The organism is Nitrospirillum bahiense (assembly GCF_007828025.1).
Taxonomy (GTDB): domain Bacteria; phylum Pseudomonadota; class Alphaproteobacteria; order Azospirillales; family Azospirillaceae; genus Nitrospirillum; species Nitrospirillum amazonense.
Genome location: NZ_VITO01000028.1, coordinates 1 through 56413, shown reverse-complemented (window position 1 = coordinate 56413; position 56413 = coordinate 1). Strand labels below are relative to the sequence as shown.

General features: G+C 67.9%; 51 protein-coding genes and 1 tRNA gene (1 of these 52 cut by a window edge). 26 read left to right on the top strand and 26 right to left on the bottom strand.

The features are described from left to right. The 8 genes from FBZ88_RS27185 to FBZ88_RS27150 all read right to left on the bottom strand — a co-directional run. A protein-coding gene (locus tag FBZ88_RS27185) for a HigA family addiction module antitoxin (RefSeq protein ID WP_246138888.1) crosses the window boundary here: on the bottom strand, positions 1–152 show its 5' portion. The gene continues 157 nt to the left of window position 1, outside the view; only the first 152 of its 309 coding nucleotides appear in the window; it begins with the start codon at positions 150–152; its stop codon lies off the left edge, out of view. Between the two features lie 12 nt (positions 153–164). Next, positions 165–446, bottom strand: coding sequence for a type II toxin-antitoxin system RelE/ParE family toxin (locus FBZ88_RS27180; protein WP_088873506.1), 282 nt, complete (start codon positions 444–446; stop codon positions 165–167). Between the two features lie 72 nt (positions 447–518). Beyond that, the gene (locus FBZ88_RS27175) at positions 519–896 is read right to left on the bottom strand and encodes an ACT domain-containing protein (RefSeq protein WP_145620132.1); all 378 of its coding nucleotides are present in this window, start codon (positions 894–896) and stop codon (positions 519–521) included. A gap of 124 nt (positions 897–1020) precedes the next feature. Next, positions 1021–1320, bottom strand: a complete 300-nt coding sequence (locus tag FBZ88_RS27170; RefSeq protein WP_145620131.1) for a putative quinol monooxygenase — start codon at positions 1318–1320, stop codon at positions 1021–1023. A gap of 12 nt (positions 1321–1332) precedes the next feature. Then, positions 1333–2433 (bottom strand): NADH:flavin oxidoreductase/NADH oxidase, encoded by a 1101-nt coding sequence (locus FBZ88_RS27165; protein WP_145620130.1) that lies wholly within the window; start codon positions 2431–2433, stop codon positions 1333–1335. Positions 2434–2480: 47 nt separating this feature from the next. Beyond that, positions 2481–3161, bottom strand: a complete 681-nt coding sequence (locus FBZ88_RS27160) for a type 1 glutamine amidotransferase domain-containing protein (protein WP_145620129.1) — start codon at positions 3159–3161, stop codon at positions 2481–2483. A 111-nt stretch (positions 3162–3272) separates the two neighbouring features. Beyond that, positions 3273–3890: a TetR/AcrR family transcriptional regulator gene (locus FBZ88_RS27155; RefSeq protein WP_145620128.1), complete on the bottom strand. Its 618-nt coding sequence runs from the start codon at positions 3888–3890 to the stop codon at positions 3273–3275. Between the two features lie 65 nt (positions 3891–3955). After that, complete coding sequence (locus FBZ88_RS27150) at positions 3956–4969, bottom strand: NADPH:quinone oxidoreductase family protein (protein WP_145620127.1); 1014 nt, start codon at positions 4967–4969, stop codon at positions 3956–3958. Between the two features lie 170 nt (positions 4970–5139). Here FBZ88_RS27150 and mce point away from each other — a divergent pair, with 170 nt between their 5' ends. Next, a complete protein-coding gene (gene mce / locus FBZ88_RS27145) occupies positions 5140–5559 on the top strand; it encodes a methylmalonyl-CoA epimerase (protein WP_088873499.1) in 420 nt (139 codons plus the stop codon). 21 nt (positions 5560–5580) lie between these two features. Here the strand turns inward: mce and FBZ88_RS27140 are convergent, their stop codons facing one another. From FBZ88_RS27140 to cyoA, 5 genes are all read right to left on the bottom strand, one after another. Beyond that, positions 5581–7653 carry a hybrid sensor histidine kinase/response regulator gene (locus tag FBZ88_RS27140; RefSeq protein ID WP_145620126.1) on the bottom strand — a complete coding sequence of 691 codons (2073 nt, stop codon included), beginning with the start codon at positions 7651–7653 and terminating at the stop codon, positions 5581–5583. A 157-nt stretch (positions 7654–7810) separates the two neighbouring features. Next, positions 7811–8203, bottom strand: coding sequence for a cytochrome o ubiquinol oxidase subunit IV (cyoD, locus tag FBZ88_RS27135; RefSeq protein WP_145620125.1), 393 nt, complete (start codon positions 8201–8203; stop codon positions 7811–7813). Position 8204: 1 nt separating this feature from the next. Beyond that, the gene (locus FBZ88_RS27130; protein WP_246138887.1) at positions 8205–8861 is read right to left on the bottom strand and encodes a cytochrome (ubi)quinol oxidase subunit III; all 657 of its coding nucleotides are present in this window, start codon (positions 8859–8861) and stop codon (positions 8205–8207) included. Beyond that, positions 8858–10852, bottom strand: a complete 1995-nt coding sequence (gene cyoB / locus FBZ88_RS27125; RefSeq protein ID WP_145620124.1) for a cytochrome o ubiquinol oxidase subunit I — start codon at positions 10850–10852, stop codon at positions 8858–8860. The genes FBZ88_RS27130 and cyoB overlap by 4 nt, the downstream gene beginning before the upstream one ends. 24 nt (positions 10853–10876) lie before the next feature. Beyond that, complete coding sequence (gene cyoA / locus FBZ88_RS27120) at positions 10877–11785, bottom strand: ubiquinol oxidase subunit II (protein ID WP_145620123.1); 909 nt, start codon at positions 11783–11785, stop codon at positions 10877–10879. Positions 11786–11960: 175 nt separating this feature from the next. On the opposite strand from cyoA, the gene FBZ88_RS27115 reads away from it, so the two are divergent. The 4 genes from FBZ88_RS27115 (at position 11961) to FBZ88_RS27100 (ending at position 18652) form a co-directional block, all read left to right on the top strand. Then, positions 11961–12536, top strand: coding sequence for an alpha-ketoglutarate-dependent dioxygenase AlkB (locus FBZ88_RS27115; protein WP_211102816.1), 576 nt, complete (start codon positions 11961–11963; stop codon positions 12534–12536). A 256-nt stretch (positions 12537–12792) separates the two neighbouring features. Beyond that, complete coding sequence (locus FBZ88_RS27110; RefSeq protein ID WP_246138886.1) at positions 12793–13944, top strand: efflux RND transporter periplasmic adaptor subunit; 1152 nt, start codon at positions 12793–12795, stop codon at positions 13942–13944. Positions 13945–13955: 11 nt separating this feature from the next. Then, a complete protein-coding gene (locus tag FBZ88_RS27105; protein WP_145620121.1) occupies positions 13956–17147 on the top strand; it encodes an efflux RND transporter permease subunit in 3192 nt (1063 codons plus the stop codon). Between the two features lie 20 nt (positions 17148–17167). Next, complete coding sequence (locus FBZ88_RS27100; protein WP_186464617.1) at positions 17168–18652, top strand: efflux transporter outer membrane subunit; 1485 nt, start codon at positions 17168–17170, stop codon at positions 18650–18652. 6 nt (positions 18653–18658) lie between these two features. On the opposite strand, the gene FBZ88_RS27095 is transcribed toward FBZ88_RS27100, so the two are convergent. Then, complete coding sequence (locus FBZ88_RS27095; protein WP_145620119.1) at positions 18659–19201, bottom strand: methylated-DNA--[protein]-cysteine S-methyltransferase; 543 nt, start codon at positions 19199–19201, stop codon at positions 18659–18661. A gap of 413 nt (positions 19202–19614) precedes the next feature. On the opposite strand from FBZ88_RS27095, the gene FBZ88_RS31620 reads away from it, so the two are divergent. The 5 genes from FBZ88_RS31620 to fdhE all read left to right on the top strand — a co-directional run bounded on the left by FBZ88_RS31620 (position 19615) and on the right by fdhE (position 25525). Next, a complete protein-coding gene (locus FBZ88_RS31620; protein ID WP_484213847.1) occupies positions 19615–20208 on the top strand; it encodes a hypothetical protein in 594 nt (197 codons plus the stop codon). Positions 20209–20220: 12 nt separating this feature from the next. After that, the gene (gene fdnG / locus FBZ88_RS27090) at positions 20221–22755 is read left to right on the top strand and encodes a formate dehydrogenase-N subunit alpha (RefSeq protein ID WP_484213846.1); all 2535 of its coding nucleotides are present in this window, start codon (positions 20221–20223) and stop codon (positions 22753–22755) included. After that, positions 22755–23702: a formate dehydrogenase subunit beta gene (fdxH, locus tag FBZ88_RS27085; protein WP_145620117.1), complete on the top strand. Its 948-nt coding sequence runs from the start codon at positions 22755–22757 to the stop codon at positions 23700–23702. The genes fdnG and fdxH overlap by 1 nt, the downstream gene beginning before the upstream one ends. Next, entirely contained in the window at positions 23699–24370 is a 672-nt protein-coding gene (locus FBZ88_RS27080) for a formate dehydrogenase subunit gamma (RefSeq protein ID WP_145620116.1), read from the top strand. Before fdxH ends, FBZ88_RS27080 begins: the two co-directional genes overlap by 4 nt. Positions 24371–24598: 228 nt before the next feature. Further along, positions 24599–25525 (top strand): formate dehydrogenase accessory protein FdhE, encoded by a 927-nt coding sequence (gene fdhE / locus FBZ88_RS27075; protein WP_145620115.1) that lies wholly within the window; start codon positions 24599–24601, stop codon positions 25523–25525. Between the two features lie 40 nt (positions 25526–25565). Here the strand turns inward: fdhE and FBZ88_RS27070 are convergent, their stop codons facing one another. Next, positions 25566–26558 (bottom strand): zinc-dependent alcohol dehydrogenase family protein, encoded by a 993-nt coding sequence (locus FBZ88_RS27070; RefSeq protein ID WP_145620114.1) that lies wholly within the window; start codon positions 26556–26558, stop codon positions 25566–25568. Between the two features lie 121 nt (positions 26559–26679). Here FBZ88_RS27070 and FBZ88_RS27065 point away from each other — a divergent pair, with 121 nt between their 5' ends. After that, entirely contained in the window at positions 26680–27600 is a 921-nt protein-coding gene (locus tag FBZ88_RS27065) for a LysR family transcriptional regulator (RefSeq protein WP_246138885.1), read from the top strand. On the opposite strand, the gene FBZ88_RS27060 is transcribed toward FBZ88_RS27065, so the two are convergent. Then, positions 27597–28661 carry a permease gene (locus FBZ88_RS27060; protein ID WP_211102814.1) on the bottom strand — a complete coding sequence of 355 codons (1065 nt, stop codon included), beginning with the start codon at positions 28659–28661 and terminating at the stop codon, positions 27597–27599. The two genes, FBZ88_RS27065 and FBZ88_RS27060, sit on opposite strands and share 4 nt — an antisense overlap. Before the next feature lie 263 nt (positions 28662–28924). On the opposite strand from FBZ88_RS27060, the gene selD reads away from it, so the two are divergent. After that, on the top strand, positions 28925–29971 hold the full coding sequence (gene selD / locus FBZ88_RS27055) for a selenide, water dikinase SelD (protein WP_145620112.1): 1047 nt from the start codon (positions 28925–28927) through the stop codon (positions 29969–29971). Positions 29972–29982: 11 nt separating this feature from the next. Here selD and FBZ88_RS27050 read toward each other — a convergent pair whose 3' ends face one another. From FBZ88_RS27050 to FBZ88_RS27020, 7 genes are all read right to left on the bottom strand, one after another. Beyond that, entirely contained in the window at positions 29983–30537 is a 555-nt protein-coding gene (locus FBZ88_RS27050) for a hypothetical protein (protein ID WP_145620111.1), read from the bottom strand. A 96-nt stretch (positions 30538–30633) separates the two neighbouring features. After that, positions 30634–30729 (bottom strand) — tRNA-Sec (locus FBZ88_RS27045). 16 nt (positions 30730–30745) lie between these two features. After that, positions 30746–32713 carry a selenocysteine-specific translation elongation factor gene (selB, locus tag FBZ88_RS27040; RefSeq protein ID WP_145620110.1) on the bottom strand — a complete coding sequence of 656 codons (1968 nt, stop codon included), beginning with the start codon at positions 32711–32713 and terminating at the stop codon, positions 30746–30748. Next, positions 32710–34086 carry an L-seryl-tRNA(Sec) selenium transferase gene (gene selA, locus FBZ88_RS27035; protein ID WP_145620109.1) on the bottom strand — a complete coding sequence of 459 codons (1377 nt, stop codon included), beginning with the start codon at positions 34084–34086 and terminating at the stop codon, positions 32710–32712. Before selA ends, selB begins: the two co-directional genes overlap by 4 nt. Before the next feature lie 116 nt (positions 34087–34202). After that, complete coding sequence (locus tag FBZ88_RS27030; RefSeq protein WP_145620108.1) at positions 34203–35222, bottom strand: hypothetical protein; 1020 nt, start codon at positions 35220–35222, stop codon at positions 34203–34205. Between the two features lie 407 nt (positions 35223–35629). Then, positions 35630–36364: a SapC family protein gene (locus tag FBZ88_RS27025; RefSeq protein ID WP_088873480.1), complete on the bottom strand. Its 735-nt coding sequence runs from the start codon at positions 36362–36364 to the stop codon at positions 35630–35632. Positions 36365–36606: 242 nt separating this feature from the next. Continuing rightward, complete coding sequence (locus tag FBZ88_RS27020) at positions 36607–39120, bottom strand: TonB-dependent receptor plug domain-containing protein (protein ID WP_246138883.1); 2514 nt, start codon at positions 39118–39120, stop codon at positions 36607–36609. A 344-nt stretch (positions 39121–39464) separates the two neighbouring features. Here FBZ88_RS27020 and FBZ88_RS27015 point away from each other — a divergent pair, with 344 nt between their 5' ends. Next, the gene (locus tag FBZ88_RS27015; RefSeq protein ID WP_088873479.1) at positions 39465–40349 is read left to right on the top strand and encodes a LysR substrate-binding domain-containing protein; all 885 of its coding nucleotides are present in this window, start codon (positions 39465–39467) and stop codon (positions 40347–40349) included. 28 nt (positions 40350–40377) lie between these two features. Here the strand turns inward: FBZ88_RS27015 and FBZ88_RS27010 are convergent, their stop codons facing one another. Next, on the bottom strand, positions 40378–40626 hold the full coding sequence (locus FBZ88_RS27010; RefSeq protein ID WP_145620107.1) for a hypothetical protein: 249 nt from the start codon (positions 40624–40626) through the stop codon (positions 40378–40380). Positions 40627–40659: 33 nt separating this feature from the next. Then, the gene (locus tag FBZ88_RS27005; RefSeq protein ID WP_145620106.1) at positions 40660–41466 is read right to left on the bottom strand and encodes a class II aldolase/adducin family protein; all 807 of its coding nucleotides are present in this window, start codon (positions 41464–41466) and stop codon (positions 40660–40662) included. Positions 41467–41663: 197 nt separating this feature from the next. Here FBZ88_RS27005 and FBZ88_RS27000 point away from each other — a divergent pair, with 197 nt between their 5' ends. Beyond that, positions 41664–42629 carry an ABC transporter substrate-binding protein gene (locus FBZ88_RS27000; protein ID WP_145620105.1) on the top strand — a complete coding sequence of 322 codons (966 nt, stop codon included), beginning with the start codon at positions 41664–41666 and terminating at the stop codon, positions 42627–42629. Between the two features lie 12 nt (positions 42630–42641). Here the strand turns inward: FBZ88_RS27000 and FBZ88_RS26995 are convergent, their stop codons facing one another. Then, positions 42642–43859 carry a bifunctional alpha/beta hydrolase/OsmC family protein gene (locus FBZ88_RS26995; RefSeq protein ID WP_145620104.1) on the bottom strand — a complete coding sequence of 406 codons (1218 nt, stop codon included), beginning with the start codon at positions 43857–43859 and terminating at the stop codon, positions 42642–42644. Between the two features lie 212 nt (positions 43860–44071). On the opposite strand from FBZ88_RS26995, the gene FBZ88_RS26990 reads away from it, so the two are divergent. The 12 genes from FBZ88_RS26990 to FBZ88_RS26935 all read left to right on the top strand — a co-directional run. Continuing rightward, the gene (locus tag FBZ88_RS26990; protein ID WP_246134652.1) at positions 44072–44929 is read left to right on the top strand and encodes an ABC transporter permease; all 858 of its coding nucleotides are present in this window, start codon (positions 44072–44074) and stop codon (positions 44927–44929) included. Between the two features lie 3 nt (positions 44930–44932). Beyond that, on the top strand, positions 44933–45877 hold the full coding sequence (locus FBZ88_RS26985) for an ABC transporter ATP-binding protein (RefSeq protein WP_145620103.1): 945 nt from the start codon (positions 44933–44935) through the stop codon (positions 45875–45877). Then, the gene (locus FBZ88_RS26980; RefSeq protein ID WP_145620102.1) at positions 45874–47052 is read left to right on the top strand and encodes an acyl-CoA dehydrogenase family protein; all 1179 of its coding nucleotides are present in this window, start codon (positions 45874–45876) and stop codon (positions 47050–47052) included. Before FBZ88_RS26985 ends, FBZ88_RS26980 begins: the two co-directional genes overlap by 4 nt. Positions 47053–47078: 26 nt before the next feature. After that, a complete protein-coding gene (locus FBZ88_RS26975; protein WP_145620101.1) occupies positions 47079–48200 on the top strand; it encodes an LLM class flavin-dependent oxidoreductase in 1122 nt (373 codons plus the stop codon). Continuing rightward, positions 48197–49162, top strand: coding sequence for a D-isomer specific 2-hydroxyacid dehydrogenase family protein (locus FBZ88_RS26970; protein WP_145620100.1), 966 nt, complete (start codon positions 48197–48199; stop codon positions 49160–49162). Before FBZ88_RS26975 ends, FBZ88_RS26970 begins: the two co-directional genes overlap by 4 nt. A gap of 26 nt (positions 49163–49188) precedes the next feature. After that, complete coding sequence (locus FBZ88_RS26965) at positions 49189–50178, top strand: ABC transporter substrate-binding protein (protein ID WP_145620099.1); 990 nt, start codon at positions 49189–49191, stop codon at positions 50176–50178. 373 nt (positions 50179–50551) lie between these two features. Beyond that, complete coding sequence (locus FBZ88_RS26960; RefSeq protein WP_145620098.1) at positions 50552–51031, top strand: carboxymuconolactone decarboxylase family protein; 480 nt, start codon at positions 50552–50554, stop codon at positions 51029–51031. After that, a complete protein-coding gene (locus FBZ88_RS26955) occupies positions 51031–51918 on the top strand; it encodes a sigma-70 family RNA polymerase sigma factor (RefSeq protein ID WP_145620097.1) in 888 nt (295 codons plus the stop codon). Before FBZ88_RS26960 ends, FBZ88_RS26955 begins: the two co-directional genes overlap by 1 nt. Positions 51919–52036: 118 nt before the next feature. Beyond that, positions 52037–52423 (top strand): hypothetical protein, encoded by a 387-nt coding sequence (locus FBZ88_RS26950; RefSeq protein ID WP_145620096.1) that lies wholly within the window; start codon positions 52037–52039, stop codon positions 52421–52423. 191 nt (positions 52424–52614) lie between these two features. After that, positions 52615–54846: a TonB-dependent receptor gene (locus FBZ88_RS26945; protein WP_145620095.1), complete on the top strand. Its 2232-nt coding sequence runs from the start codon at positions 52615–52617 to the stop codon at positions 54844–54846. Positions 54847–54924: 78 nt separating this feature from the next. Continuing rightward, complete coding sequence (locus FBZ88_RS26940) at positions 54925–55359, top strand: hypothetical protein (RefSeq protein WP_145620094.1); 435 nt, start codon at positions 54925–54927, stop codon at positions 55357–55359. Positions 55360–55437: 78 nt separating this feature from the next. After that, a partial coding sequence (locus FBZ88_RS26935) for an IS5 family transposase (RefSeq protein ID WP_145620093.1) occupies positions 55438–56413 on the top strand: 976 nt, incomplete at its 3' end.

Here is a 56413-nt window from a genome sequence, read left to right as displayed (position 1 = left end):
TGTTCGCTCGCCACCCGTTCGATCCGTGTGCGGGGCACGCCGCAGGCCTTGGCGATCTTGCCCGCTGTCAGGCCCAGGGGCTCCATGAACTCCTCCCGTAGGACTTCGCCGGGATGGACGGGGCGCATGGCGAGCAGGGCATCGATGGTCACAGGTGCCTCCGTTCAATGATAATCGACGATTTCAACATCATGGGCATCTTGGCCGTCCCAGCGGAAACACACGCGCCATTGATCGTTGATGCGGATGGAATGCTGGCCTTCACGGTCTCCCGACAGCTTTTCCAAGCGATTGCCGGGCGGAACGCGCAGATCGTCCACGGTGGTCGCCGCGTGAAGGATCGCCAATTTCCGCTGCGCCGCGCGCACCAAGTCCGCAGGAAAACCTTTCGTCAACGTGCCCGTGAGCACCGCCTCACTGATCTTGCCCTTGGTGCTTTTAATCATCGCAACCAGTCATTCATTGAGATTATTCACGTATCATGAAACGATACACATAACAAGTGGAACTGTGTCATGTTATGATACGCTATGCCCCGCCGCCCCCAGCAGGGACAGGGTGCGGTCCCGGTTCTCCGCCTTGATCATGAGATGGTCGGTGTTGAAGGTGGAGGTGACGAAAACGCCGATGCCATCCTCCGACAGTGGGCGGATGACGGACAGCAGGATGCCCGCCTGGTCGAAGGCGAAGGGGCCGATGAACTTCAGGCACACCCAGTCGCGGTCGGCCTTCACGTTCTGCGGCACCCGCTCCTCGCGGCAGATCAGCGTCAGTTCCTCGTCGTCCCGGGCCAGGGCGGTGAAGCCGTCGCCCCCCCACCAGCTGGGGACAGGGGTGTCGGGCGGGAACTGGACGATGGCATAGCGGCCGTCCAGGTGCCGCAGGGTGATGCCCATGGGGTGCTTTCCATAGAATGACGCCGTGGCGCCGACGACGGTGCCATCTTACCGGAAAGTCCCCCTATTGGCGCATGGTGGGGATCGCGACGGCCAAGATCCGGCCGCCGCGATCCCCTGGTGCTTATTCCGCCGTGTCAACCGGGGTGGCGGAGACCACCACCGGCGCCTCTGCCAGCAGGTCGCCCACGGCCGCGCGGAAGGCTGTGTAGTGCGGGCTGGTGCGGTGGGCCTCGACGGCCGCCTCGTCGGCATAGATCTCGAACACGTGGAAGCGGACCGTGGCGTCGGTGCCGCGGAACAGGTCGTAGCGGCGGGCGCCCGGCTCGGTCCGCGAATGGCCGGTCAGTTCGCGCATCAGCGCTTCGACCTTGTCCACGGCCTCGGGCTTAGGCGTGACGGTGGCGATCAATGCAATAGTCATTAAGAATTCTCCTTAAGCTTCGACGGCGTAGCGTTGCAGCCAGTGGGCGTAGGGGGCGGGCAGCACCCAGGCCGGGCGTTCCACGCCCAGCTTCAGGGCGGCGGCGTAGGGCCAATGCGGGTTGGCCAGGTGGTTGCGGCCGACCAGCACCTGGTCCAGCTGCTCCTCCCGCACCACGCGGTCGGCGACCTCGGGGTTGGCGAAGCCCCAGGCGGAGGAGACGGGGATGCCGGCCTCCTTGCGCACGCGGGCGGCGACCGGCGCCAGGAAGGCAGGGCCCCAGGGCACGTTGCCCTTGGGCGTGGAGAAGCCGACGCTGACGCTCAGCAGGTCCAGCCCTTCCTGGCGGAAGCGGCGGGTCAGGGCGATGGACTCGGCCAGCGTCTCCTCATCCCGGCCGTCATACTCGATGACGCCGAAGCGGGCGGTCAGGGGCAGGTGCTCCGGCCACACCTGGCGCACGGCGGCCAGCGTCTCCACCAGGAAACGGCCCCGGTTCTCCGCACTACCGCCATACTGGTCGGTGCGCTGGTTGGCGTCGCGGTTGAAGAAGCTCTGGGCCAGATAGCCGTGGGCGAAGTGCAGTTCCAGCCATTCGAAGCCGGCGTCGCGGGCACGCTTGGCGGCGGCCACGAAGTCTTCGCGCACCCGGGCGATGTCGTCCAGGGTTATGGCCTTCGGCACCTTGGGCAGGGTGCCGCCGAAGGCGACGGCCGACGGGGCGATGGTGTCCCAGCCGCGCGGATCGCCCTCGGCGATGTGGTCGTCGCCCTCCCACGGTCGGTTGGCGCTGGCCTTGCGCCCGGCATGGGCGATCTGGATGCCGGGCACGGACCCGGCCGCCTTGATGGCGCGGACGATGGGCACGAAGGCCTGGGCCTGGGCGTCGTTCCATAGGCCGGTGCAGGCGGGGGTGATGCGCCCCTCCGGCGCCACGGCGGTGGCCTCCACCACCACCAGCCCGGCGCCGCCCCGGGCCAAGCCGGCATAGTGGCTGAGGTGCCAGGCGTTGGGCAGGCCGTCGGTGGCGCTGTACTGGCACATCGGCGGCACGGCGATGCGGTTGCGCAACACGACGTCTTTGATCTTCAGCGGATCGAACAAGGTGGGCATACAAAACTCCAAATGAACGGGAAGGGTAGCGGATGGGATGAGGGCGATCAGCGGCGGAGCGCCGCCAGCAACAACTCCGCCGTCTTTTCGGACGAGGCCGGGTTCTGGCCGGTAATCAGCAGGCCGTCCTGGACGGCATGGGGCTGCCAGTCGCCGGCGCGGGAATAGAGGCCGCCGTTGGCCTTCAGCACGTCCTCGACCAGGAAGGGGACGACCTGGGTCAGGCCCACGGCCTCTTCCTCGCTGTTGGTGAAACCGGTGACCCGCCTGCCCTTCACCAGGGGCGTGCCGTCCGCGGCCTTCACGTCGCGCAGCACGCCAGGGGCGTGGCAGACCAGGGCGACCGGCTTGCCCGCCGCCAGGGTGCTTTCGATCAGGCGGATCGAGTTGGCGTCGTTGGCCAAATCCCACAGGGGGCCATGGCCGCCGGGATAGAACACGGCGTCGTAGCCCTCATGTCCGACCTCGGCCAGCACGCGGGTATGGGCAAGGGCCTGGCCGGCCTCGGCGTCCGCCTCGAACCGGCGGGTGGTGTCGGTCTGGAAGGCCGGGTCGTTGCTCTTGGGGTCCAGCGGCGGCTGGCCGCCCTGGGGCGAGGCCAGCGTGATCGTCACGCCAGCGTCCTTGAAGGCGTAGTAGGGCGCGGCGAATTCTTCCAGCCAGAAGCCGGTCTTGGCGCCGGTGTCGCCCAGCTGGTCGTGAGAGGTCAGCACCATCAGGATGTTCATGATCTGCGCTTCCTTGGATTTTGAAGGGTCGGAATAGACCAGTCGTCTAGTTGTTTGGTCACGAAAACGCCGTCCTGATCAGCGGCGAAAGGCGCGCCGTCAGGCCGGTGGTTACGGATGGGGGCTACAGGGAGTGTCCAGGTGCAGCATCATGCGGGTGGCGCGCATGGCGGCCTCCAGCGGGGCGGGGCTGCGGGAAATCTTGGCCATCAGGCTGGCGCCCAGCCAAGTCTGGTACAGGGTCTCCGCCGTGGGGCAGGCGGGGCCGGATACCTTCAGGGAACCGTCGGCGATGCCGTCCTCCAGCGCCTGGCCCAGGCGCTTGATGATGGCCTTGGTGCCGCGTTCCAGCACGGCGCGCATCGCCTCCGACAGGTCGGCGACCTCGGCCCCCAGCTTCACCGCCAGGCACTTGCCCTCTGGATCGCAGCCGCCCTGGGTGTCGATCCAGTTCTGCCAGTAGGCCAGCAAGCGATCGACCACCGGCCGGCCCGGGGCCGACAGCTGCCGGTTCAGGTCCGCCAGGTAGACCTCGAAATAGCTCTCCAGCAGGGCCGTGCCGAAGGCGTCCTTGGAGTCGAAGTAGTGGTAGAACGACCCCTTGGGCACATTGGCGGCCCCCAGGATCTCATTCAGCCCAACCGCAGCGAACCCCTTGCCGCCAATGATGCGCTGGGCGGTGTCGAGGATGTGCTGGCGCACGTCGATGCTGTGGGGCTTGGCGATCATGGCCGGGATATAAACACGATTAGACCGGTCGTCTAGTGATGCTGATCACGCCCTTGCGGTTTTCCTCACCCCACCTCCACCACGATCTTGCCCACGGCCTGGCGGGCGCCCAGGGCGGTCAGGCCTTCGGGGGCGCGGTTGAAGGGCAGGCGCAGGCCGATGTGGGGGCGGATGGTGCCGTTGGCCAGCCAGCCCATGATCTCCCGCAGGTAGGTCCGGTTCAGGGCGGGGTCGCGGCGGGTGAACTCGCCGTAGAACACGCCCAGCGCGGCGCCGTCCTTCAGCAGGGTCAGGTTCAGGGGCAGCTTGGGGATGCCGGCGGTGAAGCCCACCACCAGGTAGCGGCCGCGCCAGCCCAGGGCGCGGAAGGCGGGCTCGGCATAGGCGCCGCCCATGGGGTCGTAGATCACGTCGGCCTCGCCCTTTGAGGACACGGCCTGGCAGGCGGCGCGGATGTCGGCGGTCAGGGCCTTGGCGGCGGCCGGGTCGTCCAGGCGGGCGGGGTAGACCACCACGGCGTCGGCGCCGTTGTCCTTGGCGATGGCGGCCTTCTCCGGCGAGGATGCGGCCGCGATGACGGTGGCGCCCATGGCCTTGCCCAATTGCACCGCCGCCAGGCCCACGCCGCCGGCCGCCCCCAGCACCACCAGCGTCTCCCCCGCCGCTAGCCTGGCGCGGTCGCGCAGGGCGTAGTGGCTGGTGCCGTAGGTCAGGCGCAGGGCGGCGCCGGCGGCGTCGTCCACGCCGTCCGGCAGGGGCAGGCAGTCGGATGCCGGTATGGCCAGTTGTTCCGACAGGCCGCCATGCGGCACCACACCGATGACGCGGTCGCCGACCGCCAGGCCTTGGACGCCGTCGCCCACGGCCGTCACCCGGCCGGCCACCTCCAGCCCGGGGGCGAAAGGTCGGGGCGGGCGGGCCTGGTACAGGTCCTGGATCACCAGCAGGTCCGGGTAGTTCAGCGCCGTGGCACTGACGGCGACCACCACTTGGCCGGGGCCCGCCGCCGGCGGGGCCAGATCCGTATCCAGCACCAGGGTGTCCGGTCCACCCGTCTGATGGCTGCGCCAGGCCCGCATCGCTGTCCTCCCATGACCCTGTCGTTCATTGGGCACCAGAGTGGGGGAGGCGGCGGGGCCGGTCCATCATTCATATTGACCGGTCCCCGCACCCTTCCCAGGATCGCGGCCGTGCCGGGCGGCGCGCAGTGCGCTGGCGGGCCGGGTTTTCGAAAAGGGAGTGTCCACGCATGATCGGCCGCCTGAACCATGTCGGCATCGCCACACCGTCGATCGAGGGCGCCATCGCCGTCTATCGCGACCTTTTGGGCGCCACGGTGATTCGCGAGCCCTTCGATCTGCCGGCCCAGGGCGTGCGCGTCTGCTTCATCGACACGCCCAACAGCCAGATCGAACTGATCGAGCCCCTGGGTGAGGCCTCGCCCGTCCACGCCTTCCTGAAGAAGTTCCCCCAGGGCGGCCAGCACCATGTCTGCTTCGAGGTGCCGGACATCCACGCCGCCGCCGCCGACATGGCGGCCAAGGGCGCCACGGTGCTGGGCCAGCCCCGCATCGGCGCCCACGGCACGCCCGTCATCTTCGTACATCCCAAGAGCATGGGCGGCGTGCTGGTGGAACTCATGGAGACGCCGAAAGGCGATCACCACTGAAGAAACGTCGAGGCCAGTTCCTTATCCTCCGCTCAAAATCCCCTTGATGCGATTGGCCAGGGCCTCCATGGAAAAGGGCTTGGTCTGCACATGCAGGCCCGGTGGCAGGCGTTCATTGCCGATGACGGCATTCTCGGCATAGCCGGTGATGAACAGCACCTTCAGGCCCGGGCGTAGGGCGCGGGCGGCGTCGGCGAGCTCGCGCCCGTTCATGCCCTGGGGCAGGCCGATGTCGGTCACCAGCAGGTCGATGGCCGCGTCCGATTCCAGGATGCGCACGGCCTCGGGACCGTCCATCGCTTCCAGCGTGGTGTAGCCCAGCTCGTCCAGCACCTCCGTCACCAGCAGGCGCACGGTGGGCTCGTCATCCACCACCAGCACGGTCTCGCCCCGCTTCGCGCGGGGGGCGGCCGGGGCGATGGCCAGCATTTCGGCCGCCCGCTCCTCGCCATCGTGGCGGGGCAGGTAGAGCGACACCGTGGTGCCGTGCCCGACCTCCGACCGGATGCGGACCTGGCCGCCTGACTGGCGGACGAAGCCGTAGATCATGGACAGGCCCAGGCCCGTGCCCTGGCCGATGGGCTTGGTGGTGAAGAAGGGGTCGAAGGCGCGGGCGATGACGTCGGGCGGCATGCCCACGCCGGTGTCGCTGACGCTCAGCAGGACGAACTGGCCGGCGGGTATGTCCTGGACATGGGCTGTTTCCTCATCGATCTCGCGGTTGCTGGCCTCGATGGTGATGTGGCCGCCCTGGGGCATGGCGTCGCGCGCGTTGATGCACAGGTTCAGCAGGGCGCTTTCCAGCTGGTTGGGATCGATCAGGGTGGTCCACAGGTCGGGTGGTGTATCCACCACCAGGGCGACGGCCGGTCCCGCCGTGCGCCGCACCAGGTCCTCCATGTCGCGCACCAGGCGGCCGACGTCGGTGGGCCGGGGGTCCAGGGTCTGCTGGCGGGAGAAGGCCAGCAGCCGGTGGGTGAGGGAGGCCGCCCGGTCCACGGCGCCGCGCGCCGCGCTCATGTAGCGGTCCAGGGCGCCCAGCCGGCCCTGACGGACGCGCTGGTCCAGCAATTCCAGGCTGCCGCTGATGGCGGTCAGCAGGTTGTTGAAGTCATGGGCCAGGCCGCCGGTCAGCTGGCCGACGGCCTCCATCTTCTGGGCCTGGCGCAGCTGCGCCTCCGCCAGGCGCAGGGCGTCGGCCTGCCGCTTCTCCGCCGTGATGTCGCGGCCGTAGCCGTAGACTACGTCCCCCTCGGCGAAGGAGTTCCAGGAGATCCAGCGGAAGCCGCCGTCCTTGTGGCGCAGGCGGTTCTCGAAGCCCAGCAGCTGGCCTTCGAGCAGCAGGCTTTCATGGGCGGCGGCCGTGGCGCGGGCGTCGTCCGGCCAGATGACCTCCAGGAAGCCGTGGCCGATGATGTCGTCGGGGTCGTGGCCCAGGATGGGCTTCCAGGCGGGGTTGGCGTCGCGGAACACGCCGTCCCGCCCCACCACCAGCAGCAGGTCGCGGGAAAAGCGCCAGACGCGGTCGCGCTCCGCCGTGCGCTCCGCCACCCGCTCCTCCAGCTCGGCGTTCAGGCGGGCCAGCTTCTCGGCGGTGACGCGCAAGGTTCGCTCCGCCCGCACCTTGGCCGTCGTCTCCACCACGATGGCGATGACCCCGGCGGGCTTGCCCGCCTCATCCAGGATGGGGGAGTAGTCCAGGTTCATCCACACCTGTTCCGGCCGGCCGGACCGGTGCAGGGTCAGTTCCTGATCCTGATAGGCCAGCGTGCCGCCGGCCAAGCCAACCTTCATGACATGGTCGTTGAAGTCGGCGACCTCGTGCCAGCCTTCACGGACCTTGGAGCCCAACAGCATCGGGTGGCGCCCGCCGGCGAAGACGGAATAGGCATCGTTGTAGATCATGATGCCGTCCGGCCCCCACAGCGTGACGATGGGGACGGGGGACCGGAGGATGAGCGCCACGGTGGTCCGCAGGCTTTGCGGCCACCCGTCCAGTGGGCCCAGGGGCGTGGCGGCCCAGTCATAGGCGGCGATCAGGTCCGCCAGCTCGCCGCCGCCGTTCAGGAACACCGGTACCGCTTCCTGCGTCATTTGCCGCCGCGTCCCGTTCACCCGCATTCCCCGCCATCATGCCAATTTCCTGAGACTGTTGTTATGTCACGGCCACGTTGAGGCCACATCGCCAACCAAAGTCCATGTCGCGGTGCGATATGCCTGCCCAAAAGACAGAGACCCAGGGCGGCACGGGTCAGCGCTGGCGATGCAGGTCCATCATCTCCAGCGGCATCATGTTGGCGCTGAGGTTGGCCATGATCCACAGCGACCCCGCCACCACCAGGAAGACGATCAGCACGCCGAAGGCCAGCGCCAGCACGTTGTTGGTGTTGTCGGGGCCGGTGGTGATGTGCAGGAAGAACACCAGGTGCACGCCCATCTGCGCCACCGCCAGCACGGCCAGCCCGATGGGCACGCCCGGCTGCCACAGCACGTGCGTGCTGGCCGCCCAGAAGGAGGTGGCGGTCAGGATGATGGCCAGGGCCAGGCCGATGACATAGGCCTTGAGGCTGGACAGCAGCTCTTCCCGGCTGTCGCCCGGGGCCGTATCGCCGCCATGGGTGTGTTCTTGCGTGGTGTCCGCCATGTCAGCGCGCTCCCATCAGGTAGACGATCGTGAACAGGGCCACCCAGATGATGTCCAGGGCGTGCCAGAACAGGCTGAAGCACATCAGCCGGTGCAGGACGGTGGCGCGCCAGCCCTTGTCCGCCACCTGAGCCACCATGACCACCAGCCACAGCAGGCCCACCGCCACGTGCGCGCCGTGGCAGCCCACCAGGGTGAAAAAGCCGGAGAGGAAGGCGCTGCGGTCGGCGGTGGCGCCCTGGGCGACCATGTCGGCGAACTCGCGCATCTCCAGGACCAGGAAGCCCAGCCCCAGGATGAAGGTGATGGCGGCGCCCAGGTAGAAGGTGCCGCGATGCCGCGCGTCCATGGCCAGGGACATCATCCCGCAGCTGAAGCTGGAGAACAGCAGCAGCGCCGTCTCCACCGCCACGTTCCGGGCATCGAACAGCTCCGCCCCCGTCGGGCCGCCCGCCGTCGCCTTCCCCAGCACCGCGAAGGTCGCGAAGAAGGCGGAGAACATGACGATGTCGCTCAGCAGGAACAGCCAGAAGCCGTAGGCGATGATGATGCGCTTGGGCGCCGGGCCGGCGGCGCTGCTGCTGGCGGGCATGCCGTGGTGGGTGTGCGGGGGCTCATGCCCGCCGAGGGTGGTGGCGGCGGTGGTGGTGGCGGTCATGGCGTGCCCCCCGCCCAATAGGCCTGGTGGTGAGCCCGGTCGACTTGCGCCAGCTCATCCGCCGCAATCTCAAATTCGCTCTCGTCCCGCCAGGCGAAGACCAGGATGGTGATCAGCGCGCCCACCAGGCCCAGGATCACCAGCCACCAGATGTGCCAGATGAGGGCGAAGCCGGTGACGACGGCGAAGAAGGCGGTGACGAAGCCGGTGGGGCTGTTGAGCGGCATGTGGATGGGCTCATAGGCCAGGGCCTCGGCGGCGGCGACCCGTTCCTCGCGCGCCCGGCGTTTCATGTGCCAATAGGCGTCCTCCCGCTCCACCTGGGGCAGCACGGCGAAGTTCCAGGAGGGCGGGGGCGAGGGCGTGGACCATTCCAGGGTACGGCCGTGCCAGGGATCGCCCGTGCGGTCGCGCCGCCGTTCCCGCGTGCGGATGGACACCACCAGTTGGATGATCAGGGCCAGGATGCCGGCAAGGATGAAGGCGACGCCCACGGCAGCCACGATCAGCCAGGGCTGCCAGCCCGGGTTGTCGTAATGCTGCAGCCGGCGCGTCATGCCCAGCATGCCGAGGTAGTAGAGGGGCATGAAGGCCAGGTAGAAGCCGACGAACCAGCACCAGAACGAGACCTTGCCCCAGCCCTCATCCAGGGTGAAGCCGAAGGCCTTGGGGAACCAGTACATATAGCCGGCCAGGACCCCGAACACGACGCCGCCGATGATGACGTTGTGGAAGTGGGCGATCAGGAACAGGCTGTTGTGCAGGATGAAGTCGGCCGGCGGCACGGCCAACAGCACCCCCGTCATGCCGCCGATGACGAAGGTCACCATGAAGCCCACGGACCACAGGATGGGGGCGTTGAAGCGCACCCGGCCGCCATACATGGTGAACAGCCAGTTGTAGACCTTCACGCCCGTGGGCACGGCGATGATCATAGTCATGACGCCGAAGAAGCCGTTGACGTTGGCCCCGGCGCCCATGGTGAAGAAATGGTGCAGCCAGACGATGAAGGACAGGATGCAGATGGCCATGGTGGCCGCGACCATGGAGCGGTAGCCGAACAGCGGCTTGCCCGAGAAAGTGGACACCACCTCCGAGAATACGCCGAAGCACGGCAGGATCAGGATGTAGACCTCCGGATGGCCCCAGACCCAGATGAGGTTGATGTACATCATCGGGTTGCCGTCGCCGTCGGCGGTGAAGAAGTGCATGCCGACATAGCGATCCAGCAGCAGCATGGCGAAGGTGGCGGTCAGGACCGGGAAGGCCGCGATGATCAGCAGGTTGGACGCCAGCGAGGTCCAGCAGAACACCGGCATGCGCATGTAGCTCATCCCCGGTGCCCGCATCTTCAGGATGGTGGTCGCCAGGTTGATGCCTGACAGCAGGGTGCCGACACCGGATATCTGCAGCGCCCACAGATAGTAATCGACGCCCACGCCGGGGGAGTATTTCAGCTCGCTCAAGGGCGGGTAGGCCAGCCAGCCGGTACGCGCGAATTCCCCCACCACCAGCGAGAGATTGGTCAGCAGGATGCCCGAGGCGGTCAGCCACAGGCTGACGGAGTTCAGCGTGGGGAAGGCGACGTCGCGGATGCCCAGCTGCAGGGGGACCGCGAAGTTCATCAGGCCGATGACGAAGGGCATCGCCATGAAGAAGATCATGATGGTGCCGTGGGCGGAGAAGATCTGGTTGTAATGCTCCGGCGGCAGGTAGCCGGCGTCCGGCCCCACCGAAACGGCCTGCTGCAACCGCATCATCACCGCGTCGGTGAAGCCGCGCAGCAGCATCACCAGGGCCAGGACCACATACATGACGCCGATGCGCTTGTGGTCGACGGACGTCAGCCATTCCCGCCAGAGATAGGGCCAATAGCCCTTCACCGTCACCCAGGCCAGCACGCCCAGCACCGCCAGGATCATGAGGCCCGAGGCGATCATGTCGATCGGCTCGTTGATGGGGATGGCGCTCCAGCTCAGCTTGCCGAACATGCTCGATCCTTCTCGGGTCTTTGTTCAGGGGTGGCCGTCAAGGGGCGGATAATCGTGTCCGGGCCAGTTAGGGTTGGTTTGGGGCAGGGCGGGATTGCGGCCGGGGTTGGCGACGGCGTCGAACAGGCCCGGCATCACGCTGCGGAAGGTGCGGGGGCGGTCCGCCCGGCTGGATCGGGTCAGCCGGGCGTAGGCCGCGGCGTCCAGCGCCTCGCCCTGGGCGCGGGCGCTGGCGACCCAGCTGTCGAAGGCGTCGCGGGGCAGGGCCTCCAGCGTGAACAGCATGTCGGGGAAACCGGCGCCGCTGAACTGGGCGGAGATGCCGGAATAGCGGCCCGGCCGGTCGGCCTGCAGGTTCAGCCGGGTGATCATGCCGGGCATGGTGTAGATCTGGCTGCCCAGCTGGGGCACGAAGAAGCTGTTCATCACCCCGTCGGAGGTCAGCTGGAAGCTGACCGGCGTGCCGGCGGGCACCACCAGGTGGTTGATGCTGGCGATGTTCTGGTCGGGGTAGATGAACAGCCATTTCCAGTCCAGCGACACCACCTGGACCCTCACGGGCGGGGTGTCGGCGGGCAAGGGTTTGGGCGGGTCCAGGTCGCGTGAGCTGACCCAGCCGATGCCGCCCAGCAGCAGCACGGTCATGGCCGGGATGGCCCACACCACCATCTCGATGCGGCCGGAATATTCCCAGTCGGGACGGTAACGGGCGCGGGTGTTGCCGGCGCGGAACCACCAGGCCACGCCCAGGGTCGCCAGGATGGTGGGGATGACGATGGCCAGCATGATGCCCATCGAGTCCCACAGGATGGTCAGTTCCTGCGTGGCCACCGGCCCTTGCGGATCGAGGATGCCGCCGGAACAGCCGGCTAGGCCAGGCAGCGCCAGACCCAAGGCGGCGGCCAAGGCGATGGCTGTGGCGGGGCGGGCCATGGCTTTCCTTGGTTTGGCAGAGGGTTGCTTTGACAGGGGTTGAGGGGGGTGCTTTGAGGCGGGGTGCGCGGTGGGTCAATGCCCCCCCGCCCCATTAGTTCCCGGGCCATGCGGGGAAAAAACGCCGCACCCTTCCCATATCGTATGGATGACCCTTTTCCCGGACCGTCGTTCCATGCCCATCCAGGCCAGCCTTTTCCCCGATGCGCCGCCGCCCGGCGACCATCCGCCGGGTTTCCGCTACACACCGGATCTGATTGATGGGGAGGAGGAGCGCCGGCTGGCGGCCGGCATCGCCGCGCTGCCGCTGAAGCCGTTCGAATTCCACGGCTACCTGGCCAACCGGCGGGTGGTGTCCTTCGGCTATCGCTATGACTATACCCGGCGCGCGGTCGCGGCGGCGCCGGACGTGCCGGCCTTCCTTTTGGATTTGCGCGCCCGGGTGGCCGCCTGGGCCGGCGTGGCGCCCGATGATTTCCGCCAGCTGCTGATCAACGAATACGCGCCCGGTGCCGGCATCGGCTGGCACCGGGACAAGCCTCAGTTCGGCTTGGTGGCGGGCGTGTCGCTGCTGTCCCCGGCCACCCTGCGCTTCCGTCGGCGCGAGGCTGGTGATTGGCACCGCGCCGCGGCCCCCCTGGCCCCCCGCTCGGTCTACCTGCTGGCGGGACAGGCGCGCTCGGTGTGGGAGCACAGCATCATCGAGGGCGACGCCCTGCGCTATTCCGTGACCTTCCGCACGCTGGCGTAAGCGCGGGGGGCGTGGATGTGGGCTGGCATCAATGGAACGGTGTTTGTACTGACATGAACCTTTAACTCCCGATTTCGGCAAAGGCGGCGGAAAAAGACAAAACGCGGCGCAGCCAGCCAAGCCAGGGGTCCGGCGCCCTCATAGTGTGGTGGGAAAACTGCGCCCAGGCGCGGCTTGTCTACCTTGGCCCGGATGCCGCGCCCGCGCGGAGCTCCCCGAGCCTGAGCCTCGAGTTGGGGGAAGGATGCTGTCCACCATGCCGTCGCCGGTCCGCCGGTTGTATCCCTTGGTCCTTGCCCTGGCGCTGGCCGCCTGCGGCGACAAGCATCCGCCAGCCGCCAATGCCGGTCCGCCGCCGGTGACGGTGGCCCAGCCGCTGCCCCACAAGATCGTGGATTGGGACGAATTCACCGGCCGGTTCGAGGCGGTGCAGACGGTGGAGCTGCGCGCCCGCGTCTCCGGCTACCTGGACCAGATCAAGTTCCGCGACGGCCAGCTGGTGCAGAAGGGCGATCTGCTGTTCGTCATCGACCCGCGTCCCTTCCAGGCGACGCTGGACAAGGCCAACGCCGACGTCCAGCGGGAGAAGACCCGGCAGTCCCTAGCTGTTTCGGAATTGAAACGAGCGGCCCAGCTGCTGGCGGCCCGCGCCATCAGCCAGGAAGAATATGACACCCGCGCCCAGGCGGAGCAGGAAAGCCAGGCGGCGGTGGCCTCGGCCACGGCCGCCGCCCGCTCGGCGGCGCTGGACCTGGAATTCACCCAGATCCGCTCCCCCATCTCCGGCCGCATCGGTGATCGCAAGATCGACATCGGCAACCTGGTCAGCGGCGGGTCGGCGCAATCCACCCTGCTGGCCACCGTGGTGACCCAGGACCCCATCTATTTCGTCTTCGACGGCAGCGAGGCGGACTACCTGCGCTACAACCGGCTGGCGCTGGAAGGCAAACGCGCCTCGTCGCGCGACAAGGCCAACCCCGTCTTCGTCCGCCTGATGGATGAGACCGCCTGGACCCACAAGGGCGAGATGGATTTCGTCGACAACCGGCTGGACCCCAACTCCGGCACCATCCGGGGCCGTGCCGTCATTCCCAACACCGACAACTTCCTGCAGCCCGGCACCTTCGGCCGCATGCGGCTGCTGGGCTCCGGCGAGTACGACGCCCTGCTGGTCCCGGATGAGGCCATCGCGTCCGACCAGTCGCACAAGATCGTCCTGACCGTGGCGGAGGACGGCACGGTGGTGCCCAAGCCGGTGGTGCTGGGCAACCTGGCCTACGGTCTGCGCGTCATCAAGTCCGGCCTGGCGCCCACCGACCGCGTCATCATCAGCGGCCTCATGCGGGCGCGGCCCGGCACCAAGGTCACGCCCCAGCCCGGGACCGTCACGCCCACGGCCGAGCAGTAAGGGGCCGCGCCATGAAGTTCTCCCACTTCTTCATCGACCGGCCCATCTTCGCCTGCGTGATCTCCATCCTGATCACGCTGATCGGCGGCCTGGCCTATTTCGCCCTGCCGGTGGCGCAGTATCCCGAGGTGGCGCCCCCCACCGTGGTCGTGACGGCGACATACCCCGGCGCCTCGGCCGAGACGGTGGCCAACACCGTGGCGGCGCCGCTGGAACAGGAGATCAACGGCGTCGACGACATGCTGTACATGGTCTCCCAGAACACGGGCGACGGCGGCCTGTCGCTGACCATCACCTTCAAGCTGGGCACCGACATTGACAAGGCCCAGGTGCTGGTGCAGAACCGCGTGTCGGTGGCGCAGCCGCACCTGCCGGACGAGGTGAACCGCCTGGGCGTCACCACGCGCAAGAACTCCCCCAACCTGATGATGGTCATCCACCTCTATTCCCCGGATGACAGCCTGGACCAGCTCTACATCTCCAACTACGCCACCTTGCAGGTGCGCGACCCGCTGGCCCGTCTGGACGGCGTGGGCGACGCCCGCATCCGCGGCGCCGGCGACTATTCCATGCGCGTCTGGCTGGATCCGGAGAAGGTGCAGGCCCGCGGCCTGACCACGGCGGAGGTGGTGCAGGCGCTGCAGGGCAACAACGTGCAGGTGGCCTCGGGCCAGCTGAACCACCCGCCCGTGCCCAAGCCCAGCGCCTTCGAGGTGCAGGTGCAGACCCTGGGCCGCCTGACCGACCCCAGCCAGTTCGCCGACATCGTCATCAAGTCCGACGCCCAGGGCCGCGTCACCCGCGTGCGCGACGTGGGCTGGGTGGAACTGGGCGCGCAGGACTACAACACCTATTCCTACGTCGATGGCCAGCGGGCGGCGGCCATCCTGATCTACCAGCGCCCGGGCTCCAACGCCCTGAAGACGGCGGCCAACGTGCTGTCGTCCATGGAGACGATGAGCCACGACATGCCCAAGGGCATGGCCTACAAGGTGGTCTACAACCCGACCAACTACATCGCGGAATCGGTGAAGGAGGTCTACCACACCATCTTCGAGGCGGTGGTGCTGGTGGTCATCGTCGTCATCGTCTTCCTGCAATCGTGGCGGGCGGCCCTGATCCCCGTCATCGCCATTCCCATCTCGCTCATCGGCACCTTCGCCGTCATGGCGGCGGTGGGTTTCTCCCTCAACAACCTGTCCCTCTTCGGGCTGGTGCTGGCCATCGGCATCGTCGTCGACGACGCCATCGTGGTGGTGGAGAATGTGGAGCGCAACCTGGCCCAGGGTCTGTCCCCGCGTGAGGCCGCACACCGCACCATGGACGAGGTCGGCGGCGCCCTGGTCGCCATCGCCCTGGTGCTGACGGCCGTCTTCCTGCCCACGGCCTTCCTCACCGGCATCGCGGGCGAGTTCTACCGCCAGTTCGGCGTCACCATCGCCGCCGCCACCGTCATCTCCATGCTGGTGTCGCAGACGCTGAGCCCGGCCCTGGCCGCCCTGCTCTTGAAGCCGCACGTCCAGGAGCATGCGGCCCCCCGGCGGGGCTTCCACCCGGTGGCGCGGTTCTTCGGCGGCTTCAATCGCGGCTTCGATTGGCTGTCGGAGCGCTACGGCCGGCTGACAGGCCATCTCGTGCGCCTGGCCACCGTCGTGCTGGTGGTCTATGCCGGCCTGATCGTGCTGGGCGGCGGCCTTATTTCCCGCACGCCCACGGGCTTCATCCCGGCGCAGGACCAGGGCTATTTCATCACCGTCATCCAGCTGCCGCCGGGCTCCTCCCTCGCCCGGACGGACGCCATCCTGCGCCATGTCCAGGACCTGCTGAGCAAGCGGCCGGGTGTCGCCCACACCGTGGGCTTCGCCGGCTTCGACGGCGCCACCTTTACCAACGCCCCCAACGCCGGCGCCGTCTTCGTCGCCACCACGCCGTTCGCGGAGCGTGGCAGCCTGACCACCCAGGGCATCTTCTCCGACCTGCAGAAGACGATACAGCAGGTTGACGGCGCCCTGATCCTGCTGATCCCGCCGCCCACCGTGCCGGGCATCGGCTCGTCCGGCGGGTTCAAGCTCTATATCGAGGACAGACGCTCGCGCGGCTTGCAGGCCCTGGCCGACGCCACGCAGGACATGATGCTGGCGGCCAACCAGACGCCGGGCCTGGCCAACGTCTTCAGCCTGTACAACACCCGCACGCCGCAGGTGTACGCCGACATCGACCGGGTGAAGGCCGACATGCTGGGCGTGCCGCCATCGCGCATCTTCGACACGCTGAACGTCTATCTGGGATCGGCCTTCGTCAACGACTTCAACCTGCTGGGCCGCACCTACCGGGTGACGGCGCAGGCCGACGGCGCCGACCGCACCAGCGTGCGCGACATCGCCTACCTGCGCACGCGCTCCGACAGCGGGGGGCTGGTGCCCCTGGGCTCCGTCGCCACCTTCCGCGACGTGACGGGGCCCTACCGCGTGCCGCGCTACAACTTGTATCCGGCGGCGGAACTGCAGGGGTCGCCCGCGCCGGGGTATTCCACCGGCCAGGCCATCGCCGCCGTGCAACAGCTGGCGCAGCAGCGCCTGCCGGACGGCTTCGCCATCGAATGGACGGAGCTGACCTTCCAGCAGATCATCGCCGGCAACACCGCCCCCATCGCCTTCGGCCTGGCCGTGGTGTTCGTCTACCTGCTGCTGGCCGCCCTGTATGAAAGCTGGATGCTACCGCTGTCGGTCATCCTGATCGTGCCCATGTGCCTGCTGACCGCTATCTCCGGCGTCAATCTGCGGGGCATGGACAACAACATCCTGACCCAGATCGGCCTGGTGGTGCTGGTGGGCCTGGCGGCCAAGAACGCCATCCTGATCGTGGAATTCGCCAAGCAGGATGAGGAGGAGGGGATGGACCGCTTCCAGGCGGCGGTGCGCGCGGCCCGCACGCGCCTGCGCCCCATCCTTATGACCTCCTTCGCCTTCATCCTGGGCGTGGTGCCGCTGGTCAACGCCTCGGGCGCCGGGTCAGAGATGCGGCAGGCCCTGGGCACCGCCGTCTTCTTCGGCATGCTGGGCGTCACCTTCTTTGGCCTGTTGTTCACGCCCGTGTTCTACGTCGTCTGCCGCTGGCTGGCGCTGTGGGGCCAGCGGCGTTTCGGCAAGCGGGAAGAAACGCCACCACCGCATGCCGGTTCACCTGGCCATCATACGGCCTGATGGGGAAGGGGGATCGATCCATGCGCACCTATCGCACCCTGTTGGCCCTGTCGGTCTGCCTGCTGCCGCTGGCCGGTTGCATCACCGTGGGCCCGGATTACCAGGCGCCCGCCAGCCCGGCCGCCGCCGGCGCAGCCTTCACCCGCGCCGGCACCGCGCCCGGCAGTGCCGCGATCCAGGCGGCCGACATGCTGAAGGCGGAGGAACCGCTGGAGGAATGGTGGCGCCAGCTGGGCGACCCGGTGCTGGACCAGCTGGTGGCCGACGCCGTCAAGGCCAACCTGGACCTGAAGGCGGCCGACGCCGCCGTCCGCGCCGCCCGGGCGGAAGCGGAGGCGGTGGGCGCCCGCAACCTGCCCTCCCTGGGCGCCAGCGCCAGCTACAGCCGGGCGCGCGCCGCCGCGGCCACGCAGCAGGGCCAGCCCAACGCGCAATTGCCCGACAGCAACGTCACCACCGCCGGCGGCAGCCTGTCGTGGGAGATCGACCTGTTCGGCCAGGTGCGGCGGGCCATTGAGGCGGCGGAGGCGGACAGCGCGCGGGCGGAGGCGCTGCGCCACCAGGTGCTGACCGTCATCATCGCCGACGTGGCCAGCACCTATGTCGACCTGCGGGGCGCCCAGCTGCGCCTGTCCGTCGCCCTGCGCAACGCGGAGAACCAGCGCGGCACCTTCGACCTGACCCACACCCTCAGCGACGCCGGCCGGGGCACCGACCTGGACATCGCCCGCGCCCAGGCGCAGCTGGAAACCACCCTGGCCTCCATCCCGCCCCTGCGCGCCACGGTGGCGGCGGATGAGCACATCCTGGCCACCCTGACGGGGCGGGAGCCTGGGGCGCTGCTCAGCCTGCTCGACACGCCGGCCCCGCTGCCCGACCTGCCCGACAGCGTGGCCGTGGGCACGCCCGCCACCCTGCTGGGCCGTCGGGCCGACGTGGCGGCGGCCGAACGGGCCCTGGCGGCGGCCACCGCCCGCATCGGCGTCGCCACCGCCGACCTCTACCCCAAGATCTCCCTCACCGGGTCGGTGGGGGTGCAGGCTTTGCAGCCGGGGGACCTGGGCGCGCGCGGCGCCTTCACCTACGGCATCGGGCCCAGTGTCAGCCTGCCGCTGTTCGACGCCGCCCTCTATGCCCGCATCCGCGAGGCCAACGCCAACACCGACCAGGCGGCGGCCAACTTCCAGAAGGCGGTGCTGACCGCCTGGCAGGAGGCGGAGACGGCGCTGGCCCGCTACGCCCAGGAACGGTCGCGGCGCGCCTCGCTGGACACCGCCGCCACGGCCAGCACCCGGGCCGCCAGCCTGGCGGCCACGCGCTACCGCTACGGCGCCGACAATTTCCTGACCGTGCTGGATGCCCAACGCACCCAGCTGGAGGCGGAGGACCAGCTGGCCCAGAGCCGCATCCAGGTGGCGCAGGACCTGGTGGCCACGTACCGGGCGCTGGGCGGCGGCTGGACCATATCCCGGGACGTGCCCCGGGATATGGCGGACGCGCGGTGAGGGCGTCTATCCGGCAGTCGCGAACAGGTCGCCCGTGACTGCCGGGCGGCGGGCGGGGCGGCGTCCTTCCAGCGTCAGCAAGTAGTCCTTGGCTTCCAGCCCGCCGGCGAAGCCGGTCAGGGTACCGTCCATGCCCACCACCCGGTGGCAGGGCGCGATGATGGAGATGGGGTTGCGCCCATTGGCGGCCCCCACCGCCCGCACCGCCGCAGGCTTGCCGATCTGCCGGGCGATGTCGCTGTAGCTGCGCACCTCGCCATAGGGGATGGTCAGCAGCGCCTGCCACACCTGTTTCTGGAAATCCGTGCCGGCGAAGGACAGCGGCACGTCGAACACCGTCAACTCCTTGCCGAAGTAGGCCCACAACTGTCGTTCGGCCTCATTCAACACCGGATGGTCGGGGGCCGGGACCAGCGGACCCAGCCGCACCCGGCCCGGCCGGTCATTCTCCCACAGGATGGCTGCCAGACCCTCATCGCCGGCCAGCAGGGTCAGCCGTCCGACGGGGGAGGGCAGGTACCTGAACGCAAACGTGGCAGTGCCGGTCATGGCGGCAAGCTCCTCATCCGGGGAAGCGGCCAGGGTGGCAAAACGATGAGGCCAGGGGCAAGGGCGCTCATCACAGGCACCGGGCCCTTGCCCCATCCCGGTTTTAGGGAGGGCATCGTTATATTTGTTGAAATATAGCGCACCTAGAACGTCGCGTTTCAGGTAGCGGACGCGGAATACCTTTGGTTGGGTAATAAACTTTGCGCATGACGCAACCAATTTTCTGAATTTAGTTAATGAGAACGGTTATCAATGGAGCCGTCTTCATTCGCCGCCCGAGAAATTCACCGCCAATAACTTGACGGGCTGCGGCCGCGTCTTATGATGCATGTATCCGTCTGCCGGCGTCTGCTTGCCCTTCCCGGGCGGCTTCGGCGTTTGGCAGGGCCGATTTTCACGGGAGCGTGTGAGACATGGATCTCAGTCGTCGCGGCTTTATCAAGCTGACCGGCGCGGGACTGGCGGTCTCCAGCATGGGCGCGCTGGGCTTCGGCTCGGCGGGCACCGCGCTGGCGGCCTCGGTCCGGCCCTTCAGGTTGACCGCCGCCACCGAAACCCGCAACACCTGCACCTATTGCTCGGTGGCCTGCGGCATCCTCATCTACAGCCAGGGCGATCGCGCGAAGAACGTGAAGTCCTCGGTCATCCATATCGAGGGTGATCCGGACCATCCCGTCAACCGCGGCACGCTGTGCCCCAAGGGCGCCGGCCTGCTGGACATCGTCCGCGCCCCGGGCCGCCTGACGGTTCCGAAGTACCGCGCCGCCGGTGCCACGGAGTGGAAGGAGGTCAGCTGGGATTTCGCCCTGGACCGCATCGCCACCCTGATGAAGCAGGACCGCGACGCCAACTTCGTGGAGAAGAACGCGGCGGGCGACACGGTCAACCGGTGGCTGTCCACCGGCATGCTGGCGGCCTCCGCGTCCTCCAGCGAGACGGCCTACGCCACGTGGAAGGTCGCCCGCTCGCTGGGCATGTTGGCATTCGACAACCAGGCGCGTGTCTGACACGGACCGACGGTGGCCAGTTTGGCCCCAACATTCGGTCGCGGTGCGATGACCAACACCTGGCAGGACATTAAGAACGCCAATGTCGTGCTGGTGATGGGCGGCAATGCCGCCGAGGCGCATCCTTGTGGTTTCAAATGGGTGATCGAGGCCAAGATCGAGAACAAGGCCAAGCTGGTCGTTGTCGATCCCCGCTTCACCCGCACGGCCTCCGTGGCCGACGTTTACGCCCCGATCCGGCCGGGCACCGATATCGCTTTCCTCAGCGGCGTCATGCGCTACCTGCTGGAGAACTATGCGATCCAGCACGCCTATGTGAAGGCCTACACCAACGCCAGCCTGATCGTTAAGGAAGGCTATGGCTTCGAGGATGGGCTGTTCACCGGCTATAACGAGGAAAAGCGCAGCTACGACAAGTCCAGCTGGGATTACGAGCTGGATGAGCAGGGCTACGCCAAGTCCGACGACACCTGGCAGCATCCGCGCTGCGTTATCAACCTGCTGAAGCAGCATGTCGCCCGGTACACGCCCGAGTTGGTGTCCCGCATCTGCGGCACGCCGCAGGACAAGTACCTGGAGATCTGCAAGATCTTCGCTAGCACGGCGGCGCCGGACAAGGCGCTGACCAGCCTGTTCGCGCTGGGGTGGACGCAGCATTCCGTGGGGGCGCAGAACATCCGCGCCATGGCCATGGTGCAGCTGCTGCTGGGCAACATCGGCGTCGCCGGTGGCGGCATGAACGCGCTGCGCGGTCATTCCAACATCCAGGGCCTGACCGACGTCGGCCTGATGTCCAACCTGATGCCAGGCTACATGACCATTCCGAAAGATTCGGACGTCACCCTGGACAAGTATCTGGAGACCAAGCAGTTCAAGCCGCTGCGGCCAGGGCAGACCAGCTACTGGCAGAACTACCGCAAGTTCTTCGTCAGCTTCCAGAAGGCCCTGTATGGCGATGCCGCCAAGGCCGAGAACAACTGGGCCTACGACTGGCTGCCCAAGCTGGACGTGGACGGCTACGACGTGCTGCGCGCGTTCGAGCGCATGGATAATGGGCAGATGAACGGCTACATCTGCCAGGGCTTCAACCCCATGCAGGCCTTCCCCGACCGGGGCAAAATCCGTCGCAGCCTGTCCAAGCTGAAGTATCTGGTGGTTATCGACCCGCTGGATACGGAGACGGCCAACTTCTGGCAGGATTACGGGCCGCAGAACCCGTCCAAGCCGGCCGAGATCCAGACCGAGGTGTTCCAGCTGCCCACCACCTGCTTCGCGGAGGAGGATGGCTCGCTCGTCAACTCCGCCCGCTGGCTGCAATGGCACTGGAAGGCGGCGGACGCGCCGGGCGAGGCCAAGCCCGACCTGTGGATCATGGCTGGGCTGTATCACCGCCTGAAGTCCATGTACGCCAAGGACGGTGGCGCCTTCCCCGACCCCATCCTGAACCTCAGTTGGTCCTATGCCGACCCGGCGGAGCCGCAACCGGCCGAGCTGGCGCGGGAGATGAACGGCCGCGCCCTGGTCGACATCAAGGACGACACGGGTGCGGTGGTGCTGAAGGCGGGGCAGCAGCTGGATGGTTTCGCCCAGCTGCGCGACGACGGCACGACCATGTCCGGCTGCTGGATTTTCGCCGGCTGCTGGACGGAGAAGGGCAACCAGATGGCCCGGCGCGACGCGTCGGACCCGCGCGACGCCGGCATCGCCCCCAACTGGGCGTGGGCTTGGCCCGCCAACCGCCGCATTCTGTACAACCGCGCCAGCGCCGACCTGGACGGCAAGGCGTGGAACCCGCACAAGCCCGTCATCCAGTGGAACGGGTCCAAGTGGGTGGGCTTCGACGTGCCGGACTATGGCCCGACCGTGAAGCCGCAGGACGGGGTCGGCCCCTTCATCATGAACCAGGAAGGGCAGGGTCGCCTGTTCGCCCGGGGCCTGATGGTCGAGGGCCCGTTCCCCGAGCATTACGAGCCATTCGAAAGCCCGGCTGAGAACGTGCTTCACCCCAAGGTGAAGAGCAACCCGGCCGCCCGCGTCTTCCCCAACGACCGCAAGGCCATGGGCACGGCGCAGGACTTCCCCTATGTCGGCACCACCTACCGCCTGACCGAGCACTTCCACTATTGGACCAAGCATTCGCTGATCAACGCCATCCTCCAGCCGGAGGAATTCGTGGAGATCGGCGAGGCCCTGGCCAAGGAGAAGGGCATCGAGCAGGGCGGCTGGGTCAAGGTGTCGTCCAAGCGCGGCCAGGTGATCTGCAAGGCCTTCGTGACCAAGCGCATCAAGCCGCTGATGGTGGACGGCAAGCCGACCCACGTCATCGGCTGCCCCATCCACTGGGGCTTCACCGGCGTGGCCCGCAAGGGCTACGGCGCCAACACCCTGACGCCGTTCGTGGGCGACGCCAACACCAACACGCCGGAGTTCAAGGCCTTCCTGCTCAACATCGAGAAGACCAGCGCGCCCCCCGCGGTGGACGTGGCCCAGGGGCCGCGTGACGCCCAAGGGGTGCCGAAGTCGCTCACCAAGGTGGGGAGCCTGTGATGGCCGACCTGCAATCCCAAGACTACATCCGCCGGTCGGCCACCAACCTGACGCCGCCCTCGGCGCGCCACCATGAGCTTGAGGTGGCCAAGCTGATCGACGTCAGCCGCTGCATCGGCTGCAAGGCCTGCCAGTCCGCCTGCATGGAATGGAACAACCTGCGGCCGGAGATGGAGGAGTTCCAGGGCGCGTACGAGAACCCGCACGACCTCAACCCCGGCACCTGGACCCTGATGCGGTTCGCCGAGTATGAGGACGAGCAGGGGAACCTGGAGTGGCTGATCCGCAAGGACGGCTGCATGCACTGCGAGGATCCGGGCTGCCTCAAGGCCTGCCCAGCCCCGGGCGCCATCGTCCAGTACGCCAACGGCATCGTCGACTTCATCAGCGAGAACTGCATCGGCTGCGGTTATTGCGTGAAGGGCTGCCCCTTCAACATCCCGCGCATCAGCGCCCAGGACCACAAGTCGTACAAGTGCACCTTGTGTTCCGACCGCGTGGGCGTGGGGCTGGAGCCGGCCTGCGTGAAGACCTGCCCCACTGGGGCCATCATGTTCGGCTCCAAGGACGACATGAAGGACTGGGCGGGCGAGCGCATCGCCGAACTGAAGGAACGCGGCTTCCAGAACGCCGGCCTCTATGACCCGCCGGAGGTGGGCGGCACGCACGTCATGTACGTGCTGCACCACGCCGACAAGCCCTCGCTTTACTCCGGCCTGCCGGACAAGCCCCACATCAGCGCGCTGGTGGGGGCGTGGAAGGGCTTCCTGAAGCCGGTGGCCCTGGCCGGCCTGGCCTTCGCCGCCGTGGGCGCCTTCGTCCATTCCATCGTCTCCGGCCCCAATGAGACGACGGAAGCCGATGAGGCCCATGCCCGGTTGGAAATGGAGAAGGCAAAACGGAGTGGGGGGAACGGGGCCAAGGGGGAAGGGAGTGCGACGTCATGAGCTATCCCAAGGGAACCATCGTCCGTAATTCCACCCTGACCCGGGTGAACCACTGGATCACCGGGCTCTGCTTCGTGCTGCTGACCCTGTCGGGCCTGGCCATGTTCCATCCCGTGTTCTTCTGGCTGTCGAACCTGTTCGGCAGCGGACAATGGATGCGGGCGCTGCACCCCTGGCTGGGCGTGTGCCTGATCGTCAGCTTCCTGGGCCTGTTCATCCAGTTCTGGCGGGACAACCTGTGGAACCGCGACGACGTGGAGTGGGCCAAGTCGCTGGACAAGGTGCTGGACAACCGGGAGGAGGAGGTGCCGCCCGTCGGCCGCTTCAACGCCGGCCAGAAGGTGGTGTTCTGGGGCATGGCGCTGATCATCCCGGTGCTGTTCGTCACCGGCATCCTGATCTGGGAGGTTTATTTCGGGGAGGCCACCTCCATCGAGACGCAGCGCGTCGCCGTGCTGATCCACAGCATGGGGGCTATAGGCGCCATCCTGATCTGGATCACGCATGTCTACGCCGCGCTGTGGGTGAAGGGCTCCATGCGGGCCATGCTGCACGGCTGGGTCACCCCCGGCTGGGCCCATCGGCATCACCGCAAGTGGTTCCGCAGCCTGGTCGCCAGCGGCTCCCCCGGGCCGACGTCGGACAGCACGGCCAAATTCCGCGATTAGTGTTTATTGAAAGTTCCCTCAGGCGCCGGGCGCCCGCATCCGCGGGCTTGGCTGGTCCTCGAGTTCCAGTCCGCTCCGCTCCCCGGAACTCTCCGGCGGATGCGGTCGCATCCTACAACGGCATGAGGGCAGCCTCATGCCGTTGGTATGGAGCGTATAAAGGGCCTATCTATCGGGGGCGCGGTCGGATCAGGCCTCGCCCCCGAGTGCTTTTTCAGGAGTCTGATCATGAGACAGGGTGAAGTGGCGCCCAAGGCGCCGTGGATCGGCAACCCCCAAGGCGGGGTGACGGCGCCGGCCCCCATTATCCTGCCCGATCCGTCCACACGCTTCGCCCGTACCTCCGGGCGGCTGGGCGTGCTGGCGATCGACCATCCCATGGCGCAGTGGCTGGAGTTTTTGTGCGAGCTGTCGCAGGCTCAGCACGAGGCGGCCGACATGATCGACGTGACCGCCCCGGACGCCGACGACGTCGCCACGGCCACCGACGCCGGCATGCCGCCCCTGGCCGCCGATGGCCATGAGCGCGACATCGTCTGGCGCGAGGCGCTGACCCTGATCCTGCGCCATTTCGACCGCCTGCCCGAGGTGCCGGATCTGGTGGCCTCCGTCATCGACAGCCTGAACGAGGTGGACGGCGACACGCTGGAATACCTGGCCAACGACTTCCTCAGCGGCAACGTCGCGCCGGAGGATGCCGGCCGCGCCGTCTTCATCGCGGCGGCCCTGCAGGTCTATTTCACCAAGCTGGCCGCCACCCTGGACGAGTCCCAGGTGCATTTGCTGCCGGAACGCGGCCTGTGCCCCTGCTGCGGTTCCACCCCGGTGGCGGGCGTCATCACCGCCTCGGGCTCCACGCCCGGCGTGCGCTACCTCTACTGTTCCCTCTGCTCCACCGCCTGGAACCATGTGCGGGCGGTGTGCATCACCTGCGGGCAGTCGGCCCACCTGTCGCTGAAAAGCGTGGAGGGGGAGAACGGCGCCGTGCAGGTGGAAACCTGCGACGACTGCCACACCTACGCCAAGATGCTGTACGTGGCCAAGGACCCCAGGCTGGACCCCTATGCCGACGATTTGGCCAGCCTGGGCCTGGATCTGATGGTGGCCGAGGTCGGCTGGCTGCGCCATGCGCCCAATCCGCTGCTGCTGGCGTAGGGAGAGACGGCCCCGGTTGATGATATCGGGGCCGGTTCCCTTAGACCGTCACCACCAGCTTGCCGAACTGCTGGTTCGATTCCAGGTGGCGGTGGGCCGCCACGATGTCGTCGAAGGCGAAGCTGCGGTCGATGATGGGCTTCAGCGCGCCGGACTCCAGGCCCTTGAGCACGAAGGCCTTGGCCGCCGCCAGCCGCGCGGGGTCGGTGGTGATCTCGTGGATCAGATATCCCCGCAGCGTCAGGCTCTTGCCCAGCACGGTGAACAGGGGGAAGGGCGTCGGCTCGGGGCTCAGCGCGCCGTACTCGATCAGGATGCCGCCCCGGGCCATGGCGGCGGTCAAAGGCGTGAAGATGGGGCCGCCGATGGGGTCGAACACCACGCGCACGCCCTCGGGCCCCGCGATCTCCGCCAGCCGCGCCTCCAAATCCTCCTCCGCCGATGCGACGACATAGGCGGCCCCGGCCTCCAGCAGGGCCTGGCGCTTGGCATGCGTGCGGGTGACGGCGATGGGGGTGGCACCCACCATGCGGGCGATCTGGATGGCGGCCAGGCCCACGCTGCTGCTGGCCGCCGTGATGACGACGACATCGCCGGCCGCCAGCTTGGCCAAGTCGATCAGGGCGCCATAGGCGGTGACGTACTGCATCCAGGTGGCGGCGGCCTCTTCCCAGCTGAGGGTGGCCGGGTGCTTCACCACCAGATGCTGGGGAAAGTTGGCCAGTTCGGCGTAGGCGGGCCACTCGATCTGTGAGGGCGGCGGCACCACGCTGACGGCATCGCCAACCTTGAGGCCTTCCACGCCGGCGCCCAGGGCCGCCACCTCGCCGGCCGCCTCGAAGCCCAGGCCGCTGGGCCAATTCTCCACCGTTTCGATATAGGCGCCGGTGCGCAGCATGGACTCCGCCCGGTTCAGGCCCAGCGCCTTGACGCGGATCTGCACCTGCCCGACGCCGGGGGGCGGCACATCGGCCTCCTCGATACGCAGGACTTCGGGGCCGCCATGCTCATGAAAGCGGATAACGCGTGCCATGGTCATTCACTCCAAATCAATTGACAGGAATGAACATGAGCGTGATCGCCAGGTGGGATAAATGGGCTAGGATGCAGAACACTACGAACCAATGGTTTTCAATATGGACCGGTTGGGCAGCATGGCCGTCTTCGTCAAGGCGGTGGATCTGGGGTCTTTCGCCGCCGCCGCGTCAGCGCTGGGGGTGTCCGGCCCCATGGTGGGCAAGCACATCCGTTTCCTGGAGGAACGGCTGGGCGTGCGGCTGCTGAACCGCACCACACGGCGGCAGAGCCTGACGGATTTCGGCCGGGCCTATTACGAGCGCTGTCGCGTCGTGCTGGCGGAGGCGGACGCGGCCGACGCCCTGGCCGCCGACCAGCTGGGGGAGCCGCGCGGCCGGCTGCGCGTGACCATGCCGGAGCATTTCGGGCGCCGCTGCGTCGTGCCCGTGCTGCTGCAACTGGCGCGGCGTTATCCGGCGCTGGAGCTGGATTTGTCGCTGGGCGATCGCCTGGTCGATTTGGTGGAGGAGGGGTTCGATCTGGCCATCCGCACCGGCGGCCTGGCCGACCGCGCCGGCCTGATCGCCCGGCGCGTGGCGCGCCAGCGTATGGTGGTCTGCGCCGCCCCCGGCTACCTTGCGGCGCATGGCGCACCGACGGATCTGGATGACCTGGCCCGGCATGAGGGCATCATTTACCGCCGCTCCGCCCGCATTCCGCAATGGCTGTTCCCGCGCGACGGGCGCCCGGCGGTGGAGGTGCTGCCCCGCCACCGCATCCAGCTGGACGATCTGGAGACCATCGCCGACCTGGCCGTGGCCGGCATGGGTCTGGCCTGGCTGCCCTCCTGGCTTATCCGTGAACAGCTGGCGTCGGGCGCGCTGGTGACGGTGTTGCCGGACCAGCCGGAATATCTCTATGATGTCCATACCCTGTGGGTGCAGACGCCGCACCTGCCCCTTAAGGTGCGGGCGGCGGTGGATGCCCTGGCCGCCGCCCTGCCGGGCTACATGGGGCCGCGTTGCGACCCGGGGGGCGACCCGGGGGGCGAGGGCTAGAACAACGCCACCGCCAGATAGCCGCCGACGATGCCCAGCAGCACCACGCCGGCGATGACGGCGGCCAGCGCCTTGGGCGGGAAGGAGCGGTGCAGCATGGCGATGGACGGCAGGCTGACGGGCGGCAGGGTCATCAGCAGGGCGCCGGCCGGCCCCACGCCCATGCCCAGCGACAGCATGGCCTGGATGATGGGAACTTCGCCCGCCGTGGGGATGACGAACAGCGTGCCGGCGATGGCGAAGGCGGCGATCCAGATGAACTGGTTGCCGATCTCCGGCCCGATGGCGGGAAACAGCCAGGCGCGGGCGGCGCCTAAGGCCAGGACGATGACGACGTATTCCGGGATCAGGCGCACGGCCATGCGGCCCAGGATTTTGAGCCAGCGGACGAAGGGGTTCTGCGCCTCCGCCTCCGCCTGCAGGGCCAGCAGGGCGGCTGCCTGATCGGGCATGGGGCTGACGCGGTTGGCCAGCAGGCCCAGGCCCAGCACCATCACCAGCCCCAGGGCCAGGCGCAGGCCCGTCCACTGCCAGCCCAGGACGAAGCCGATGAAGACCAGGGTGGCGGGGTTCAGCACGGTGTTGCCCAGCCAGAAGGCCATGGCCGCCCCCGGCGCCGCCTGCTGACGGCGCAGGCCCATGACCACCGGGGCGGCGCAGCAGGTGCACATCATGCCGGGCAGGGACAGCAGGCCGCCGGCCAGCACGCTGCCGAAGCCGGTGCGGCCCAGCAGGCGCGCCACCCAGGTAACGGGCAGTAGTGCCTGGATGGCGGAGCCCAGCAGCAGGCCCAGCACCATGGCCTGCCAGATGGCCTTGCCATAGGCCAGGGCATAGCCCACGGCCGCGTCCCACGACGGGGCCGGGGCGGCGGCGTCGGTGCCCATCAGGATGGACTTGCCGATGGCGTGGTTGGCCGCCGCCGCGAAGGCGCGGGCGTAATAGGGCGACCATTTCACGTAGAACAGGCCGGCGATGGCGATCAGGGCGACGATGGCGATTCCCACCATGGGGTGGGGGCGTCCGGGGGCGGGCGATGACTTCGCGGCTGTCAGTTCCATGGGGCGCGTCCGTGGCATAGGCTGGGTCACGCGGGGGGCGGCATGTCCCCCACGTCTTGGACCCGACCGGGCCACGGTTCGGCGTCGGGAGCCCCGCTATCGCCGTCCCCGATGGTGGGTGTCGTGGCGATAGGCATCCTCGATCGAACAACTGCGGTCTTAACGCCGCTTGCAAATAAGGGCAATGTCCTTATTTGCGATGCGGTTGGTTTGCCTGCAGACAATACAAAAACCGGTCTTCCATACAATTGAAGGCGATAGAAATGTCCAATGACCCGATACGTTTGACCGATCTCGCCCACGGTGGGGGGTGTGGCTGCAAGCTGGCGCCGGCGGTGCTGCAGCAGCTGCTGGCGGGCCAGCCGCAGACGGCCGGCTACGCCAACCTGCTGGTGGGGACGGAAACGGGGGACGACGCCGCCGTCTGGCAGCTGGACGACCGCCATTGCATCATCGCCACCACCGACTTCTTCATGCCGGTGGTGGACGACCCGCGCGACTTCGGCCGCATCGCCGCCACCAACGCGCTGTCCGACGTCTACGCCATGGGCGGCCGGCCCCTGTTCGCGCTGGCCATCCTGGGCATGCCATTGGGCAAGCTGGCGCCCGAGGTGGTGCGGGAGATTCTGGCCGGCGGCGCCAGCATCTGCGCCGAGGCCGGCATTCCCGTGGCCGGCGGCCATTCCATCGATTCAGGGGAGCCCATCTACGGCCTGGCCGTCATCGGCGTCGCCCCGCCCCAGGCCATCCGCCGCAACGCCACGGCCAGGGCGGGCGACGCCCTGATCCTGACCAAGGGCCTGGGCGTCGGCGTCTATTCCGCCGCCTTCAAGAAGCAGACGCTGGATGCCGCCGGCTACGCCGAGATGGTGGCCAGCACCACCTTGCTGAACCGCGTCGGCGCCACCCTGGCGCAAGATCCCGACGTGCACGCCATCACCGACGTCACCGGCTTCGGCCTGCTGGGCCACGGCCTGGAGATGGCGCGGGGCGCCGGGCTGACGCTGGCGGTGGAGTGGGACCGTTTGCCGTTCCTGTCCCAGGCCGCCCAATTAGCCCAGGCCGGCTTCATCACCGGCGCCTCCAACCGCAACTGGTCCAGCTATGGCGAGGAGACGCGCCTGCCCCCCGACTTGGCTCCCTGGCGCCGCGCCCTGCTGACCGACCCGCAGACCTCCGGCGGCCTGCTGGTCGCCGTGGCGCCGCAACGGGCGGAGGAGATCCGCCGCCAGATCGTGGACGCCGGCTATCCCATGGCCCGCATCATCGGCCGCGTGACGGAAGGGGAACCGGTGGTGCGTGTGGCGTGAACTGCCCGCCGTCAGTAGACCGCGCCGCGGGTGACGCTTTCGAAGGTGAACTCTCCGGAGCCATCCCGCCGGGTTTCTGCCTTCTTAAACAGGGCGGTTTCCTTATAGCCGCCTTTCACGCGCATGGTTAGCCACGCCGGCTTATTGATTACGTCCGGCGGCAACAACGTCACGGCACCCGGTTTGCTGCCCGCCGCGTAGGGGAAAATCGTCAAAAAGTATTCGCGCATGTCTGCTTGTTGCGCCGGCTTGAAAAGTGTTGTGATGCCCACGTCCCCTTCACGCCTAATCGGTACGTTGAAGGACGGATTGAGGGTCAAGTCGGCGGGGGAGACGTAAAACCGTGTTGCGTCGTAAAGCACCTCGATGCTGCTGATCCGGACGCCATTGATCCAGACCAGCAGACCGGGGTCGGTATCGATGGTGATTCCGATCTGCCCAGCGGCGCCCGCCCCCGCCGGCCCGCTGATGGCCTGACTGGGACCGCCATCGCCATAACGCGGAAAGTCGGAGATGTACCGCGCGTTGAAGCTCTTCTCAATGTAGGCGTATGCCGCGTGGCTCATTATCCCCCCTGGCAGGTTCAGCCAACCTTCCCATTTCAGACGGTCGCGCAGAGGTGGAATTATCTCGAAACTTTTGCCCGCTGAGTAGCTTGAAATTGGCGGAAGGGAATGGGAGTCGAACCCACCCGGGACAGTCTCGCTGCCCCACCCGGATTTGAAGTCCGGACGCCCCACCAGGGGCGATTCCCTTCCGTCTAAACCACTGAACTCACAAAACCACAGGCGGGCCAAACAAGTCCAGCCGGTGCGGATTGATGCGGCGCAGGTCACCCCGGCGCAAGGTCACGCCGTGGCGGTCGAAGAAGTCCAGGATCTGGATGGCGACCTTGCGGCCGTTGTCCATGCGGTCGCGGAAGGCCGCCGCCACGAAGGTGCCGCCGGGGGCCTGGGCCGCCACGTCCACGGCGATGGCCACCATCTCGCGCACCGTGTCGCGCAGGAAGAAATGATCGTGCGCCACCTGGTCGGCCCAACCCATGCGGCCGGCCAGCTTCAGGATGCGTCGCACCTCCCCCTCATCCCGGCCGGTGTCGGCGGCGATGTCGCGCACCCGCGGCGGGCGGAAGCGCATCTCCCCGCCCAGCAGGGGGGCGAGGTCGGCCCACGCCGCTTCATCCGCCGGCGCCAGGCGCACGACGTGGCCGGAGAGGCGGATGAAGGCGCCGTCCAGCGCCACCAGGCCCTCCGCCACCGCCCGGCTTATCGCCTGGGCGAAGACGGGGGCGGGCAGGCGGGGCTGCACGGCCAGGCGCAGCTTCTCCCGCCCCATGCCCTGCAGGTCCGGGTTTTCGGCGTGATAGGCTGCCAGCGTTTCCGACAGATGGGCCAGGAAGGCCGCCCAGCGTTCCGCCGACAGGGCGGTGCGAGCCTCCCCGTGTTCCAGCACCACGAGGTCCAGCGCCGCGGCCAGCGCCTCCGCCGTGCCGTCGGGTAGGGCGTGGTCGCGGACGAAGGCGGTCAGGTCGGCATGGTGCGGCGGGATGGCCAGCAGGGCGGCGAGGGCGGCCCAGGGCTCCGGTAGGGCCAGGGCGATGCGCTGGGCCACGCGCTCCGCCGTGCGCCGCCGGCGGGGCGGGGGGCGCAGGTCGATGAAGCGGCCGCCGCCCAGGGTGTGCTGGGCCGAGACGTCGCGGATGACGTAGCGGTCGCCCACGGCCGCGGCGATGGGCCGCTCCAGCACCAGTTGCACCTGCGTGGCCTCGCCGCCCGCCAGGGCCTCTTCCGACAGCAGGACGACACGGGCGCCCACCTCCGCTGCCGCGTGGTGCAGGCGCACGGGGAACCATTGCGCCAGCGGCTTGGCTCCCGCCTCACGCGGCAGCAGGCGCAGGCTGGCGTCGATGCGGTCGGTGGGCGCGTGAAGGGCTGGCGCCAGCACCATGTCGCCCCGGTGCAGGGCTTCCTTGGTGATGTCGGGGCCAGCCAGGTTCAGGGCGCAGCGGTCACCGGCGCGGCCTTCCTGTGCCACCGCGTTCTGCGCGTGCAGCGAGCGGACGCGGGCCGGCAAACCGGATGGGCTGATGGCGACACTGTCGCCCACGCGCACCCGGCCGGACAGCACCGTCCCCGTCACCACCACGCCCACGCCGGTCAGGGTGAAGGCGCGGTCGATGGCCAGGCGGAAGGCGCCGGGGTCGGCCGCCGTTCTCGCCATCGCCTGGGCGCGGGCCTCCCCCTCCAGCCGCTGGCGCAACGCATCGATGCCGGCGCCGCTGAGGGCGGAGACGGGCAGGATGTCGGCGCCGGCCAGGCTGGTGCCGTCCAGCGCGGCCCTGATCTCCGCCGTCACGGCCGCCAGGCGGTCGGGCGTGGCCAGGTCCGCCTTGGTCAGGGCCACCAGGCCGTGGCGGATGCCCAGCAGATCGATGATGGCCAGGTGCTCGCGCGTCTGCGGCATGACGCCGTCGTCGGCCGCCACCACCAGCAGGGCGTAGTCGATGCCGCTGGCGCCCGCCACCATGGTGTGGACGAAGCGCTCATGCCCCGGCACGTCGACGAAGCCCAGCGTGGGGCCGGCACCTTCGGGTCCATCTGGCAGAGGCAGGTAGGCGAAGCCCAGGTCGATGGTGATGCCCCGGGCCTTCTCCTCCTTCAGCCGGTCGCCATCGACGCCCGTCAGCGCCCGCACCAGGGCCGTCTTGCCATGGTCGATATGGCCGGCGGTGCCGATGATCATGGCAGCATGAGCCCTTGGAGCGTGGTGATGAAGGCGTCCTCATCACGCAGGCAGCGCAGGTCCAGGATCAGGCGCCCATCCTCGATACGGCCGATGATGGGGCGTGACAGGGCGCGGAAGGCGGCCGCCAGCGCGCTCAACGCCGCCCCGCCCGCGCGGATGGCCAGGCCGGCGCTGGGCAGCGTGTCCAGTGGCAATGCGCCGGAGCCGATCTGGCTGTCGCAATCGCACACCCCCACCGTAAAGCCATCGCCCAGCACCTGGGCCAGCACGGGCGCCAGACGCCGGGCCTGCTCCGCGATCTCCCCCTGGGGGCGGGACAGCAGGGCCAGGGTGGGCAGGCGCTGGGCCAGACGGTCGGGGTCGCGGTACAGCTTCAGCGTCGCCTCGATGGCGGCCAGCCGCACCTTGTCCACCCGCAGGGCCCGTTTCATGGGGTTGCGGTTGAGGGCGGCGATCAGGTCACGGCGCCCGACGATGAAGCCCGCCTGTGGCCCGCCCAGCAGCTTGTCGCCGGAGAAGGTGACCAGGTCCGCCCCCTCCGCCACCGCCTCGCGCACCGTTGGTTCGCGCTTCAGGCCATAGGCGGACAGGTCCACCAGCGTGCCGGAGCCGAGGTCGTTCACCAGGGGCACGGTGGCGGCCTGGGCGATGGCCGCCAATTCCGGCGCCAGCACTTCCTTGGTGAAGCCCTGGATGCGGTAGTTGCTGGTGTGGACCTTCAGGACCAGGCCGGTCTCGGGCGTCAGCGCGCCCTTGTAGTCCTTGGCGTGGGTACGGTTGGTGGTGCCGACCTCCACCAGCCGGGCGCCGGCCTGGGCCATGATGTCGGGCATGCGGAAGGCGCCGCCGATCTCGATCAGCTCCCCGCGCGAGACGATGGCGTCGCGGCCCCGGGCCAGGGTGTTCAGCACCAGCAGCACGGCGGCGGCGTTGTTGTTGACGACGGTGGCGTCCTCCGCGCCCGTCAGTTCGCATAGCAGGGCGCGGATATGGTCGTCACGCTCGCCGCGCTTGCCGTCCTCCAGGTCGAATTCCAGGGCCACCGGATCACCCATGGCGGCCAGGGCCGCGTCCATGGCCTCCCGCGCCAGCAGGGCGCGGCCCAGGTTGGTGTGCAGCACCGTGCCCGTCAGATTGAACAGCGGGCGCAGGTTGGACCGGCTGGTATCCTCCAGCCGAGCCGCCGCCAGGGCGGCCACGGCGTCGGTGTCAGGCACGGTGCCATCGCCGGCCAGCAGGGCGGCCCGGGCCTCGGCCAGCACGGCGCGGATGGCGTCCGTCGCCGCCGTCCGGCCGTGACGGTCCAGCAGGGGGGATGCGGCGGGGTGGGAAAGGACGGCGCTGATGGACGGCAGATCGCGGAGGTGCACGGGGACAGGGCACTTTCGTTGGAGTGTTCCCCCTTTTGGCACATTTAAGAATTTGGTCAATCCCACCGAAAACAAGCACGCCGCCAAGCCATACCTAGGTATGGGCGACCCAGGCCCTAAAACGCCAGGCCCAGCCCGATGGTCCAGCCGCGCACGCCGTTGCCAATGATGGCCGACCCGCGCAGCGTCACGCCCTCGATGCCATAGCCCAGGTGGGGCGTCACCACCTCCAGCCCGCCGCCCACCTCCAGGAACTTGTCGAAGCCCAGGAAATCCTGCTGAGACCCGATCAGGATGTTGCCCCGGCTGAAGGCGATCCAGCGAAGGTCGTCGGCGAACAGATGACCCAGCGGGCCGTCCAGCTGGGCATTGACGGTGGCGAAGCCGAAGCTGCCGGTGGATTTCAAGGACGGGTCGCTGACGCGGCTGGGGATGTCGGCGAACTCGCTGAAGCGGCCCATCAGGTGCAGGCGCAGATCGTCGGGCAGGGTGCGTTCGTGCAGCACCTCCACCCCGCCGCCGGCCAGGAAGCTGTCGATGCGCATGCTGGTAAGAATGCCGCCCGTGCTCTCCCGCAACAGGTCGGCATTGGGGCCGGCGAATTCCCCGCTGCCGCGGATGCGGGTGTAGCCGCCCAGGGCGACCGGCCGGACGGAGGTGGAACCGCCGATCGGGATGTCCAGGCCGAAGCCCCCCAGGGCGGAATAGGATTTGTAGTTTTCCTTCACCACGTCCGGCGCGCCGGTATCGGCGCCCAAGGCCGTCTGGTGCCAGGCCGTCTCATAGCCCAGCGTCACCTCCAGGTAGGGGGCGACGCTGTCGGTATCGTCCTTGTCGCGGAAGCTGTGGGTGATGGGCAGCTTGTAGCCGTGCAGCGTGATCTCATTGCTGCTGTAGCGGGCGGCGCTGGCGTCGGGCGTGCCGCCGAAGACGCCCAGGGTCTCGAAGCCGTGGCCGATGTCCTCCGCCTTCAACTGGTCACGCACCGCGTCGCGTATCGCCTCGGCGCTGACGCCCGAGGTCGTGGTCTGCGCCCGGGCCGTGGGGGGAAATAAAGCGGGGACCAAGGCGGTCGTCAGGGCGGCCGCCAGGGTCGTGCGCCGCCAGGGTGAGAATAGTCCACGCCGATTTTCCATACGCATCGATCCCTGTCTGCCGCCATGCCTGCTAGGGAAATGCCACGCACCCGCCCGCCGGCAAGTTGCCAAGAGGAATAACTATAAAATATTGTAGAATATATTTTATTGACGCAGATGACTGCCGATGTTTGAAATTATCCAACGGCGCAGGCTGGACGGATGAGGTTGGAAATGACGGCGATGGCGAAGGTCGAGCAACAGGCCCAGATGTGGGGTGAGGCGTGCCTGCCCTTGGCGGCGCTGCTGTATCTCATGCTGCTGGGCATGCTGTATGGCGGCGCACCGGTGTGACGCCCGCGTGGACTTTATTGTCCGCGCCCAGCTTGTGGAATATGCCCGGATATGAAAACGGCGGCCACGGGATGACCCGGGCCGCCGTTTCATTTAAGGCTTTAGGCGCTGCGTCAGTTGGTCGCCGGGCGCTGCGAGGTGCGGTCCACCAGGCCGGCCCAGTTGCTGACCGAGATGAAATGGGCATAGGCCAGGGCCAGCCAGCCGCGCTCGCGCCAGCGCTGGAAGTCCTCGGCCGGCAGTTGGTTGAACTTGGCTTCATCGATGACCTTGAAGCCGGCCAGGCTCAGCTTCTGGCCATCCTTCAGGGTGACGTCGGCGCGGTTCTCCACCAGCAGGTCGGCCTTGATCAGGGCCTCCACGAACTCGGTGGTGGCGTTGTAGTGGCCCTGGTAGTCGCTGCAGAAGGCCAGGGCGTTGCGGGTGACCTCGGTGGGCTGACCGCCCTCGAACAGCTTGTTCGGGCCGCCGTGGCTGAGGCTGGAGGCGGCCTCGTCGATGCACAGGGTGAACTCCGCCTTCTCGCGGTTCTCCAGGAAGATGAAGGGGTAGCGGCGGACATAGGCCGGGATGTAGGCGCCGGATTCCCAGGTGCCGTCGGCGTCCACGAACAGGTTCTCGCCATTGCGCAAGCCCAGCAGCGCCACGGCCTGGGGCGGGGCGCCGTCCAGGAACAGGATGGGGTAGTGCTTGCAGGCCAGCGTGAACTCCGCCGCGATCACGGGGACGGAGTTGGAGCCGGCAGCGAACTGGTAGCCGGCGGCGGGCGCCAGCGACAGGTCGCCGTCACGCTCCGCGGCCAGGGGGCGGGGGCGCTGGTAGAAGGCGGGAAGGGTCTGCGTGCTCATCTCTGTTCCAAGTCCCGGATCAATTGGGGTTATGAGTTATGCTGCCGTTGCCTGCGCCGCTGGCGGCCAGGGCCTGGCAATCTTGAAGTTAGTGGTGCCGCGCCCGCCCGTGGTCAACGTCGGGGATGGGGTAATGCCCATCCCCGCACGCTACCACCGATGGCGGGGGGAAGGGCACCGCTATTCATCCCCCCAATTGGACATGGCTCGCCGGGCGTTATTTCGCGGCGCTGAAGAATGGCTCAGAACTTCACCGACACGCGGCTGTAGTAATAGCCGCCGGTGATGCCGAAGGGCGAGAACAGGCCGTATTTGTTCAGGCCGGTCTTGGCGTCGACGATGCCGATGGCGTCGGGATAGACGTCGAACAGGTTGTTGGCGCCCAGGCTGACGCTGATGCGGTCGGTCAGGTCCACGCCCACGTCCAGGTCGGTGACCCACTTGGCGCTGAAGGTGCGGTCGTTGGCGGCCACCGTGCCGGCCTCGGTATAGCTGCCGTAGCGGGTGAGGCGGGTATCGACGTGCAGGCGGTCCCAGTGCCAGTTGGCGGACAGGATGGCCTTGCCGCGCGGCGTGCCGTCGGTCAGGTCCGCCTGGCGCTGTCGGTCGAACAGGGCATAGCCCAGGCTGGACAGCTGGGTCGGTGTCGGCTTGATGTGGGTGATATAGGTACGCGTCCAGCTGTAGGCGGCACCCAGCCGGACGTCGCCGGCATCGCCCAGATCGACCAGGTAGTTGGCCACGGCGTCCACGCCCTCCGTCCGGGTATCGACGGCATTGGTGTAGTACTGCGCTGACAGGCCGGGGGCAAAGCCGGCCCGCTGCAGGATGGTGGAGACGGCGTTGCCGGTCAGCAACCCGGTCTCGACGATGCGATCCTTGATGTCGATGCGGTAGGCGTCCAGCGTCAGCTGCAGGTTATGCACCGGTTCCGCGGTCACGCCGACGCTGTAGTTGGTGGACGTCTCGGGCGTCAGCGGCGTGGCGCCCAGGGCCTTGGCCTCGCCCGAGGTCGCCGGCAGCACCTTGATGGGCAGGGTGATGTAATTGCCGGCGGCGTCCACCGTGCCGGTGAAGGTGGAGGAGGCGTAGATGGTCTGCGCCAGCGAGGGCGCGCGGAAGCCGTTGCTGACCGTGCCGCGCAGGGCGTAGCCGGGCGCCAGTTCATAGCGCGTGGCCAGCTTGCCGCTGGCGGTGTCGCCCACGGCGCCGGTGTAGTGCTCCACCCGGCCGGCGGCGTCCAGCGACCAGGCGGGCGTCAGGTTGGTGGCCAGGTCGATGTAGGCCGCACCGTTGTTACGGGCGATGGCGCCGCTGTCGGCGGGCGAGGTGCCGGTGTAGGAGGCCAGGCCCGGCTGCGGATGCTGTCCGGCGTAGTAGCCGCTGGGAATGACGTAGCTGCCGATGATGTAGCTGGCCGGATCGCCGGGATCGATCTCGTAACGCTCATACCGATGTTCCAGGCCCCAGGCCACGGTCACGGGGGCGGGCAGGCCCAGATCCAGGGCCCGGCTGACGTCCAGGTCGGTGGTCACCTGGTCGAAGATCTGGTCGGCCAGATGGAAATAGGTGGGGCTGGTGGGCCCCAAGGTGGCGTTCAGCGTGTTTTCGCCATCCAGCTTGGCATTGTCGCGGCCGTAGGTGGTGCTGAGGTCCCAGGACCAGGACGCGATCTCACCCCGCCCGCCCACCGTGGTCTGGAAGTCCGTCTCCCAGATGCGGCGCAGGGCGTTGAAGCCGTCGGGATACACCTCGGGCAGGGAGTTGATGTTGTTGGGGAGGAAGCTGCCGGTGTTCTTGCGTGAGCGGCGCTTGGACACGGTGCTGAAGGAATAGAGCGTGATGTCGTCCCCTATCGGCAGTTCCGCGTTGTACGACCCGCTGTAGATCGTCTCCTGCCCCGGGCCGTAGCTGTTGCCGTAGAAGGTGCGATCGGCCGTGGCCTCGCGCGGGTCGCGGGCACCGTTGGCCAGGGGGTTGTACAGGTTGGCCACGCTGGTGGGCGCGGCGCGGCTGGCCGACTGGTTGTCCTTGTAGTCGGCGGAGAGATTGAGGAAGCCTTGCCGGGGCAGGTCCAGGCCGTAATTGGCGGCGACGTGCTTGGTGAAGCCGTCGCCGCCGTAGTTCTGGCCCAGGCTGCTTTCCACGCTGCCACCCTCGGGTGCCTTCTTCAGGATGACGTTGATGACGCCGGCGATGGCGTCGGAGCCGTACTGGGCGGCGGCGCCGTCGCGCAGCACCTCGATATGGTCGATGGCGCCCACGGGGATGAGGTCCAGATCCACCGGTACGCCGCCGTTGGCGATGCGCGCCAGATTGTTGATCAGCGCCGTGTTGTGTCGGCGCTTGCCATTGACCAGCACCAGCGCCTGGTCGCCGTTCAGGCCGCGCATGGTGGTGGAGCGCACAGTCCAGCTGGTGCCGCCGCCGTTGACACCGGGCAGGTTGAAGGACGGCACCAGCTGGTTCAGCAGTTCCTTCAGCCCGACCTTGCCCGTTTCCGCCAAAGCCGCCGAGCCGACGACATCGATGGGGGAGGGGCTGTCGATGGCCGCCCGGCTGCCGCCGCGCAGGCCGGTCACCACCGTTTCCTGCACCGCGTCCAATTCCACACTATCGCTGGCCGGGGCCCCGGTGGTCGCGGTCGCCGGGGCAGGCGGTTCCGCCGCGTGCACCGTGGTGGCCACGGCGGGCAGGGCCACCGCGGTGGCCAGCAGCAGAATCTTGTGACGGCTCAGAATAGCGGCGGCATGCATGTAAAACCCCCTTGGGCCCGACTTGGCACGCCTGCCGGGCTTCCCCGATGTTGAATAAAGCGTTGGGTTTTTAGACAGGCCGCCGCCCTGGCCCGTAAATCGACTTATCCTTGAGGATTTGATGAGGGCACTAAATTGGTAGTCAGGCCGCGCATCATTGCGACGGCCCGCCCGGGATGAGGCCTTGGAAAGGCTGGATTCTCATAATGCATTAAATAAGTGTGAAATATTGAGCTATGCGATATATTGTACATCGCTATGCCGCGGACTCAGGTTGCTGTCTTGCGTGGCAGCATGTGTAATTGGGGTCAATGAGAACCCATGGACAGTGAGGACCGTGCCCCATGCCCCCCAATCTGCCCACCGAGCTGCTGCGCACCTTCGTCGCCATCGTTGACGCCGGCACCCTGCAGAAGGCGACGGAGCGCATCTTCCTGACGCAGTCTGCCCTCAGCCTGCAGATCAAGAGGCTGGAGGATCTGTTGCAGACGCAGCTGTTCCTGCGTGAGGGGCGGCGCCTGACGCTGGCGCCGGCGGGGGTGACCTTGCTGGGTTTCGCCCGCAAGATTCTGGAAATGAATGAGCAGGCGGTCAGCGCCGTTACCGCCGGCGCCTTCGCCGGCCCGGTGCGGGTGGGCATGGTGCAGGACATGACCGACACGCTGCTGACCGGGGTGCTGGCCAGCTACGCCCAGATCCATCCCCAGGCGCAATTGCACGCCCGCATCGCCGGCACCGCCGAACTGCTGGAACAGATGACGGCCGACCGGCTGGATGTGGTGGCGGGCTTCGGCCCGGCGGGGGACCCCAACGGGGTGCTGACCGTGCCGGTGCGCTGGATGGGCAATCCGGAACTGTTGAGTGCCGACGTGCTGCCCCTGGTGGTGCTGGAAACGCCCTGCCGCTTCCGCGAGGCGGCGCTGGCGGCCCTGGACCGCATCGGCCGGCCCCACCGCATCGTGGTGGAAACGCCCAACCTGTCCAGCCTGCGCGCCGCCGTGCGTGCCGGCCTGGGCCTGACCTGCCGCGCCATGGCCTTCGACCCGCTGCCGCCCCTGCCGCTGGGCGTGCTGCCGCCCCTGGCCCCCGTCAGCGTCATCCTGGCCCATCGTCCCAACCCGTCGGAATCCATCACCAGCCTGATCAGTCTGGTGCACCAGGCGATCAGCGCCCAAGGCGCCGGGGACGACGATGGCGAAGAGGATGAGCCGCGGGCCAACGCGGCGTGACGTGACGCGGCCCTTGTCTGACCCGCCGTTAGTCCGGCAATTCGTCACCGGACAGTGGCGGAGCGTCGGGTATACGGGCCAGGAAGGCGGCAAAACCTTCGCCTGAGGCGCCCGCAGCCCGCGCATGCAGAAACGCGGCGGCGGTTTCGATAGAGCGCTCCTGGGGCGGCTCTGATGGTTGCAGCGGATCGGTCTCTTTAACCATCTCGTGGCCACCCGATGGAAAGGCAGCGAATTTCGCACGAATGACGATAGCGAAGCGCGGATGGCCGGACAACGGTCCGGCACATCCCGCAACCTCTCTCAAAACTTACGCATCATATCCCGGCGACTCCCGGGCCAGGCGGCGCAGCAGGCCGGCCCACGGCAGTTTGGCGTGGTCGGGGCGGTGGTTGGCCACTTGCTGGCGCACCTCGGCCTGGGCGTGTTCCGGCGCCAGCAGGATGCCGTCGCGGCCGGCGCTGAGGGTGCGCACCTGCAGGGTGGCGGAGCGTTCCAGGGCGTGTATTCCCAGGAAGGCGTGGGCGGCAGTGGGGCCCAGGGCCAGGGTGCCGTGGTTGCGCAGCAGCATCAGGCTCTTGTCGCCCAGATCGGCCACCAGCCGCTCCCGCTCATCCAGGTGCAGGGCGATGCCTTCATAGTCGTGATAGGCCAGGCGTGGAATGACGGTCAGGGAATGCTGGTTCAGGGGCAGCAGCCCCTCCTTGTGCGCCGAGACGGCGATGCCGTCGGCGGTATGCAGATGGATGACGAACCTGGCGTCATGCCGGGCGCCGTGGATGGCGGAATGGATGGTGAAGCCCGCCGGGTTGATGCCGTATTCCGTGTCGCCCCCCTTTGAGTCGTTCCAAGCCGGCGCCTGCAGGATGTTCCCGTCCAGGTCCACCTTCACCAGGCTGCTGGCCGTGATCTCATCGAAGTACAGGCCATAGGGGTTGATCAGGAAATGCTCCTCCGGCCCCGGCACGCGGGCGGAGATGTGGGTGTAGATCAGGTCAGTCCAGCCGAACAGCGCCACCAGGCGGTAGAGCGCCGCCAGGTCAACCCGCGTCTGCCACTCCGCCTCATCCACCCGCCCCTTCAGGGACTGGATGCCCAGGTAGGATCCGTCCGCCATCCTCATTCTCCATCGCGTTGATTGGCCTTCAGCGTCGATCCACGCGGGCGGGACGTCAAATTGGGGATTTTAAAGCTTGGCTTGAGCGTTCCTTGGGCCGGCCCGCTCAATGGACTGTTGAAACTTATCAAACAGTCGGCGGCGTGCGTGTCCGCTAGCCTGGGTTCTCGCTGCAACGGCATGGGTTCGGATGCATCATGACATGGGGTCGGGATTGGTCGCGGCGGGGCTTCCTGCGGGCGGGTGTGGGGCTGGGCGCGGTTGTCGCCGCCCCGGCGCTGCTGACGGCCTGTGATGACAAAAAGGCGCCCGGCGTCCTGAAGGTGGGGGACCAGCGCGGCGGACTGCAGGCCCTGCTCAGCGCCTGTCCCGATGACAAACCCGGCCTGGACTATCAGGTGGAATGGGCGCAATTCCCCAACGCCGCTCCGGTGATCGAGGCACTGAACGCCCGGGCCATCGACGTGGGCGCGGTGGGCGACGCGCCCTTCGGATTCGGCCTGGCGGGCAAGGCGCAGATCAAGGCGGTTTCCGCCTATCGCTCCAGCGGTGAGGGTACCGCCGTGCTGGTGAAGCCGGACGGCCCGGTCCAGGCGGTGGCCGATCTCGCCGGCCGCACCGTCGCCACCAGCAAGGGCTCCATCGGTCATTTCCTGGTGCTGCGCGCGCTGGCGGAGGCGGGCGTGCCGGTGGACAGGGTGACTATCGCCTTCCTGGCGCCCAACGACGCCAAGGCCGCCCTGCTGGCCGGCAGCATCGACGCCTGGGCCACCTGGGATCCCTACACCGCCCTGGGGGAATTGCACGACGGGCTGAAGGTGCTGGTGAACGCGCAGGGGCGCATGCCCGGCCTTTCCTATCTGCTGTCCACACCGGCGGCGCTGTCCGCCCGCCGCGCCCTGGTGCGGGACTTCGTGGCCCGCATCGACCGGGCACGGGAGTATTCCGCCGCCAAGCCCGACGCCTACGCCGCGGTCTTCGCCCAGCAGACGGGCGTGCCGGCGGAGGTGGCGTCGCTCATGATCCGCCGCACCAACTTCCACCCCGTGGCCCTGGACGACGGTATCATCGCCGACCAGCAAAGCATCGTGGACCAGTTCGCCAAGGTGGGTCTGGGTGGCGACGGCCTGGACGTGCGGCCGGCCTTCGAGCGGGTGCTGTAGGGGCCGCCCGCGTCAGGAGGGCTGGTCGCCCGGCTGCTCATCCACCAGCAGCGTCTCCACCTCCGACGCGCGGGTCAGGGTGATGTCCACCGGGCAGCGGTTGGCTATGGACAGCAGCTTGGCGCGCTGCTCCGCATCCAGGGGGCCTTCCAGGGTGATGGTGCGGGTGAACAGGTCGGCGGGCGTCTGGTCCGGCCGCTTGGTATGCACCACCCGCGTCTGGGCGCGTACCAGGGGCAGGCCCTTGCGCTCCGCATACATGCGCATGGTCATGGTGGTGCAGGCGGCTAAGCCCGCCGACACGAAGTCGTAGGGGGCGAGGCCGCTGTTCAGGCCGCCCACGTCCACCGGCTCGTCCGCCAGAAACTGATGCGGTCCGCTGCGCATGGCCAGCTGATAGCGGCCGCGGCCCGTTTCCGTCGCCAGCACGCCTTCCGCCTCGCCATGCGGGTCCGGAGTTTCCCCCTGCTGCGGCAGGTAGCGGCTGGCCCAGGCGGCGATGACGGCGGCCGCGTAGTCGGCGTCCGCCGGGCGGGTCAGCAGATGGTCGGCGTCGTCCAGCGAGACGAAGCTCTTGGGATGTTTCGCGGCCACGAAGATGCGGGTGGCGTTGTCAATGCCCACCGTCATGTCGCCCGGGGCGTGCAGGATCAGCAACGGGCGGCGCAGGCGGGCGATGCGCGCTGCCAGATCCTGTTCGCGGGCGTCATCGACGAAGCTCTGGCGGATCACGAAGGGCCGGCCGGCCAGATCAACCTCGGCCTCACCCTGCGCCTCGATGCGATTCAGCGCTTCCGGCCCGAAGGTCTGCAGCACGTGGGCAACGTCGGACGGGGCGGCGATGGTCACGACGGCCTTGACCGTGGGCATGTCGCCGGCGGCCGCCAGGGCCGCGGCCCCGCCGAAGCTGTGGCCCACCAGCAGGCTGGGCGGCATGCCCGCCTGGGTCATGGCCGCATAGGCGGCCATCAGGTCATCGACATCGGCCGCGAAGCCGCCGCCGGCGAAGTCACCGCCGCTTTTGCCCAGCCCGGCGAAGTCGAAGCGCAGCACGCCGATGCCGGTCATGGCCAGGGCACGGGCCAGCCGCGTGGTGGCCAGGCTGTCCTTACCGCAGGTGAAGCAGTGGGCGAAGATGGCCCAGCCGCGCGGCGTACCCTCCGCCGGCTCGATCCGGCCGGACAACCGGTACCCCTTGGCGCTATCGAAATCGAACTGCTGGCTGGCCATGGCGGCCTCCCTTCCCTCTGCCTGCCGTTCTTGTAGCACCGCCAGCGGGGCAATGGCCAAGCCGTCCGCCGCCACGCAACGAAATCTCCATGCTTGAGAATTTTCAAACATTCACAGCATGAGAAGTCCATTGTCGGATTAAAATCCACGACATTTAATGGAGTTTACCGATCGGAGATCACCATATTTCATATGTAGAATGAGGTGCGGCCTTGTCCCTGACCCTCGACGCTCCGCAAGACGCGGCACTGTCCGCCGTCCCCCGCCCCGCCCCCCGGCTCGCTGGCGTTCCGCTGATCCGGCGCCTCCTGGCCCGGCTGGGCAATTCGCGCTGGACCGTGCCCCTGGCTCTGATCCTGGCGTGGGAACTGGGGTCGCGGGTGGGTTTGGTGCCCTCCCGCGTGCTGGCCGCCCCCAGCGCCGTGCTGGCCACCTTCTGGACCCTGCTGGCCTCGGGCGAGCTGGTGTCCAACCTGCTGGTGTCGCTGGTCCGCGTGGCCACGGGCCTGGGCATCGGGGTCGGTGTCGGTACGGTGCTGGCCGTCCTGGCGGGCCTGTTCCGCCGGGGGGAGACGCTGGTCGACCCTCTGATGCAGATGCTGCGCACCTTGCCCTTCCTGGCGCTGGTGCCCCTGTTCATCGTGTGGTTCGGCATTGGCGAGGTGCCCAAGGTGGCGCTGATCGCCCTGGGCGCCGCGTTTCCCACCTACCTCACCCTGTTCTCCGGCATCCGCGCCATCGAGGCCAAGCTGGTGGAGGCGGGACGCAGCTTCGGCCTGTCGCGGCTGGAGTTGATCACCAACGTGGTGCTGCCGGGGGCCACCCCGTCCTTCCTGGTCGGCCTGCGCTACGCCCTGGGCCATGCCTGGCTGAGCCTGGTGGTGGCGGAGCAGATCAACGCCTCGGCCGGCCTGGGCTACCTCATCAACAACGCCCGCGACTTCATGCGCACCGACATCATCGTCGTTTGCCTGGGCGTCTATGCCGTGCTGGGCCTGGGCACCGACTTCCTCGTCCGCCTTCTGGAGCGCCGCCTGCTGGCCTGGCGCCCCACCTTCCTGGAGCGCTGAACCATGGCTTCCAACACCGCCCCTCTCACAGCTGCCCCCTTGACCGCCGACAGCTCCACCGCGTCCAGCGACGCCGCGGTTCGCGTGCGTGGCTTCACCCGCCGCTTTGGCGACGTCACCGTGCTTCGCGACCTGGACCTGGACATCGCCCCGGGTGAGTTCGTGGCCCTGCTGGGCCGCAGCGGCTCGGGCAAGACCACCTTGCTGCGCACCCTGGCCGGCCTGGACGCCGCCCCGGCGGAGCAGGTGTCCACCCCCGGTGCCCGTGCCGTCGTGTTCCAGGAACCGCGCCTGCTGCCGTGGAAGAAGGTGTGGCGCAACGTCACCCTTGGCCTGAAGGGCGGACGTACCCGCCTGCAGGCCACGGCGGCGCTGGAGGAGGTGGGCCTGGGCCATCGCGTCGACGCCTGGCCTGCCACACTGTCGGGCGGTGAGGCGCAACGCGCCGCCCTGGCCCGCGCCCTGGTGCGGGAACCGCAACTGTTGCTGCTGGACGAACCCTTCGCCGCCCTGGACGCCCTGACCCGTTTGCGCATGCATCAGCTGGTACTATCGCTGTGGCGGGCGCACCGTCCGGCCGTGCTGCTGGTCACCCATGACGTGGATGAGGCGATCGCCTTGGCTGACCGCATCCTGGTGCTGGCCGACGGCCGGCTGGCGGTGGAGGAGAAGGTGACCCTGGCCCGCCCGCGTGAGGCGGGGCCGGAGTTCCAGGCCCTGCGCCGCCGTCTGCTGGGCCATCTGGGGGTGGAGCAGCCGGCGCCGCGCGACACGGCGCCCCTGACCTTCATCCCGCCCGCCGCCGGCTTGCGCCCCGGCTGGAACCGGCCGGCCGCCGTCAATGGTCACGCCGTCAACGGTCACGCTGTCAACGGTCATAATGGCCATAACGGTGCGCTTAATGGCGGCGCCCATCATGGCGCCCAGCTGGGCGGGGGCCTGTCATGACGGCGGCCCTGCGCCGCGTGGAAGCGGTGGAGGAGGGGCGCCTCGACGGCCCGGCCCTGGACGCTGTGCTGGCTGAATTGACCGCCGAGTTCGCCGCCGGTGCCGCCGCGCATGACCGCGATGGCAGCTTTCCCTTCGAAAACTTCAGCAGCCTGCATGCCAAGGGCCTGCTGGGCCTGACGGTGGGGCCCGCCTGGGGCGGTGCCGGCGCCGACCTCGCCACCACGCTGAAGGTGGTGCGGGCGGTGGCTAAGGGCGACCCCGCCACCGCCCTGGTACTGGTTATGCAGTACCTGTTTCACGCCTCGGTTGATCAGCGCGGCGTGTCCGATGCGCTCTACGGCCGGGTGGCGCGGGACGCGGTGGAGAACGGCGCCCTGATCAATGCCCTGCGGGTGGAGCCCGACCTGGGCACGCTGGCGCGCGGCGGCCTGCCGGCCACGGTGGCGCGGCGCACCGCCGACGGCTGGTCCATCAGCGGCCACAAGCTTTATTCCACCGGCATCCCGGCGCTGACCTGGCTGGTGGTCTGGGCCCGCACCGATGAGGCGGAGCCGCGCGTCGGCGGCTTCCTGGTGCATCGCGACAGCCCCGGCATCCAGGTGGTGGAAACCTGGGACCATCTGGGCCTGCGCGCCAGCGGTAGCCACGACGTCATCCTGACCGACGTGCCCACGCCGCTGGACCACGCCCTGGACCTGCGCAAGCCGGGTGAACTCAGCCCGCGCGACGCCGTGTTCGGCGCCTGGGCAGCTGTGCTGACCGCTGGCATTTATGATGCGGTGGCGGAGGCGGCGCGCGACTGGCTGATCGATTTCGCCCGCCGGCGGGTGCCCAGCAACCTGGGCGCCGCCCTGTCCACCCTGCCGCGCTTCCAAGAGGCGGTGGGGACCATCAACGGCCTGCTGCTGTCCAACCGCGCCCTGCTGGCCGCCGCCACACGCGGCGAGACCACCACCGCGGAAGCCGGCCTGGTCAAGCACCTGGTGACCGAGAACGCCATCCAGGCGGTGGAGACGGCGGTGCGCCTGACCGGCAACCCTGGCATCACCCGCCACAACCCGCTGGAGCGGCATTACCGCGACGTGTTGTGCGGCCGCATCCATACCCCCCAGGCCGATGTGGTGCTGGTCGGCGCCGGCCGCGCCGCCTTCGCCGCCGCCACCCCGTCCTGAAGCCCCCATCCTGAAAGGGTTCCGCCATGTCCAACACCTTGCAGTTCGTCGGCTTCATCGGGTCGCAGGACGGGTCCGAGACCCGGCCCGGCAGCGGCCCCATCATCGACCGTGATTACATCGGCACCGTGGCGCGGGCCCAGGAGTATGCCGGCTTCGACCGCGTGCTGATCGCGCACTCCAGCGCCTCGCCGGATGGCTTCCAGATCGCGGCCTACGCCGTGCAGCAGACGGAGCGGCTGAAGATTCTGTTGGCCCACCGCCCGGGCTTCGTGGCGCCCACGCTGGCCGCCCGCCAGCTGGCCTCGCTGGATCAATTCAGCCAGGGACGCCTGGCCGTGCACATCATCTCCGGCGGGTCGGATGAGGAACAGCAGCGCGACGGCGATTTCCTGAACAAGACGGAGCGCTACGCCCGCACCGACGACTATCTGGACGTGGTGCGCAAGGTGTGGACCAGCACGGCGCCTTTCGACCATGACGGCCCCTACTACAAGTCGCGCGGCTCACAGTCGTACGTGAAGCCCGTGAACGGTACGCTGCCCATCTATTTCGGCGGGTCGTCGGATGAGGCCATCGCCGTGGCCGGGCGCCATGCCGACGTCTACGCCCTGTGGGGCGAGCCGCTGGACGACGTGCGGGAAACCATCGCCAAGGTGCGCGCCGCCGCGGCACTGCATGGCCGGCAGGACCATGTGCAATTCAGCCTGTCGCTGCGCCCCATCCTGGGGCGGACGGAGGAGGAGGCCTGGGCCAAGGCCGACCGCATCCTGGAACAGGCCAAGCAGCTGCGCGCCACCCAGTCGACCTTCCGGCCCGTGCGTGCGGGAGAGCCACAGAACGTGGGCTCGCAGCGCCTGCTGGCGGCAGCCGCCGCCGGCAAGGTGCGGGACAAGCGCCTATGGACGGAGATCGCCGCCCTGACCGGGGCCCTGGGCAATTCCACCAGCCTGGTGGGCACGCCGGAGCAGGTCACGGAATCGCTGCTGGACTACTATGACCTGGGTGTGCGCACCTTCCTCATCCGGGGTTTCGACCCGCTGGTGGATGCCATCGAGTATGGCCGCGACCTCATTCCCCTGGTGCGCCAGGCGGTGGTCGCGAGGGAGGCGGGCCAGGGGGCGACTACGGCGGTGGCGGCCGAATGAGCCCCATCCGCGTGGCCAGCCAACTGGCCGAGCCCATCAATGCCGAGGTGGTGCGGCGGGTCATCGCCGCGACGGGGGAGGGGGCGGTCGAGCTGGTCACCCTGCCCCGGGGGGTGCCGGCCGAGTGGCCGCGCGACGCCGACGTCTTCGTGGCCGCGCCCTTCCGCCGCGCCGGTGGCGACCTGCCGGCCCAGCCGCCGGGCTGGCCTTTCAACCTGCGCTGGGTGCAGCTGGTTTCCGTCGGCATCGACTTCTATCCCGGCTGGCTGTTCGAGGGGCCGGTGGTGACGGCGGCCAAGCGCACCTCCGCCACGGCTCTGGCCGAGTTCTCGCTGGCCGCCATCTTCGCCGCCGCCAAGCGCTTCCCCGATATCTGGGTCAGCCGGGCGGCCGACTGGCAACCATCGCCCCTGGGCCTGGTGGAAGGCGCCACCCTGGGCATTGTCGGCTTCGGCGGCATTGGCCAGGCCTTGGCGCCCAAGGCCCTGGCGCTGGGCATGACGGTGCTGGCCACGCGGCGCGGGACCGGAGATTTGGGCGTGCCGGGCGTGGAGCGGGTGGATGACGTGGCGGCGCTGTTCGCCCGCGCCGACCATGTGGTGCTGGCGGCACCCGCGACAGCGGAAACCCACCATCTGGTGAACGCCCGGGTGCTGGCCGCCGCCAAGCCCGGCCTGCACCTGGTCAACGTGGCGCGCGGCGCGCTGATCGACGACCAGGCGCTGCTGGCCGCGCTGGCGGAGGGGCGGGTTTCGCTGGCCACCCTGGATGTGACGCATCCGGAACCACTGCCGGACGGCCACCCCTATTACAGCCACCCCCGCGTGCGCCTGTCGCCGCACACCTCCGTCTTCACGCCGGATACCCACGCGAACCTGGCGGCCCAGCTGGCCCATAACCTGATCCGTTTCCGCCGTGGAGAGCCGCTGCAGGACGTGGTCGACCTGTCGCGCGGCTATTAGCGGCTACTAAAAGAAAGACCGAACCCATGATGCTGATTTCGCGCCGGTCCGCCTTGCAGGGGCTGGCGGCGGGGGCGTTGGGCCTGGGCGCCCTGAACCTGGCCGGCTGCGGCCGCAAGAAGGATGCGGACCTTGCCGGCGTCACCCTGCGGGCGGCAACATACCGGGGCAACCCGGACTCCTTCTTCGAGCAGGCGGGCGTGGCCGACACGCCCTACACGCTTGAAACGGCGCAGTTCGCGGGCGGCAATTTGATCGCGGAGGCGATCAACGCCCATTCCCTGGACGTGGGCGGCATGAGCGAGATCCCGCCCATCTTCATCGCCGCCGCCAACCCGCTGGTGCGCATCGTCGCCGTGCTGCAGGGCGATGTGAACAACCAGGTGGTGCTGGTGCCCAAGGACAGCCCGCTGCAGGCCACGGCGGACCTGAAGGGCAAGCGCGTGGGCTATGTCCGCGCCACCACCTCGCAATACATGCTGCTGAAGATCCTGAAGGAACAGGGGCTGACCTTCGCCGACATCACGCCGGTGGCGCTGTCGCCGCAGGATGGTCTGGCGGCCTTCAACCAGGGCAGCCTGGACGCCTGGGTCATCTATGGCGTGGTGGTGCAACTGGCGCGCGAGGCCGGGGCCCGGGTGCTGACCACCGGCCTGAACCGCCTGTCCGGCAACTATCTGGTGGCGGCCTCCAAGGACGCCCTGGCCGATCCGCTGAAGCGGCGCGCCATCACCGATTACCTGCAGCGCTACGCCAAGACCCTGGCCTGGATCGAGGCGGACTACACCCGTTGGGCCCGCATCCGGGCGCAGCTGACCAGCATTCCCGAGGCCGCCTACATCCAGGAATACCGGGAGCGCAGCGCTGGCTATCGCCTGCTGCCGATAAGCGACGCGGCCATCGCCTCGCAACAGGACGTGGCCGACACCTTCGCCGCCGCCGGCGTCATTCCCGCCCCGGTGGATGTGCGCCCGCTGTGGGACGATGGGCTGCATGAGGTGCTGGCGAAACTCTAAAGGGTGCCTGATTGCCGGATCATATGATCTGCGGTATTTTCTGAGGGCAACCGGGGAGAGCGGCTACTCCCCCCGGCGCCCTTCACCTCCCGATTTTCAGTTCCACGGCCATGCCGAAGAACCGGAAACGGAGATGAAGGAAGAAGGCCCGGATAAGCATCTGGTATCCCTCTTCCCGTGGCGGGGAGGCGGCCGGTCCGCCCCCTGACCACAGGAGAATACTCGCCGGGATTGTACTTGTCTGACAACCGGTGGGTTGCGCTTTTGTTTTTTGTGCGTGGGGCCGAAATTTTTTTCAGGCCCCATGTCACACGGCCATGACGCCATCTCGTCTTTGGGGCATGCGATGACGCATGATCTGATGGAGATGACGATGAGCACCCACACCCCCCGCATCAATGACGCGTTCAAGCTGGCGCCCGAGACCATCAAGGGCCTGTTGGCGGCCAGCAACGCCCTCAAGGCCAGCGGGCTGGAGCCGGCGCTGCTGGAACTGGTGAAGATACGGGCGTCGCAGATCAATGGCTGCGCCTTCTGCCTGCACATGCACGTCACCGACGCCCGCAAGATGGGGGAGACGGAGATGCGCCTGCATCTGCTGAACGCCTGGCGGGATTCCTCGCTGTACACGGATCGTGAGCGTGCGGCGCTGGCCTGGACGGAGGCGTTGACCCGCGTGGCCGACACCGGTGCGCCGGATGAGGATTACGCCCTGGTGCAGGCCAACTTCACCGAGGCGGAGCAGGTGCAGCTGTCGCTGGCCATCGGCATCATCAACCTGTGGAACCGCCTGCAGGTAGGCTTCCGCGCCGCCCATCCGCCGGTGGCGCACATCCAAGGGGCGGCCGCCTGATGAACGGCGGGGACACCACCGCGATCTTTCAGGCGCACCGGCCCCGGCTGGTGCGCCTGGCCTACCGTATGCTGGGCTCCCTGGCGGAAGCCGAGGACGTGGTGCAGGAGGCCTACCTGCGCTGGCGGCAGGCGGATCACGCCGCGGTGGAGGTCCCCGCCGCCTTCCTGTCGCGCATCGTCACCCGCCTGTGCCTTGACACACTGAAGTCGGCCCGGGTGCGGCGGGAGACGTATGTCGGCGCCTGGCTGCCGGAGCCCCTGGCCGGCAGTGACGAGGAAGCGGGGGAGGATGACCTGACCTTGACCCTGATGATGGCGCTGGAGCGGCTGTCGCCCCTGGAACGGGCGGCCTTCCTGCTGCATGACGTGTTCGGCGTGGCGTTGGATGAGGTGGCGGGCACCCTGCACCGCGATGCCGCCGCCGTGCGCCAGCTGGCCGTGCGCGCCCGCCGTCATGTGCAGGAGGCGCGTCCCCGCTATCCCGTGGCGCCGGAGGAGGGGGAGCGCATCGCCCAGGCCTTCTACGCTGCATCCCACCTGGGTGATGTGGACACGCTGCGGGGCCTGCTGGCGCAGGACGTGGTGCTGCGGGCTGACGGCGGCGGCAAGGTGCACGCCTTCCGCAACCCCATCGTCGGGGTGGAGCGTATGGTCCGCCTGTTCGCCAGCCTGCACGCCAAGGGGGAATTCCAGTCGGCCGCCTTCATCCGGCCCATGCGCATTGACGGCCTGCCGGGCTATGTCAGTGTGGAGCGGGGCACGGTGCTGCAGACTACCGCCTTTGAGATCGAGGACGGCCGCATCATCGCCATCTACATCACCCGCAACCCCGACAAGCTGGTCCGGATCGCGCAGACGCTGGGCATGGCCGGCGTGGCCCCATGAATGGGCGAACCTGCGGCACGGCGGGAACCGTGAAGGTTTAAATCTGACCCGCCCTGTGCTTGCGTCGTGGTCGCTTTCATTGCATCCTCCCGTCGCAAATCTGGGGGAGTTTTGCGCCATGACCCATCGCATCCTGATCGTCGGGCAGGATCCCGACACCGTGGACTTCACGGCACCGGGGATCATCCCGGGCATGACGGCTGACAAGGTTCGCGCGGGCGTGACCGCGTCCAAGCAGTCGCTGGAGGGCCAGGGCTACAGTTGCGACAACCTGTATGTTCAGCCCGCCCCCGCTGTGGCCGAGACGGAAGTTGCCGCCGCCTTGTCCCGCGCGACCTATGACGTGGTGGTGATCGGTGCCGGCATCCGCAACCCGCCGGCCAACCTCATCCTGCTGGAGACGGTGCTGAACACCATCCACCGTGCCGCCCCCCAGACCCGTATCGCATTCAACACCCGGCCTGACGACACCGACGCGGCCGCGGTGAGATGGCTCGGGCGATAGGACCTACCCGGTTCCAGGAGGACGGCCGCATCGCCGGCAAATTCCGACCAAGGCTCAAATGACCGTGCTAGTGCCAAAATTCACAGTCATTTGACGGCCAATCACTAATCACATAAACAAATCTCGTTTTTATGGAACTGTGAAATACGCCAAACGAGTGCTTTCCCATTCGTTTTGCGGAGCACTCTTCCATGGTTCGCCGGGCCTCGTTTTCCCCCGTTGCCGTTTCCTCGTTGCTGCTGGGGACTGCCCTGTGCGCGCTGACGGCATCCGCGTCAGCTCAGACGGTCCCGGCGCCGGTGGCCGAGGCGGCACCGGATCTGGAAGCCAGCGGCGGCATCGCCGATATCGTGGTCACGGCGGAAAAGCGCCAGACGCGGCTGCAGGAAACGCCCATCGCGCTGTCGGCCTACACCGGCGACGCCATCGCCGACCAGCACATCAGCACGGTACGTGACCTGGCGGGCCTGGTGCCCGGTCTGACGGTGCCGCGTGGCGGCATCACCCCGACGACGCAGCTGTTCTTCCTGCGTGGGATCGGTGAGACCGACCCTATCTTCGACCCCGCCATCGCCCAGTACGTGGACGACGTCTACATCCCGCGCTCCATTGCCGCCTCCCCCCTGTTGGCGGAGCTGGAGCGGGTGGAGGTCTTGCGTGGGCCGCAGGGCACGCTCTACGGCCGCAACACCAGCGCCGGCGCCATCCGCTACATCACCCGCGACCCGAATGACGAGGTGCGGCTGTCGGTGGACGCCGGGGTCGGCACCTGGGGTGCGTTCGAGACTCACGGCTACGTCTCCGGCCCCCTGATCGCGAACAAGCTGTACGCCAGCCTGGCCTATGGGCATGAGCAGCACGACGGCTATACCCGCGACCCCACCATCAACAAGGATGTGAACGACCTGAACGTGGACAGCGCCCGCGCCAAGCTGAAGCTGCAGGCCACGGACGACCTGGACATCCAGCTGACCCTGGATGCCAAACGCGACCGCTCCACCACCGCCTATTACACGCCCAGGAACCAGCCGGGCGGTGGCTTCGACCCGTCGCTGTCGTTCGCGGAGCCATTGCCGCAGAACAACTCCAACTCTGGCGGGGCGGCGCTGCGCATCACTCAGGCGCTGGGCGACAAGCTGACCCTGAAGTCCGTGACCGCCTACCGCCTGTTCGGCCAGGCGCCCGTCGCCTATGACAACGACGGCGAGGCGGCGGTGAAGCAGGTGAACTACATCCACTATTACGAGAATGAGCTGACGCAGGAATTCCAGGCCAACGGCAGCTGGGGGCCGCTGGACTTCACCAGCGGCCTGTTCTACCTGCACGAAAACTTCTCCAGCGACCGCAACGGCTTCAGCTATCCCAGCCTGGCCAACCCGCCGCAGGACCAGGTGGGCAACACCAAGACCGACAGCTACGCGGCCTATGGCCAGGGCGATTATCACATTACCGACAAGCTGACCGGCACGGTGGGCCTGCGCTACACCATCGAAAGCCGCGACTTCACTTACCGGCAGTTCGACGACACGCTGACCGGCACCCGCATAACCGACGCGGCCGGCAACCCCGTCGTGCCGGCCACGGCCACCAACAAGGCCGGCGCCTTCCAGACCAAGTCGGATGCCACCTGGTACTCGCTGACGCCCAAGTTCGGCGTGTCCTACCAGTGGACGCCCGACGTGCTGACCTATGCCAGCTATTCCAAGGGCTTCAAGGCCGGCGGCTTCGACAATCGCGCCAGTGCGCTGATCAATGCCCAACTGCCCTACCAGCCGGAAAAGGTCGAGACCTATGAGGTGGGTGTGAAAAGCCAGTGGTGGGAACGGCGGGTGCTGGTGAACCTCGCGCTCTACTACAACGATTACGCCAACCTGCAGGCGACGGCGACGGACCCGGCCACCCTGCGCTCTCGCCGCCTGAACGCGGCGTCGGCCCATACCGAGGGCTTTGAACTGGAAACCACCTTCCAGCCTTTCGACGGCCTGCGCTGGGACAATTCCGCCAGCTACACCCTGGCGCTGTACGACCAGTTCCCGAACTACGCCGGCATCGGCACCAGCGCCACCGGCAACCGGCTGCCCTACGCCCCGCGCTGGACCTTCCGCACGGCCCCCACCTACACCCTGCCGCTGGCCGTGCCGGGCCAGGCGCAGGTGGGCGTGGACGCCCAGTTCCAGACGCTGTCTTACGCCGACGTGGCCAATTCCTGGCAAGTGGCCATCCCGGCGCAATGGAACGTCAACCTGTTCGCCAAATATACGACGGAGGATGAACGCTGGACCTTCTCCGCCACCGTGCGCAACCTGGCCGACCGCCGCCTGCCCCAGGGCGGCAGCTATTCCGCCTCCGCCGCCGGCACGGTCTGGTACTACGTGGAAAGCCCGCCGCGCACGGTGTTCTTCAAGGTGGGGTATAAGCTGTAAAAGGACGGGGCCGTATTCTCTTCCTATGGTCAATGCCATAGCATGTGGGGATACGTGATTGCGGTAAGGGCGGCGGGCATGCGCGGATGGGCGATGCTTACTGGGCTGGTGGTCATATTGTCATGCCAACAAGCCCATGCTGACCGCCCGATACCCTCGGGATTGGAACGCGGAGATCTGACGCCGCAGGCGGCATTGGCGGATTGGGTCTCCGTCACCCAAGCGCTGGCAGGCTTTCAGGATAAGGGTGTTATTAATCGACGGCTTTTGAACGCCGTGCCCAGTAGTACTTTTTCTTCCGATGATTATATGACGTTTCAAGCGTGCATGGCCCAGTTGCAGGCCTTGAAGATACGCCGGATCGATAGTCATGCTGGTTGGTGGCCCACCTATTGGGTGACACTCAATACCGATGGCTGCGGCCATGACGATGAGTACATATACATCTTGAAAGTGAGGCGGTCACTGTGGGGTCATTTGCGGGTAACCGACATTGAGCGCTGGAATCTCTAGCAGGCTGTTGAAAAAGCCTGTGGCTGCCTGAGTTTCAGCATGATTCACTGTTGGCCTTGGAACGGAGCCGAGGGCGGCATGCGGGGATCGGACGAACGGTCGGGGGAGTTGTTCTCCTACGTTGATCTTGAGATGCGGGTACGGGCGGATCATCCGCTCCGGCCGATCCGGGAGATGGCGAACACGGCGCTGGCGGTTCTGTCGGGTGACTTCGGCGCGCTTTATTCCGGCATGGGACGGCCGTCGGTCGCGCCGGAGATGCTGCTACGGGCCATGCTGTTGCAGGCGTTCTACTCGATCCGTTCGGAGCGGCAGTTGATGGAGCGGCTGGAATACGATCTGCTGTTCCGCTGGTTCGTGGGCTTGGGCGTGGATAATCCGGCTTGGGATCATTCGACCTTCTCCAAGAACCGGGACCGCCTGCTGGACGGGGAAATTGCGTCGAAGTTCCTGGCGGCGGTGCTGGCCCAGCCCCGGGTGAAGCGGCTGTTGTCGAGCGAACACTTCAGTGTCGATGGGACGTTGATTGAGGCTTGGGCCTCGCAGAAAAGCTTCAAGCCGAAAGCGTCCCCGAACGGCCAAGGTGACGACGGAGATGGCGGTACCGGTGGCGGGCGAAACGCTCCGGCGGACTTCCGTGGTGAGAAACGTTCCAACGAAACGCATGAGAGCACGACCGATTCCGATGCCAGGCTTTACCGGAAAGGTGCCGGTATGGAAGCCAGGCTATGCTTCATCGGACACGGGCTGATGGAGAACCGGTCGGGGCTGATCGTGGACACACGGCTGACCCGCGCATCGGGGCACGCAGAACGACTGGCTGCCCTGGAGATGATCGAAGGTTGGGCCAACCGGCCTCGCGCCGTCACCTTGGGCGGAGACCGGGCCTATGACGCCGCCGACTTCGTGGAGGAACTGCGGACGCTCAATGTGCGCCCGCACGTCGCTCAGAACACCAACGGGCGGCGTTCGGCCATCGATGGGCGCACCACCCGCCACCCCGGCTATTCGGCATCCTTGAAGGCGCGCAAGCGCATTGAGGAGGCCTTCGGCT

Bases quoted from the DNA above. Each gene is read 5' to 3' on its own strand.
- FBZ88_RS27020 (WP_246138883.1), bottom strand. From the start codon at position 39,120: ATGCATGCCGCCGCTATTCTGAGCCGTCACAAGATTCTGCTGCTGGCC.
- FBZ88_RS27170 (WP_145620131.1), bottom strand. From the start codon at position 1,320: ATGACTATTGCATTGATCGCCACCGTCACGCCTAAGCCCGAGGCCGTG.
- FBZ88_RS27130 (WP_246138887.1), bottom strand. From the start codon at position 8,861: ATGACCGCCACCACCACCGCCGCCACCACCCTCGGCGGGCATGAGCCC.
- FBZ88_RS27105 (WP_145620121.1), top strand. From the start codon at position 13,956: ATGAAGTTCTCCCACTTCTTCATCGACCGGCCCATCTTCGCCTGCGTG.
- mce (WP_088873499.1), top strand. From the start codon at position 5,140: ATGATCGGCCGCCTGAACCATGTCGGCATCGCCACACCGTCGATCGAG.
- selB (WP_145620110.1), bottom strand. From the start codon at position 32,713: ATGATCATCGGCACCGCCGGCCATATCGACCATGGCAAGACGGCCCTG.
- FBZ88_RS26995 (WP_145620104.1), bottom strand. From the start codon at position 43,859: ATGGCCAGCCAGCAGTTCGATTTCGATAGCGCCAAGGGGTACCGGTTG.
- FBZ88_RS27005 (WP_145620106.1), bottom strand. From the start codon at position 41,466: ATGGCGGACGGATCCTACCTGGGCATCCAGTCCCTGAAGGGGCGGGTG.
- FBZ88_RS27000 (WP_145620105.1), top strand. From the start codon at position 41,664: ATGACATGGGGTCGGGATTGGTCGCGGCGGGGCTTCCTGCGGGCGGGT.
- fdxH (WP_145620117.1), top strand. From the start codon at position 22,755: ATGGCCGACCTGCAATCCCAAGACTACATCCGCCGGTCGGCCACCAAC.
- FBZ88_RS26940 (WP_145620094.1), top strand. From the start codon at position 54,925: ATGCGCGGATGGGCGATGCTTACTGGGCTGGTGGTCATATTGTCATGC.
- FBZ88_RS27160 (WP_145620129.1), bottom strand. From the start codon at position 3,161: ATGAACATCCTGATGGTGCTGACCTCTCACGACCAGCTGGGCGACACC.
- FBZ88_RS31620 (WP_484213847.1), top strand. From the start codon at position 19,615: ATGGATCTCAGTCGTCGCGGCTTTATCAAGCTGACCGGCGCGGGACTG.
- FBZ88_RS27095 (WP_145620119.1), bottom strand. From the start codon at position 19,201: ATGACCGGCACTGCCACGTTTGCGTTCAGGTACCTGCCCTCCCCCGTC.
- FBZ88_RS27175 (WP_145620132.1), bottom strand. From the start codon at position 896: ATGGGCATCACCCTGCGGCACCTGGACGGCCGCTATGCCATCGTCCAG.
- FBZ88_RS27025 (WP_088873480.1), bottom strand. From the start codon at position 36,364: ATGAGCACGCAGACCCTTCCCGCCTTCTACCAGCGCCCCCGCCCCCTG.
- FBZ88_RS27110 (WP_246138886.1), top strand. From the start codon at position 12,793: ATGCCGTCGCCGGTCCGCCGGTTGTATCCCTTGGTCCTTGCCCTGGCG.
- FBZ88_RS27015 (WP_088873479.1), top strand. From the start codon at position 39,465: ATGCCCCCCAATCTGCCCACCGAGCTGCTGCGCACCTTCGTCGCCATC.
- FBZ88_RS27150 (WP_145620127.1), bottom strand. From the start codon at position 4,969: ATGCGGGCCTGGCGCAGCCATCAGACGGGTGGACCGGACACCCTGGTG.
- FBZ88_RS26985 (WP_145620103.1), top strand. From the start codon at position 44,933: ATGGCTTCCAACACCGCCCCTCTCACAGCTGCCCCCTTGACCGCCGAC.
- FBZ88_RS27180 (WP_088873506.1), bottom strand. From the start codon at position 446: ATGATTAAAAGCACCAAGGGCAAGATCAGTGAGGCGGTGCTCACGGGC.
- FBZ88_RS26980 (WP_145620102.1), top strand. From the start codon at position 45,874: ATGACGGCGGCCCTGCGCCGCGTGGAAGCGGTGGAGGAGGGGCGCCTC.
- cyoD (WP_145620125.1), bottom strand. From the start codon at position 8,203: ATGGCGGACACCACGCAAGAACACACCCATGGCGGCGATACGGCCCCG.
- FBZ88_RS27100 (WP_186464617.1), top strand. From the start codon at position 17,168: ATGCGCACCTATCGCACCCTGTTGGCCCTGTCGGTCTGCCTGCTGCCG.
- cyoA (WP_145620123.1), bottom strand. From the start codon at position 11,785: ATGGCCCGCCCCGCCACAGCCATCGCCTTGGCCGCCGCCTTGGGTCTG.
- FBZ88_RS27060 (WP_211102814.1), bottom strand. From the start codon at position 28,661: ATGGAACTGACAGCCGCGAAGTCATCGCCCGCCCCCGGACGCCCCCAC.
- FBZ88_RS27080 (WP_145620116.1), top strand. From the start codon at position 23,699: ATGAGCTATCCCAAGGGAACCATCGTCCGTAATTCCACCCTGACCCGG.
- FBZ88_RS26965 (WP_145620099.1), top strand. From the start codon at position 49,189: ATGATGCTGATTTCGCGCCGGTCCGCCTTGCAGGGGCTGGCGGCGGGG.
- FBZ88_RS27140 (WP_145620126.1), bottom strand. From the start codon at position 7,653: ATGACGCAGGAAGCGGTACCGGTGTTCCTGAACGGCGGCGGCGAGCTG.
- FBZ88_RS26970 (WP_145620100.1), top strand. From the start codon at position 48,197: ATGAGCCCCATCCGCGTGGCCAGCCAACTGGCCGAGCCCATCAATGCC.
- fdhE (WP_145620115.1), top strand. From the start codon at position 24,599: ATGAGACAGGGTGAAGTGGCGCCCAAGGCGCCGTGGATCGGCAACCCC.
- FBZ88_RS27065 (WP_246138885.1), top strand. From the start codon at position 26,680: ATGGCCGTCTTCGTCAAGGCGGTGGATCTGGGGTCTTTCGCCGCCGCC.
- FBZ88_RS27165 (WP_145620130.1), bottom strand. From the start codon at position 2,433: ATGCCCACCTTGTTCGATCCGCTGAAGATCAAAGACGTCGTGTTGCGC.
- FBZ88_RS27115 (WP_211102816.1), top strand. From the start codon at position 11,961: ATGCCCATCCAGGCCAGCCTTTTCCCCGATGCGCCGCCGCCCGGCGAC.
- FBZ88_RS26950 (WP_145620096.1), top strand. From the start codon at position 52,037: ATGACCCATCGCATCCTGATCGTCGGGCAGGATCCCGACACCGTGGAC.
- FBZ88_RS26945 (WP_145620095.1), top strand. From the start codon at position 52,615: ATGGTTCGCCGGGCCTCGTTTTCCCCCGTTGCCGTTTCCTCGTTGCTG.
- FBZ88_RS26975 (WP_145620101.1), top strand. From the start codon at position 47,079: ATGTCCAACACCTTGCAGTTCGTCGGCTTCATCGGGTCGCAGGACGGG.
- FBZ88_RS26955 (WP_145620097.1), top strand. From the start codon at position 51,031: ATGAACGGCGGGGACACCACCGCGATCTTTCAGGCGCACCGGCCCCGG.
- cyoB (WP_145620124.1), bottom strand. From the start codon at position 10,852: ATGTTCGGCAAGCTGAGCTGGAGCGCCATCCCCATCAACGAGCCGATC.
- FBZ88_RS27050 (WP_145620111.1), bottom strand. From the start codon at position 30,537: ATGAGCCACGCGGCATACGCCTACATTGAGAAGAGCTTCAACGCGCGG.
- selD (WP_145620112.1), top strand. From the start codon at position 28,925: ATGTCCAATGACCCGATACGTTTGACCGATCTCGCCCACGGTGGGGGG.
- FBZ88_RS26960 (WP_145620098.1), top strand. From the start codon at position 50,552: ATGAGCACCCACACCCCCCGCATCAATGACGCGTTCAAGCTGGCGCCC.
- FBZ88_RS27155 (WP_145620128.1), bottom strand. From the start codon at position 3,890: ATGATCGCCAAGCCCCACAGCATCGACGTGCGCCAGCACATCCTCGAC.
- FBZ88_RS27070 (WP_145620114.1), bottom strand. From the start codon at position 26,558: ATGGCACGCGTTATCCGCTTTCATGAGCATGGCGGCCCCGAAGTCCTG.
- FBZ88_RS27030 (WP_145620108.1), bottom strand. From the start codon at position 35,222: ATGGAAAATCGGCGTGGACTATTCTCACCCTGGCGGCGCACGACCCTG.